Source organism: Neoroseomonas soli, from assembly GCF_018129065.1.
GTDB classification, from domain to species: Bacteria; Pseudomonadota; Alphaproteobacteria; order Acetobacterales; family Acetobacteraceae; genus Neoroseomonas; species Neoroseomonas soli.
In genome coordinates, this window is the sequence record NZ_JAAEDM010000039.1 from 1 (window position 1) to 44,035 (window position 44,035).

Genomic DNA, 44,035 nt, shown 5'->3' on the forward strand with positions numbered 1-44,035 from the left:
CCACGACGGGCGGTGCGGTCACCGCGACCGATGCCGACGACGGCGCGGTGCTGACCTACGCCCTGGCCGACCCGGACAATGCCCCGGCGGGGCTGGTGTTCAATCCCGACGGCAGCTGGACCTTCGATGCCGGCAGCTACGACAGCCTCGCCAAGGACGCGACGCTGCCGCTGAATGTCGGCTTCACCGTCACCGACCAGCACGGCGCCACCGGCAGCGGCACCCTCGCCATCACCGTCACCGGCGTGAACGATGCCCCCGAGGCGCAGGACGCGACGGCGGGGGTCTTGGAGGACGCCACGACGGGCGGTGCGGTCACCGCGACCGATGCCGACGACGGCGCGGTGCTGACCTACGCCCTGGCCGACCCGGACAATGCCCCGGCGGGGCTGGTGTTCAACCCCGACGGCAGCTGGACCTTCGATGCCGGCAGCTACGACAGCCTCGCCAAGGACGCGACACTGCCGCTCAATGTCGGCTTCACCGTCACCGACCAGCACGGCGCCTCCGACAACGGCACCCTCGCCATCACCGTCACCGGCGTGAACGATGCCCCCGAGGCGCAGGACGCGACGGCGGGGGTCTTGGAGGACGCCACGACGGGCGGTGCGGTCAGCGCGACCGATGCCGACGACGGCGCGGTGCTGACCTACGCCCTGGCCGACCCGGACAATGCCCCGACGGGGCTGGTGTTCAACCCCGACGGCAGCTGGACTTTCGATGCCGGCAGCTACGACAGCCTCGCCAAGGACGCGACACTGCCGCTCAATGTCGGCTTCATCGTCACCGACCAGCACGGCGCCTCCGACAACGGCACCCTCGCCATCACCGTCACCGGCGTGAACGATGCTCCCGAGGTCTCCAGTGCCTCGGCGACCGTGAACGAGCTGGCCGACCAGACGAATTCCGCCACCCTGTTGACGACGAACGGCGCTGTCGCCTTCGCCGACGTCGATCTTGCCGATGTCGGGCACACGGCAAGCAAGGTCAGCGTGAGCCTGGGCGGCACGACGAGCGGCCTGGCCCCGCTGACCCAGGCCGATCTCCTGGGCTTCGTTTCCCTGGGAACGGTCACCAAGGCCGCCGGGAGCGCCGCAGGCGACGTAGCCTGGACGTTCGGAGCCGCGGACAAGACCTTCGACTATCTGAAGGCGGGCGAGTCAGTCACGCTCACCTACACCGTGCGGGTCGATGATGGCGACGGCGGGCAGGGAACCGGGACGGTCGCGATCACCGTCAACGGCGCAGCGGAGCCGATCCTCACGGCAATGCTGCCTGCACCCTTCACCGGCGTCGGCGACCCTTCGGATACCGTGACGGGAACCCCGGGCAGTGGCGGCCCGGGCGGTAACAACGACACGATTATCGGCAGCAGCGCGGGTGAATCACTCTCCGGTGGCGGGGGCGATGATCTGATCATCGGCAGGGGCGGCAATGACACCCTGGATGGCGGCAACCTGGATGACACGCTGTACGGGGGCGAGGGCAACGACACGCTGCTCGGAGGCAACCAGAACGATCATCTCTTCGGGGGCTCTGGTGTCGACTCGCTTGTCGGTGGTCAGCAGAACGACGTCCTGATCGGGGGCTATGGCACCGACATCCTGACCGGAGGCACCGGCAACGACATCTTCCGGTACCTCCACGCCAACGACACGAACGACGTCGTCACCGACTTCACGCCGGGCGAGGACAAGATCGACCTCTCCGCGCTCTACAGCGGGACGCTCGGCTTCCAGGCCGTGCAAAGCCAAGCCTTCACTGCAGCCAACAACGTCGCGTGGTTCCAGACGGGCGGGAACACCGTCGTCATCGTCGACCTCGATGGAAATACAGCCAACGCTGAACTGATGATCACCCTGAACGGGCTGAAGGGCCTCCAGGCAAGCGACTTCGTCTTGTGACCTGACCTCTGCCGGCGAGGCCGCGGACCTCCGCGGCCTCGCTGCCCCCTGGGCCTGCCTGTCCCCGCCAACCACTCGGTCGCCTCCACGGCTGCCATCCCGGCGATGGAAGAACCACCACGGGCGGCGGTGCCGAAACGGTGATGCGCATGCGCCAAGCCTGCCGCGCATCTCGGTGATATGCCTGCACTATCCGGAGGCATGCCCATGTCCACCCTCGACGAAGAAGACCCCGTCTGCCCCCCCGCGCCGCCCGGGATCGAGACGGTCATCATCCCCCGCGCCCACGATGTCGGTGGCTTCGAGGTGCGCCGCGCGCTGCCGGCGCGCGAACGCCAGATGGTCGGGCCCTTCATCTTCTTCGACCAGATGGGGCCGGGCGAGTTCCTGACCGGCAAGGGCCTCGACGTCCGGCCGCACCCGCATATCGGGCTGTCCACGGTCACCTACCTCTTCGAGGGCGAGATCCTGCACCGCGACAGCCTCGGCACCGCGCAGCCGATCCGTCCCGGGGCGGTAAACTGGATGACCGCAGGGCGCGGCATCGTCCATTCCGAGCGCACGGACCCGGCGCAGCGCGACCGGCCGCGGCGGATGTTCGGCATCCAGTCCTGGGTGGCACTGCCGAAATCCGCCGAGGACAGCGCCCCCGCCTTCGCCCACCACGACGCCGCCGCGCTGCCGCTGGTGGAGGAGAACGGCCTCCGCATGCGATTGGTCGCGGGGGAGGGCTGGGGCCTGAAGGCGCCCGTCGCCGTTTCCTCACCCCTGTTCTACGCCGATGCCGTGCTGGCACCCGGCGCCAGGCTGCCGCTGCCCGCGGAGCACGAGGAGCGCGGCGCCTATGTCGTCCAGGGCTCGGTCGAGGTCGCCGGCACGCGCTTCGAGGCCGAACGCATGCTGGTGTTCCGCGCCGGGGACGCTCTGGCCCTGACCGCGGGGCCAGAAGGTGCGCGACTCCTGATGCTCGGCGGCGCCGCGATGGACGGGCCGCGCTACCTCTACTGGAACTTCGTCGCTTCCAGCCGCGAGCGGCTGGAGCAGGCGAAGGCCGAGTGGAAGGACGGCCGCTTCCCGAAGGTTCCAGGCGACGAGAAGGAATTCATCCCGCTGCCGGAAGGCCGGGTGACGGTCCGGGCGGCGACCCGCCCGGACTGAAGCGCCACGGTTCCGGCTTTGTGCGCGGTGCGGTCCCGGCCGGCTGCGCCGCGCCGCGCGGTGGTGCAGGGGAATGCCGGACAGGTTCGCCCTGACGGATTTTGCCGTTGGGGTTACACGGCCGCCCTTGGATAATTACTGCAAAAACAATTAGATAGAAAAAATACCTTGCGTCGAAACTCAGTCAATCTCACGTTCGCGACGCTTCGCTTCCGTCCAAAGCGTTTCCATGCGCTCCAGCGTCGAATCCGCAGGCGTTAATCCTTCATATTGAAGGGTTTGTTCGATGTATCGAAAGCGACGCTCGAATTTCCGGTTGGCGCCGCGGAGACAGACCTCCGGGTCCAGATCGAGCTTCCGGGCGAGATTGGCGAGGACGAACAGCAGGTCCCCGACCTCGTCTTTCAATCTTTCAGGATCAATCTCTTCGCTGGAAATACGGAGTTCCGAGCGCAGCTCCTCCGCCTCCTCCTCCAACTTGTCCAGCACCGCCGCCGCATCCGGCCAGTCGAAGCCGACCCGACCCGCGCGCCTCGTCAGCTTCGCCGCCCGGGTCAGCGCGGGCAGGGTGGTCGGGATGCCGGCGAGGGTGCCGGATTCCGCCCGCATCGCGCGCTCGGCTTCCTTCTGTGCCTCCCAGGCGGCGGTCTGCTGCTCGGCGCTGCGGGCTTCCTCCGCGCCGAAGACATGCGGGTGGCGACGGATCATCTTGTCGGCGATGGCGGCGGCCACGTCGGCGAACGCGAACCAGCCGCGCTCCTCCGCCATGCGGGCGTGGTAGACGACCTGGAACAGCAGGTCGCCGAGTTCGTCCAGCAACGATGCCGGGGCGCCACGCTCGATGGCGTCCTCGACCTCGTAGGCCTCCTCGATGGTGTAGGGGGCGATGGACGCGAAATCCTGAACCTGGTCCCAGGGACACCCGGTGTTCGGGTCGCGGAGGCGTGCCATCACGTCGAGGAGGTGACGCAGGGCGTCGTCCGGGGGCGGGGCAGGGGTATGCTTGGCGGTCATCGGCGGGTCCGGGCGGCTGGTCCCTTGCGCTCATGCCCGCTCCGGCCGCAAAGCGGAAGGGGGCGGCGGGCCCGGCCATGCGCCCGGGCCCGCGCGAGGTCAGCAGAAGAGGTCCCGCACCTCGTCGCCGGTGACGCCGACAAGGATGATCCGGTCCGCCGTTCTCCAGCGTCACGCGCGCCGCATGCAGGTCGCGATGCGGGTCGAGCAGGGCGGCGAGTTCCCGTTATGTCGCGCCCTTCGCCACCGACGAGAACGCCAAGGCCGCTGATGACATCGTGCCCCTGGTCGCCCAGGGCGATGGCGGTGCCGCACAGGCGCGGATGAATGCCGCATAAGGTATATTATGGAATATTTTGGCACCGGCAAACACGCCGGACCGCCGGGCTCAGATCTCCTCGACCGCCGAAACCCCCGGCAGGACCTTCATCGCCTGCATCACCCGCGGGCCGATGTTGAAGCCCCCGGGCAGCGCGAGTTCTACCTCCTGGCCCGGCCCTGTGCGCGGCACCAGCACCACGCGGCCCCGGCCGCGGCCCTCCCGCGTCAGGATGGCGCGGATCGGGTCGACGGCGGCGATCCCATCGAGCCATAGCCGGACGCCGCCGCCCGCGCCGCTCGCCGCCTTCTCGAGGCTTTCGACATCGTTGGCGGTCAGGCGCAGCGCCTCGCCCTCCATGCGGGCCTCGGCGGTCACCAGCACGGCGTTGCCCTCGGCCAGCAGGTCGCGGGACCGGTTCAGGACTTCCGAGAAACAGGTCACCTCGAAGGATCCCTGGGTGTCGGACAGGCGCACCCAGGCCATGCGGCTGCCGGTCTTGGTCGTGCGCTCCTTGGCATTTACCACCGTGCCGGCGAGCTTCAGCCGCGACGCGCCGGACTGCGCCCGATCCGCGATCAACGCCGAGGGCGTGACGCCCAGCCGCTGCAGCGCCTTGCGGTAGGTATCGAGCGGATGCGCCGAGAGATGGAAGCCGACCGCCTCGGCTTCATGCGCGAGGCGTTCCAGCAAGGGCCAATCGGGGACATCCGGCAGGCGCAGCGGCTCATTTCGTTGCGAATCCGCCCCGAATAGGCCGATCTGGCCCGACCCGCGCTCCTCGGCGCTCGCCTGGGCACGGCGCAGGATCGTTTCGGCCCCGGCCATCACCTTGGCACGGTTCTTCTCCAGGCCCTCGAAGGCGCCGGCGCGGGCCAGGTTCTCGATCTGCATCTTGTTGAGCAGCTTCGGATCCACCCGCGCCGCCATCTCGGCGAGCGAGGCAAAGGGCCCCTCGGCGTCCCGCGCCTTCACCAGGTCCTTCATCGCGGCCTCGCCCACGCGCTTCACGGCGGAGAGCGCGAAGCGGATCGCCTCCTTGCCCTCGGCCGTGGTCCCGACGCGGAACTCGACGCCCGAGCGGTTGATGTCCGGCGGCAGCACCGGGATGCCGAGGCGCGCGGCCTCCTGCATGTGCCCCGCGAGCTTGTCGGTGTTCGACATGTCGAGCGTCATCGACGCCGCCAGGAAGGCGACCGGATGGTTCGCCTTCAGCCAGGCCGTCTGGTAGCTGACGAGCGCATAGGCCGCGGCGTGCGACTTGTTGAAGCCGTAGTCCGCGAAGCGCTCCATCAGGTCGAAGATCTCGGCCGCCTTGGCGGGCTCGATGCCGCGCTTCTCGGCGCCCTCGCAGAAGATCTTGCGCTGCGCCTCCATCTCGGCGCGGATCTTCTTGCCCATGGCGCGCCGCAGCAAGTCCGCGCCGCCGAGCGAATAGCCCGCGAGATCCTGCGCGATCTGCATCACCTGTTCCTGATAGACCATGATGCCGTAGGTCTCGGACAGGATGTGCATGATCGCGGGATGCGGCGGCTCCCAGGCCTCACCGAGCTTGCGCGCGCAATAGGCGGGGATGTTCGCCATCGGGCCCGGTCGATAGAGCGCCACCGCCGCCACCAGGTCCTCGAAGCGGGAGGCGCGCATCTGCCTGAGGCAGTCCCGCATCCCCTGCCCTTCGAACTGGAACACGCCGGCCGCATCGCCCTTGGCCAGCATCGCGTAGGTCTTGGGGTCGTCGATCGGAATGGCGGAGATATCGATGTCGGTGCCCTGCTCGCGCAGGATGCGCAGCGCGCGCTCGATCACCGTCAGCGTCTTGAGGCCGAGGAAGTCGAACTTCACCAGGCTCGCCGCTTCCGCGTACTTCATCGAGTACTGCGTCACCAGCATGGGCGAGCGTGGATCGCGGTAGAGCGGCACGATATCGACCAGCGGCCTGCGCCCGATCACCACGCCCGCCGCGTGAGTGGACGCGTTGCGGTAGAGCCCTTCCACCTGCAGCGCGATATCGAGCAGGCGCGCCACCTGCTCGTCGTTGTCGCGCATCTCCTGCAAGCGCGGCTCGCCCTCGATGGCCTGCGCGAGCGTCACCGGCTTCGCCGGATTGAACGGGATCAGCGAGGCGATCTTGTCCACCTGCCCATAGGGCATGCCGAGCACGCGCCCCACGTCGCGCACGGCCGCCTTCGCCTGCAGCTTGCCGAAGGTGATGATCTGCGCGACGCGGTCGGCGCCGTATTCGCGGACCACGTACTGGATCACCTCGTCGCGCCGTTCCTGGCAGAAGTCGATGTCGAAGTCGGGCATCGACACGCGCTCGGGGTTCAGGAAGCGCTCGAACAGCAGCCCGAAGCGCAGAGGGTCGAGATCCGTGATGAGCAGCGCCCAGGCCGCGACGGAACCCGCGCCCGAACCGCGCCCCGGCCCAACCGGAATGGGCGGCGTCTGCGCCTTCGCCCACTGGATGAAGTCCGCGACGATCAGGAAGTAACCCGGGAAGCCCATCTTCTCGATGACGCCGAGTTCGTATTCGAGGCGATCCCGATAGACCTTGCGCTTTGCCTCGTCCGGCGGCGGCTGCATGGCGTCGAGGCGCTTCTCCAGCCCCTCCGTCGCCATGGACCGCACCGTCTCCGCCTCGGTCATGCCCGGCGTCACCTTGGGGCAGATCGGCAGTTCGGGCTTCTTGCTCTCGGCCATCACCGCGCACATGCGCGCGATGGAGAGCGTGTTGTCGCAGGCGTCCGGCAGGTCCGCGAAGAGCGCGCGCATCGTCGCCGCCGGCTTGAACCAGTGCTCGGGCGTCACGCGCCGGCGTTCGCGCTCGGCCATGGTGCGGCCCTCGGCGATGCAGAGCAGCGCGTCATGCGCCTCATGCATTTCGCGCTTTGCGAAATAGACGTCGTTCGCCGCGACGATGGGCAGCCCGCTGCGCTGGGCGAGCGACAGCAGCCCGCTTTCGATCGCCTTTTCCTGCGGCAGCCCGTGGCGGTGCAGTTCCACGGCCAGCCTGTCGGGAAAGGCCTCCCGCAACGCATCCAGGATGCGCGCCGCGGTATCGCGCCGCCCGTCGCCGATCAGTCGCGCCACCGGCCCCAGCGTGCCGCCCGTCAGCAGGAAGATGCCCTGCGCATGTTCCCGCAGCAGGTCCAGCGTGATCGCCGGCCGCCCGGATGGATCGTCCCGCAGGTATCCCTTCGAGGACAGCTTCTGCAGGTTCTCGAGCCCCGCCGCGTCCATCGCCAGCGCCACCAGCGGATCGGGGTTCTGCCGGGCGATGTCCGGGCGGTCGGGGTCGGCCTCCGCGCGCGTCAGGAACAGGCGGCAGCCCATGATCGGCTGCACGCCCTTCTTCGCGCAGTACTCGGCGAACTCCAGCGCGCCGAACATGTTGGCGCTGTCCGTCAGCGCCACCGCCGGCATGCCGTTGTCCTTCGCCAGGCTGGCGAGCTTGTCCGCCGTGATGGCGCCCTCGCTCAGCGAATAGGCGGAATGGACATGCAGGTGGATGAAGGAGGTCTGGTCACTCATCTCAGGACTCGCCGGCGCCGCCAGGGTAGCACGGCGCAGGCGGCCTGGCCCCGCCCCATGCGGGAAAGCGCGTCCTCCTTCCGCCGCGGTTTCGGCAAGGTCCTGCTCGCCAGGGCGCGGCCACGGCACGGCCCTTGCTGTTGTTGCGGGACCGGGGCGCCGCGGTCAGGATCGGCGCCGAACCGATATCCACGGAGGCCCCCGATGCGCCTGCTGCGCGCCACCGCCCTGATCCTGCCGGCGCTCGCCGCCGGACCTGCTTTCGCCCATGGCGGCCATGCGGAAGGTCTTTCCGCGGGCTTCACGCATCCGCTTCTCGGCCTGGATCATCTGGTGGCGATGGTCGCGATCGGCCTCTGGGCCGCGCAGGCGGGGATGGCCCGCGCCTGGGCGGTGCCGGCAGCCTTCCTCGCCGGCATGGCCGCCGGCATCGGCCTTGGCCTTGCGGCGGAACTGCCCGCATGGATCGAGCCTGGCGTCGCCGCGACGGTGCTGGCGCTCGGCCTTGTGGTCGCGCTGGCAGTGCCTCTCCCGGCCGCCTTCGCCCTGCCGCTCGCCGGCGCCTTCGGGTTGCTGCACGGCACGGTGCATGGCGGGGAGATCGGCGGTTCCGTCCTGCTGACGGCGCTCGGGATGCTCGGTGCCTCGGCGCTGCTGCACGCGGCGGGCTTCGCGGTGGGGCGCGCGGCGGCCGGGCGCGTGGCGCTGCTGCGGGCAGGCGGGGCGGGGATCGCGGCGGCCGGGGTGGCGCTGGTCCTCGCAGGCTGAGGATGGGGGGCTCTGCTCCCCTCGCCCGTCACCCCGCCGCGACCACCCGCCCTTCGGCCAGCGTCACGATCCTGTCCATGCGACGCGCGAGTTCCGGGTTGTGCGTCGCCACCAGGGCCGCGACGCCCTCCCCGCGCACATGCTCCAGCAATTCGTCGAAGACCCGGCCCGAGGTCCCGACATCGAGGTTCCCGGTCGGTTCGTCCGCCAGCAGGATGCGCGGCCGGTTCGCCAGCGCGCGGGCAATCGCCACGCGCTGCTGCTCGCCGCCCGAGAGCTTCCCGGGCCGGTGCTTCTCCCGCCCCGCCAGCCCGAAGGCCGCCAGCAACTCCTGCGCCCGCGCCGTCGCATCGCGCCGCGTCACGCCCGCCGCCATCTGCGGCAGGGCGATGTTCTCTTCCGCCGTGAATTCGGGCAGCAGGTGGTGGAACTGGTAGACGAAGCCGATCGTCGTGCGCCGGATCGCCGTGCGCGCGTCGTCCGACAGCGTCCCGGCCGCCTTGCCGTCGACGAAGACCTCGCCTCCGTCCGGCTTTTCCAGCAGCCCCGCGAGGTGCAGCAGCGTCGACTTGCCGGTGCCCGACGGCGCGACCAGCGCGACGATCTCGCCCGCCGCCAGCGCGAGGTCCGCACCGCGCAGCACGGGCAGGTCGCCCGCCTCGGTGTGGTAGCGCCGCTCGACGGCGGCGAGGCGCAGGGGCACGTCACTCATTCCGCAGCGCCTCCACCGGGTCGGTCTTCGCCGCGCGCCAGGAGGGATACAGCGTCGCCAGCAGCGACAGCACCAGGCCCATGCCCACCACCTGCGCCACCTCGTTGTAGTCGAGGATCGCGGGCAGCCGCGTGAGGAAATAGACCTCGGGACTGAACAATTCGGTCCCGCTCAGCGACTGCAGCGCCTGGCGGATGCTCTCGATGTTCCAGCAGAAGACCAGGCCAATCAGGAAGCCGGTCAGCGTTCCGATCACGCCGACGGATGCGCCGCAGAGCAGGAAGATCCGCATCACCGCCCCGCGCGTCGCGCCCATGGTGCGCAGGATGGCGATGTCCCTGCCCTTGTCCTTCACCATCATGATCAGCGAGGACACGATGTTGAAGGCGGCGACGACGATGATCAGCGTCAGGATCAGGAACATCACGTTCCGCTCGACCTGCACCGCGTTGAAGAAGGACGAATTGGCGTCCTGCCAGGACAGCACCTGCACGGGGCTGCCTGCCTTCTCGCGGATCTCCCGCATGATGCCGCGCACCCGCGTGGGGTCCTGGACGAAGACCTCGATCTGCGTCGCCGCGTCGCGCTGCTGGAAGAAGAGCTGCGCGGCCTGCAACGGCAGGAAGACGAAGGTGCTGTCGTATTCGTTCATGCCGACTTCGAAGAGCGCGGCGATGCGATAGGCCCGCACCCGCGGCACCGTGCCGAAGACCGTGGTGCGCCCCTGCGGGGAGACAAGCGAGACCGTGTCCCCCACCGTCACCCGCAGCCGGCTCGCGAGCCGCGTGCCGATGATGATGGCGTCCTCGCCCTGGAAATCCGCAAGGTTCCCCCAGCGCACGCCGTCCGCGACGATGCGCTTCGCCCGCAGGTCCTCCGGCCGGATGCCGCGCGCGAGCCCGCCCGAGGCGCCACCGGACTCGGAGGTGATGAGCACCTGCCCCTCGACGATCGGCGTCGCCGAGACGATGCCCTGGATGCCGCGGATGCGTTGGGTGACGGCGTCGAAGTCGCGGAAGGGCCCCTCGGCGGAATAGACGCCGATATGCCCGTTCAGACCGAGGATCCGGCTCAGCAGTTCCTGCCGGAAGCCGTTCATCACGCTGGTCACGATGATGAGCGTGGCGACGCCGAGCGCGATGCCGACCAGCGAGAAGATCGCGATGACCGACACGAACCGCTCGCCCTTTCGGGCGCGCAGGTAGCGGAAGGCGACGGCGCGCTCGAAGGGGTTGAACATGCGGCCGCTCAGGCCCCGCGAATCTTGGCGATGGCGTCCTCGAGCGAGACCTCCGCCCGCTCGCCGGTGGCGCGCCGCTTCAGTTCGACCTTGCCGGCTGCCGCCCCGCGCGGGCCGATGATGGCCTGCCAGGGGAAGCCCATCAGGTCGGCGTCGGCGAACTTCTCGCCGGCGCGCGCCGGGCGGTCGTCGTAGACCGCCTCGTCGCCGAGCCGGGCATAGAGGTCCTCGCACATCGCGTCCGTCGCCGCGTCGCCGGGGCGCAGGTTGAGGATCGCAGCCGCCCAGGGCGCCACCGCGTCGGGCCACTTGATGCCGGCCTCGTCGTGGTTCGCCTCGATCAGCGCACCGACCAGGCGGGAGACACCGATGCCGTAGGACCCCATCTCCGGGATCACCGGTGCGCCGTCCTGGCCCGCGACGGACAGGCCCATCGCGGCGCTGTACCTGGTGCCGAAGTAGAAGATGTGGCCGACCTCGATGCCCCTGCCCTCGCGGCGGCGGTCCGCCGGCACCGCTTCCCAGGCGGCGGCGTCATGCATCTCGTCGGTGGCGGCATAGGTGGAGGTGACGCGGTCGAAGAAGGCCTTCAGCCCTTCAATGTCGTCGGAGGAGACGTCGGCTCCCGCCCAATCCGTCGTCTCATAGGCCGCGTCGTAGAACACGCCGCTCTCGCCGGTGTCGGCGAGGATGATGAACTCGTGGGAGAGGTCGCCGCCGATCGGGCCGGTATCCGCCCGCATCGGCACCGCCGTCAGCCCCATGCGCTGGAAGGTCCGCAGATAGGCGAGGAACATCTGCCGGTAGGAATGCTGCGCGCCTTCCTGGCTGACGTCGAAGGAATAGGCGTCCTTCATCAGGAACTCGCGGCCGCGCATCACGCCGAAGCGGGGGCGCACCTCGTCGCGGAACTTCCACTGGATGTGGTAGAGGTTGCGCGGCAGGTCGCGATAGGACTTCGCGAACTGCTTGAAGATGTCGGTGACCATCTCCTCGTTGGTCGGGCCGAACAGCATCTCGCGCTCGTGCCGGTCACGGATGCGCAGCATCTCCTTGCCGTAGTCGTCGTAGCGACCGGACTCGCGCCACAGTTCCGCCGGCTGGATCGTCGGCATCAGGATCTCCTGCGCGCCGGCGCGGTCCTGTTCCTCGCGCACGATCTGCTCGACCTTGCGCAGCACGCGCAGCCCGGCGGGCAGCCAGGCGTAGATGCCGGCCGAGGTCTGCCGGATCAGCCCGGCGCGCAGCATCAGCCGGTGGGAGGCGATCTGCGCCTCGGCGGGGGTTTCCTTGAGCGTCGGCAGGAAAGCGCGAGAGAGGCGCACGGTCAGTCCTTTACGGCGGGAATCGCGGGCGAACCTACCGGCGTAGGGCGCGGGCCGGAAGGGGCGATGGCCGAAGCGCAGCGACGATCGATGCCATCCGCCAAAACCCTTCGGGACGACATTTTCGTACGCCGAAGGAGGAAAATGCATAATTTCCTCTTGTGAGCCCATAGGGGCCGACATAAAAAAAGGGGCCGCGCCCGGAAGGTCGCGGCCCAAGTTTAGGGAGGAAACGCCAGTCACACGGCAGGAAGAGAACCAACCTCTTCCTGAGGCCAAGGATGGCCGGCCGGGGCATGGCGAACAACGGAATTCAGGGCGGCGAGCGCCGAAAAAAGCGGCGTCCAGCCGCCTTTTGTCCGGGCGGCGAGCAGATTGTATTTCCGCTGCCTGTTTCGTGGTCAGTTCTGCGGCAGCGCCCATGGGCCGGTGCGGAAGGAGAGCCACTCGCTTCCCACCAGGTACCAGATGACCACCCAGATCACCGCGGTCAGCACCGTGGTGCCGAGCAGCTTCCAGCCCAGATTCGCCGCGACCGGCGTGCCGCGCCAGCCGCCTGCCCCGGGATCTCCCTCGGGATCGGGCCGCGTGCCGATCGGCAGGATGCAGAACAGGGCCGTCCACCACACCAGCAGGAAGACGATGACTCCGGTGAAGACTGACATGCGATATCCTTGGTCTCCGGCAGCCGGCGCTGCCAGGGGGGCGGCAGGCCGGTTCGGGCTGCCGCCGGAGGGGAATCGGTGAAATCGCTGCGCGTGGCAACGGCCCGGCGTCCGGGACGACCGATTCTCGCCGTGGTCCTGGCGGTGATCGGGCACCTCGGCCCCGCCCATGCCTCGGGCCGGGCCGACGAGACCCAGCCCGGCCAGGCACGACTCCACGACCCGGCCACGTCCCCGGACGGCCGGTGAGCGACGAAGTCCCCGCGCGAAAGCCCGGCGGGGCCTCCGCCCACGAGGCATGCGAGGCCGCACTCTCGCGCGGTGAGGAATGGCCCGGCCTGCCGGTGGTGGACCTTCCGCTCGGCAATGGCGGGCGCTGAGCGCACGGCGGCAACGGCGCGGGATCAGCCGCCGGCCAGTCGCTCCCGCAACCGATCGATCGCGGCCGGCCCATAGGGCGGCTCGGGCGAGACGCCCTCCCGCCGCGCGAATTCCGCCAGGGCCGCACGGGTCGCCGGGCCGTCACGGCCATCGACCGCCCCCGGCCAGCCGCCACGGACCATCAGCCCGGATTGGACGAAGCGCACCAGCGGGCGGTCCACGGTGGCGACGGGCCCCTGCGCCGTCTCGCCGCCGACACGGGCCGCCGCCGCCCGGGCGGCGGCCGGAGGAACGCGGGGCTGCAGCGCCTCCCGGTAGCGGCGGGCCGGGGTCACGCCTCGCCGCTCGGCGATGGAGAGTCGCGCGAGGGCCTCGGCCTCGTCGCGCGCGGTGCCCTCGCCGACGATCTGCATCAGCGCGAGGGCGTATTGCGCCTCGGGGTGCCCTCGCTCGGCCGCGCGCTGGAACCAGACGGCGGCCCAGGCGGGTTCGCGCCGCGTGCCCTCCCCCGCCTCGAGCAGCCGGGCGAGGCGGTATTGCGCCTCCTTGTTGCCCTGCTGCGCGGCGCGGTGCAGCCAGGGCAGCGCCGCTGCCGCATCCCGCCCGCCATCGGGACGATAGAGGTGTCCCGCAGCGACCATCATCTGCGCATCCGGATCGCCGAGATTGGCGGCAGCCTCGATCAGCCTCGCGGCGCCGTCCGGATCCCCCGCGGCGCCCCGTCGCGGTGGGTTGAGGGCACGCAGGCCGTCCCGGTAAAGCCGCGCCGCCTCCCGCCGCTCGGCGGCCGTCGGCGCGGGCGGGGCGGCGCTCGGCACATCCGCGGAGGTCTGCAGCAGCGCACAGGCCGAGAGCAGCGAGAGCGCGACCGCCAGCACCCCGCGCGCCAGACCATGGCGGCGCGGCCAGCCTCCTCGACGCGCGGCTCCTCGTGCCTCCGATCCGCTCGGCATGGCGCGAGCCTAGAGCAGACGCCGTCCGGGCGAAATCACGGATCGGGTGTGGAGGCTGCCCAGGACAGCGGCGCAGACCGGTCGCCGCGAGCCGCTGCGAACCGAAGCCGCTCCGCCGTCGCCGCAGCGGCCGGGTGCGTTGATCCCCCTGCGGCTATACGCGCAGGAGGTGGATCTCGACCGTCGGCCGCTTGCGAAGTCGCCGCCCGACCGCCTTGCGCAGCGCGCTGCGCGCGGCTTCGCGCAACTGGTCGTCCTCCCGCCGCAGGGCGGCGGGCAATTCGCCCATGGCCCGGCGGAGGTCGGCGGCGATCATCGCCGGTTCCGGGTCCCCGGTCTCGAACAGGCCGGGGGCGGAAATCTGCGGGTCCGCCAGCACCTTCCCCTGCCCGTCCACGGCGAGCGAAGCCATCACCACGCCGTTGAACATCATCCGCCGGCGGGCGGCGATGACGCTCCCGTCCATCGGCAGCAGCCGGTCCCCATCCACCGCCAGGCGCCCGGCGGGCACGCCCTCCACCACCTCCGGCCGGTTACCGGACAGGCGCAGCACGTCGCCATCCTCGATCAGGAAGGGGACCGCGCCGCAGCCGGTGGCGAGCGCGCCGTGTTCCTGCATGTGCCGCCATTCGCCGTGCACCGGCACCGAATAGCGCGGCTTGACCAGGGCATAGAGGCGCCTGAGCTCGTCCCGCGCCGGATGGCCGGAGACATGGACCATGTGGTCCTCATCCGTCATCACCCGGCAGCCGCGGCGTACCAGCCCGTCCTGGATGCGCTGGATGGCGCGCTCGTTCCCCGGGATGCGGCGGGAGGAGAAGATCACCGTGTCCCCTTCCCCCAGCGCGATGTTGGGGTGCGTGTCCTCGGCGATCTTGGCCATGGCGGAGCGCGGCTCGCCCTGGCTTCCGGTGCAGATCAGCAGGATCTCGTCGTCGGGCAGGAAGCCGGCTTCCTCCTCCGGCACGAAGGGAGGGATCGACTTGAGGTAGCCGCAGTCGCGCGCCGCCTGCTCGATGTTGCGCAGCGAACGACCGAACAGCGACACCTGCCGCCCCGCCGCCCGCCCGGCCAGTGCGATGGATTCCAGCCGCGCGACATTGGAGGCAAAGCCGGTCACGGCGATGCGCCCCTTCATGCCGCGGATCAGTGCGGCCAGGTTGCGGCGCACTTCGGCCTCGCTGCCCGAATGGCCTTCCACCATGGCGTTGGTGGAATCGCAGACCATGGCGAGCACGCCCTCCTCGCCCAGCGCGGCAAAGGCCGCCTCGTCCGTCCGCGGGCCGATCAGCGGGTCGGGGTCGAGCTTCCAGTCGCCGGTATGCAGCACCGTGCCGTGCCGCGTGCGCAGCACCAGCGCCTGGGATTCCGGCACGGAGTGCGCAACCGGCAGGTATTGGAGGTCGAAGGGCCCAAGCGTGAAGCGCGCGCGCGGCTGCGTCACGACAAGGGGCACTTCCTGCACCATCCCGGCTTCGGTCAGCTTGCGCGTCAGCACCGCCGCGGCGAAGGGCGTGGCGTGGACGGGGCAGCGGAACTGGCGCCAGAGATGCACCACGGCGCCGATGTGGTCCTCATGCGCATGGGTGATCACCAGCCCGACCAGCCGGTCGCGGCGCTCCGCCAGCCAGGCCGGGTCGGGGACCATGACATCCACTTCCGGGTTGTCATGCCCGGCGAAGCCGATGCCGCAATCGACCGCGAGCAGCGCGCCGTCGCAGCGATAGACGTTGAGGTTCATGCCGATCTCGCCGGTCCCGCCCAGCGGGAGGAAGGCAAGGTCGCCGGAGACGGCGTTCATCGTTGTCAGTCGGAATCCGATCGGAGGGGGTCGCGCAAGGCGCTGTGGTGGAAAACGGGTGTCGGGTTGCGGTCGGAAAGGAGGCGCAGGCCTTCCAGCGTGATGTCGGGGTCGGTCTTCTCGATGACAAGGGTGCCTTCGGCGAAGAGCGGCGCCAGCCCGCCGGTGGCGATGACCTTCAGCGGCTTGCCGTACTCGGCATTGATGCGGGCGACAAGGCCTTCGATCAGCCCGACATAGCCCCAGAAGATGCCGGACTGCATGGCAGGCACGGTGGAGCGGCCGATCACCACCTGCGGCCGGCCGATGCCGATGCGCGGCAGGCGGGCGGCGGCCTGGTGCAGCGCCTCGATGGAAAGGTTGATGCCCGGGGCGATGACGCCGCCGAGATAGGCGCCGTCGGCATCCACCACGTCGAAGGTGGTGGCGGTGCCGAAGTCGATCACCACCAGCGGGCCGCCGTAGTAGACATGGCCGGCAAGCGCGTTCAGCAGGCGGTCGGCGCCGACCTCGTTCGGCTGGTCGACCTTGATCTCGAAGCCCCAGTTCAGCGGGGCGCGGGCAATCAGGGGCTCGGTGTCGAACCAGTCGCGGCACACGCGGCGCAGGTTGTAGAGCGCGGCCGGGACGACCGTGCCGATGACGCAGCGCGTGATGCTGTTGGCGTCGATCCTGGCGTGCTGGAACAGCGACAGCAGCCACACCGCGTATTCGTCCGAGGTGCGGTCGGCGCGCGTCGCGATGCGCCATCGGCCACGCCATTCCTTCCCGTCATGGACGGCGAAGACGACGTTGGTGTTGCCGGCGTCGATGGCGAGCAGCATGGTCAGGCGACCTCTCCCGAGGCGATGGCGTGCACGCGGCCGCCGGTGGTGAGCAGCAGGCTGCCATCCTCCGCCAGCCCGGCGAAGCGGCCGGCGATCTCCGCCCCATGGCGGCGGACGGCGAGATGGGTGTCGGGCGCCGGTCCGCGGGCGAGCCAGGCGGCACGGATGGCGCCGAAGCCTTCGGCCAGGCGCTGGGCGCGGCGGCGGTCGAGCGCGGCCAGCAGGGAGCGCGCGAATTCCTCCGGCGGCGGCGGCGCGATCCCTGCATCCGCCAGGCAAGCCGTGGCGCGGCCGGGCACTTCCGGCGCGTGGGCGAGGTTCACGCCGATACCGAGGCAAAGCCAGGCGATGCCGCCGCGATCACCGGCGACGACCTCGGCCAGGATGCCGGCGGCCTTGGCGCCGCCCAGCATCAGGTCGTTCGGCCATTTCAGGGCCAGCGACGCGGGGTCCGGCAGCAGTGGCGCGACCGCATCCGCCAGCGCGACGGCCGCGAGCAGCCCCCATTGCGGCGCATGGCGGAGCGGTTCCGTCGGGCGCAGCAGCACCGAGAGATGCAGGTTGCCCGCGCGGCTTTCCCACGCCCGCCCCTGCGTGCCGCGCCCCGCGGTCTGGCGGCGCGCGAGCACGGCGAGGCCTTCCGGCTCGCCGGCCCCGGCGAGTTGCGCCACCAGGTCCGAGGTGCTTGGCAGCGCCTCGTGGATGCGCAGACGGAAGCGGTCCGGCGTCACCCCAGCAGGGCGGCGACGGCCGCCTGCGCCGCGGCGACCAGCGGCGCCGGGTAGATGAAGAACAGGACGGTGAAGAGCCCCGACGCCGTCATCACGAAGGAGACGCTCCCCGCCCGGGCGTCCAGCGCGCCGACGGGCTCGTCGAAGAACATCACCTTCACGATGCGCAGGTAGTAGAAGGCCGAGACGACCGAGGCCAGCACGCCGACGATGGCGAGCGTCCACAGCCCCGCATCGATGGCCGCCTTGAAGACGAACATCTTGCCGAAGAACCCGGCGAGCGGCGGGATGCCGGCCATGGAGAACATGAAGATCGCCATCCAGACCGCCATGCCGAGGTCGGTCCTCGCCAGGCCGGCAAGGTCGCTGACCCGCTCGACCGCCCTGCCCTGCCGGCGCATCGCCACCAGCACCGCGAAGGCGCCGAGGGTCATCAGCAGGTAGATCGCCATGTAGATCAGCAGGCCACGCATGCCGGATTCAGACGCGGAAGCGAGGCCCACCAGCGCGTAGCCGACATGGCCGATCGAGGAATAGGCCATCAGCCGCTTGATGTTCTGCTGCCCGATGGCGGCGAAGGCGCCGAGCACCATCGAGAGCAGCGAGGTCAGCACGATCACCTGCTGCCACTGGCCGGCGAGGTCCCCGAAGGGCCCGCCCAGCACGCGGGCGAACAGCGCGATCGCGGCGACCTTCGGTGCCGCGGCGAAGAAGGCCGTCACCGGCGTCGGCGCGCCCTCGTAGACGTCCGGCGTCCACATGTGGAACGGCACGGCCGAGACCTTGAAGGCCAGTCCGACGATCACGAACACGAGGCCCACCACGACGCCCTGCGACGCCTTGGCCGGGTCCGACAGCGCATCGGCGATGCGGTCGAAGGAGGTCGTGCCCGCGAAGCCATACACCAGCGAGGCGCCGTAGAGCAGCAGCCCCGAGGCCAGCGCGCCGAGCACGAAGTACTTGAGCCCCGCCTCGGCCGAGCGTTCATCGTCGCGGTTGAAGGCCGCGACGACATAGAGGCTGAGCGAGAGCAGCTCGAGCCCGATGTACAGCGCCATCAGGTCGTTGGCCGAGACCATGACCATCATGCCGAGCGTCGCGAAAAGCAGCAGCACCGGATACTCGAACCGGTCCAGCCCTTCGCGCGCGTTGTAGTCGAGCGAGAGCACGACACCCGCCGCCGCGCCGAGCAGCACCAGCACCTTGGTGAAGCGCGAGAAGGCGTCGGAGACGAACTGCCCGCCGAAGGCGGTGCCTTCCGGCGCGCCGATCACCAGCACCGCCGTCAGCAGGAAGGCGCCGATCGCCGCCATGGCGCAGGCGAAGAAGGTGTTGCGCTTCGGCAGAACGCCGATGCCGAGGATGGCAAGCCCGCAAAGGGCCAGCACCAGTTCCGGCAGCGCGAGGGTCCAGGTCATCGGCTTACATTCCCGCCAGGCGCGCCGCACCGAGGGCGGCTTCATGCCGCGCCACGAGTGCATTCACCGAGGCTTCGAAGAAGGACAGGAAGGACTGCGGCGCCACGCCCATCCACACCGTGAGGATGACGAGCGGCGCGAAGACCAGGTGCTCGCGCGCCGACATGTCGAGCAGGCCGCGCAGGTCGTCGCGCGTGATCCGCCCGAAGGCGACGCGCTTGTACAGGTAGAGCATGTACGCCGCGCCGAGGATCATGCCGAGCGCCGCGCCGAAGGCGACCCAGGGGTTCACCTTCCACGCAGCGACGATCACCAGCAGCTCGCCCGGGAAGCCGGCGAGGCCGGGCAGCGCCACCGAGGCCATGGTGAACAGCATGAAGATCGCGGCATAGGCCGGCATGACCTTCGCGACCCCGCCATAGCGCGCGATCTCGCGCGAATGGATGCGGTCGTAGAGCACGCCGACGCAGAGGAAGAGCGCGCCCGAGACGATGCCGTGCGAGAGCATCTGGAACAGCGCCCCCGACAGCCCCTGCGCGTTGAAGGTGAAGATGCCCAGCGTGACGATGCCCATGTGGGCGACCGAGGAGTAGGCGATGAGCTTCTTCATGTCCTCCTGCGCCAACGCCACCAGGGAGGTGTACACGACGGCGACGATGGACAGGGCGTAGATGAAGGGCGCGAAATCCGCGCTCGCCTGCGGCAGCATCGGCAGGCTGAAGCGCAGGAAGCCGTAGCCGCCCATCTTCAGCAGCACGCCCGCCAGGATCACGGAGCCCGCCGTCGGCGCCTCCACGTGCGCGTCCGGCAGCCAGGTATGCAGCGGCCACATCGGCACCTTCACCGCGAAGGAAGCGAAGAAGGCGAGGAAGATCCAGGTCTGCAGCGCCGGCGGGATGGCGTGCTGGAACAGCGTCGGGATGTCCGTCGTGCCAGCGCGGTACCACAGCAGCAGGATCGCCAGCAGCATCAGCACCGAGCCGAGCAGCGTATAGAGGAAGAACTTGAAGGACGCGTACACGCGCCGCCTGCCGCCCCACACCCCGATGATGAGGAACATCGGGATCAGCACGCCCTCGAAGAACACGTAGAAGACGATGAAGTCGAGCGCGCAGAACATGCCGACCATCATCGTCTCGAGGACGAGGAAGGCGACCATGTACTCGCGCACCCGGCTCTGGATCGCCTCCCACGAGGCGAGGATGCAGATCGGCGTCAGCAGGGTCGAGAGCAGGACGAACAGCACCGAGATGCCATCCACCCCCATGTGGTAGGTGATGCCGAAATCCGACATCCAGTCGAGCCGTTCGACGAACTGGAAGCCGGGATCGACCTTGTCGAACTGGAACCACAGGATCAGCGACAGCGCGAAGACGATCAGGCTGGTCCAGAGGGCGGCCCAGCGCGCGTTCTCGGCGACGACCTTCTCCTCCCCGCGCAGCGTCAGGATGACGACCGCGCCCGCGAGCGGCAGGAAGGTGAGCAGGCTGAGCAGCGGGAAGCCGGCGGCGTTCATCGTGCAGCACCGAAGACGAGGATGGAGACGAAGACCGCGAGGCCCGCGATCATGACGAAGGCATAGTTGGCGACGCGCCCGGTCTGGATGCGCACCGCACCCTGCGCCACGTCGGAGGCGAGCGAGGCCGCGCCGTTCGGCACGCCGTCGATCATGCGCGCATCCACCGTCTGCCACAGCACCCGTGCGAGCGCCCGGGCGGGACGGACGAAGATCGCGTCATACAGTTCGTCGAAGTACCACTTGTTCAGCAGGAAGCGGTACACGCCGGAGAAGGTCGAGGCGAGCTTCCCCGGCACGCTCGGCACCAGCATGTAGAGCAGGTAGGCGAGCCCGATCCCCGCCAGCCCCACCACGGTCGGCGCCAGCGGCACCCATTCGGGAACCTCGTGCGCGTCGTGCATGATGTGGTTGTGCGGTGCGTTGACGATCGAGCCGTTCCAGAACTGCTCCCAGTGATGGCCGACGAATTCCGGCGCGAAATACGCACCCGTGCCGATCGCGCCCGCGGCCAGGACCAGCAGCGGCACCAGCATCACGGCCGGGCTCTCGTGCACGTGCTCCATCACGTGATGGTCCGCGCGCGGCTTGCCGTGGAAGGTCAGGATGATCAGGCGCCAGGAGTAGAAGGCCGTCAGGAAGGCGGCCGCGAGGCCGCACACGAAGGCGTACATGCCCACGCCCGAGTGCGACGCGAAGGCCGCCTCCAGCACGAAATCCTTCGAGTAGTAGCCGGCGAAGAACGGCACGCCGGCCAGCGCCAGCGACCCGATCCACATCACCGCATAGGTGACCGGGATCTTCTTCCAGATGCCGCCCATCTTGCGGATGTCCTGCTCGTCCGACATCGCATGGATGACGGAGCCCGCGCCCAGGAACAGCAGCGCCTTGAAGAAGGCGTGGGTAAACAGGTGGAAGATCGCGCCCTGGTATGCGCCCACGCCCGCCGCGAAGAACATGTAGCCGAGTTGCGAGCAGGTCGAATACGCGATGATGCGCTTGATGTCGTTCTGCACGCAGCCGATCGTCGCCGCGAAGATCGCCGTCGAGGCACCCACGACCGTGACGATGGCGAGCGCCGTCGGCGCATACTCGAACACAGGCGACATGCGCGCGACGAGGAACACGCCCGCCGTCACCATGGTGGCCGCGTGGATCAGCGCGGAAACCGGCGTCGGGCCTTCCATGGCGTCCGGCAGCCAGGTGTGCAGGCCGAGCTGCGCCGACTTGCCGCAGGCGCCGAGGAACAGCAGCACGCAGATCACCTCGTAGGCCGGCAGGCCGCCGATGGTGTCGCCGCGATGCTGCTCGATGCTGCCGAAGATCGTGCCGAACTCGACCGAGCCGAAGGTCCAGAAGGTCAGCGCCAGGCCGAGCATGAAGAAGAAGTCGCCGACGCGGTTGACGATGAACGCCTTCATCGCCGCGGCGCAGGCGCTCTCCTTCTCGTACCAGAAGCCGATCAGCAGGTAGGAGGCGAGGCCCACGCCCTCCCAGCCGAAGAAGAGCTGCACCAGGTTATCCGCCGTCACCAGCATGAGCATCATGAAGGTGAACAGCGACAGGTAGGCGAAGAAGCGCGGCCGGCTCGGGTCGTGCGACATGTAGCCGACGCTGTAGATGTGGATCAGCGTCGAGATCAGCGTGACCATGCCGACCATGACCGCCGAGAGCGTGTCGTAGCGCAGCGCCCACGACACCTCGAACCCGCCCACGTCGAGGAAGGTCAGGATCTCCACGGTCTGCGGCGCATGGCCGAGCGCGACCTGGAAGAAGGCGGTCAGGCCGCAGATGGCGGCGAGCACCATGCAGATGACCGAAACCATCTGCGCGGCCTTGTCGCCGATCCAGCGGCCGAAGAAGCCGGCGATGCTGGCACCCAGCAGCGGGAAGAAGACGGCGCCGACGAACATCGCTTCAGCCCTTCAGGGTCGAGATATCCTCGACCTCGATCGTTCCGCGGTTGCGGAAGTAGATGACCACGATGGCAAGCCCGATCGCTGCCTCGGCGGCCGCCACGGTCAGGATGAACATGGTGAAGACCTGGCCCGTCAGGTCGCCGAGGGCCGAGGAGAACGCCACCAGGTTCACGTTCACGGCGAGCAGGATCAACTCGACCGACATCAGGATGACGATCACGTTCTTCCGGTTGAGGAAGATGCCGAACACGCCCAGCACCAGCAGGATCGCCGAGACGGTCAGGAAATGCGCGAGAGAGATCGCCATGTCAGTGGTGCCCCCCGTGGCCTTGGTGGTGCTCCACTTCCTTCGGCTTCGCTTCCTCGGGCGAGGGCGGGCGCAGGATGCCGAGTTCCTTCAACCCGGCGCCGGTCGGCACCGAGCGGACGGTCACGCTGCCCGTGCGCGCCACCTGCTCGGCGATGTTCTGCCGGCGCGTGCCCGGCCGCTCGCGCAGCGTCAGCACGATCGCGCCGATCATCGCCACCAGCAGGATCAGGCCGCAGCCCTGGAAGAGGAAGATGTAGTCCGTATAGAGGATCCGCCCGATCGCCTCGGAATTGGTGACGCCCGCCGGGTTCGGGTTGACCCGCAGCGCGGCGGCATCCGGCGCGAAGCGCCAGGCGCCGACCACCATCACGATCTCGAGGAACAGGATGCCGCCGACGATAGCCCCGATCGGCGCGTAGCGCTGGAAGCCCTCGCGCAGCTGCGCGAAGTCGATGTCCAGCATCATCACGACGAAGAGGAACAGCACAGCGACCGCGCCCACGTAGACGATGATCAGGATCATCGCCAGGAACTCGGCCCCCGCGATCAGGAACAGCGCCGCGGCGTTGAAGAAGGCCAGGATCAGGAACAGCACGCTGTGCACCGGGTTGCGCGCTGTCACCACCATGACGGCGGATGCGATCAGGATGGCGGCGAAGACGTAGAAGGCGAGAGCGGCGATCATGGCGTCTCTCCTCCCTGGGGCAGTCGGGTCATGGTCGGGTCCTGCTGGGCCGCGGTGGTCAGCGATACGGGGCGTCGAGGCGGAGCCGCTCGGCGAGCATCGGCTCCCAGCGGTCGCCGTTATCGAGCAGCTTCTCCTTGGTGTAGATCAGCTCCTCGCGCGTCTCGGCGGCGAATTCCATGTTCGGGCCTTCGACGATGGCATCGACCGGGCAGGCTTCCTCGCACAGGCCGCAGTAGATGCACTTCGTCATGTCGATGTCGTAGCGCGTGGTCCGGCGGGACCCGTCCTCGCGCGGCTCGGCCTCGATGGTGATGGCCTGGGCGGGGCAGACAGCCTCGCACAGCTTGCAGGCGATGCAGCGCTCCTCCCCGTTGGGGTAGCGGCGCAGCGCGTGCTCCCCCTTGAAGCGCGGGCCCAGGGGGCCGCGCTCATACGGGTAGTTCAGCGTCACCTTCTTCTTGAAGAAGTACTTGAGCGTCAGCGCCATCCCCGAGACGAGCTCGGAGAGCAGCAGGCTGCGTGCGGCGCGATCGAGGGTTGTCATTCTCAGAGCCCCATCAAGCCGGCAGCCAGCCGGTCAGCTTCAGCACCGCCGCAGTCAGCACCAGCCAAAGCAGGGAGAAAGGCAGGAACACCTTCCAGCCGAGGCGCATGAGCTGGTCGTAGCGGTAGCGCGGGAAGGTCGCGCGGACCCAGATGAACGTGAACAGCAGAAGGCAGATCTTCAGCACGAACCAGATCGGCCCCGGCACCCAGTTGAAGGGCGCGATATCGAACGGCGGCAGCCAGCCCCCCAGGAACAGGATCGTCGTCAGCGACGACATCAGGATCATGTTCGCGTATTCGCCGAGGAAGAACAGCGCGAAGGACATCGAGCTGTATTCGACGAAGAAGCCGGCAACGAGCTCGGACTCGCCTTCCGGCAGGTCGAACGGCGCGCGGTTGGTTTCCGCCAGCGTCGAGATGAAGAAGATGACGAACATCGGAAACAGCGGGATGGCGAACCACACCGTCTGCTGCGCCCGCACGATTTCCGTCAGGTTCAGGGAGCCGACGCAGAGCAGCACGGTCACGATCACGAAGCCCATCGAGACTTCATAGGAGACCATCTGCGCCGCCGAGCGCATCGCACCGAGGAAGGCGTATTTCGAGTTCGACGCCCAGCCCGCGATGATGACGCCATAGACGCCGAGCGACGAGATCGCGAACAGGTACAGGATCCCGACATTGATGTCGGCGATCGCCCACCCGTCGTTCACCGGGATGACCGCCCAGGCCAGCATCGCCAGCATGAAGGTCAGCATCGGGGCGAACAGGAACAGGGCACGATTCGCGCCCGTGGGCACGATCGTCTCCTTCATCAGCATCTTGATCGCGTCGGCGAAGGGCTGGAACAGGCCGAGCGGCCCGACCACGTTCGGCCCTTTGCGGAGCTGCATCGCCGCCATCACCTTGCGTTCCGCATAGGTCAGGTAGGCGACGCCGATCAGCAGTGGCACCAGCAGCGCCAGCGCCTTCACCACGGTCAGGATCAGGATCCCGAGCGAGGTATTGAAGAGGAAGTCCATCAGGGCATCCATGACGTCACTCCGCCGCCAGGGCCTGCTGAGGCCCGTAGATCGCGGCGCATTGCGCCATCACCTCGGAGGCGCGGCTGATCACATCCGCCTGGTGGTAGACCGCGATCGGCAGCGCGAAGGGCACGTTGTTCAACGCGGCGGCGTCGCCGGCCGGGCCGGTCGGGTTCGCGCAACCGCCGCGGGCCACCTCCCCCACCCGCGCGAAGACCGGGCTCGCCTGCGCCAGCCGCGCGCGGATCGCGTTCGCGTCGTCATAGGGCAGCGCCTTGCCGACGCCCTCGCTGTAGGCGCGGATGATCCGCCAATCCTCCCTCGCCTCGCCGGGCGGGAAGATGGCGAGGCGCCCACGCTGCGCGCGCCCTTCCGTATTCACCCAGGTGGCGTCCTTCTCGGTATAGGCCGCGCCCGGCAGGATGACATCGGCACGCGCCGCCATCTCGTCGCCGTGGTGTCCCTGGTAGACGACGAAGGTCCCCGCCGGGATGCGCGCCGGGTCGAACCCGTCCGCGTTCAGCAGCCACAGCGCGTCCACGCCGCCCGTGAGCATCGCGTTCAGGCCCTTGCCGTTGGTGCCGGGCACGAAGCCCAGTTCCAGCGCACCGACCTGACCCCCGAAGTGATGCAGCAGGTTGAAGCCGTGCCAGTCCGGCTTCAGCATCCCGGTCTCGGCGGCGATCTTCCACGCCGCCGCCAGCACCGCCGCGCCGTCCGGCCGCTGCAGCGCGCCGCGGCCGAGGATCAGCATCGGCTTCTGCGCCGCCTTCAGCGTCTCGAGGAAGGCCGAACCCGCCAGCGCCGCCGGGCTGTCGCCCAGGTGCTGCACCGGATAGGTCAGGTCCACCCCGCGCGGCCCGACGAAGCCGACCGGGAACTTGCCGGCGGTCCAGCGCTTGCGGATGCGGGCGTTCAGCACCGGCGCTTCCTTGCGCGGGTCGCAGCCGACGATGAGCAGCGCGTCCGCTTCCTCGATGCCGGCGATGGTCGTGTTGAAGCGGTAGAAATCCGGCCGACTCGTATCGATCGCCGCGAAATCATCGCAGCAGTCGAGGTTGGCGGAGCCGTAAGCCGCCATCAGGTCCTTCAGCGCCAGCGTGCTTTCGGCATCCGCGAGCGCGCCGGCGACGGCGCCGATGCGATCACCCGGCAGCGAGGACAGCTTCGTGGCGATCGCCGCGAAGGCTTCCGGCCAGGTCGCCGCGTGCAGCTTGCCGTCCTTGCGCACCCAGGGGCGATCCAGGCGACGACGCTTCAGCCCGTCGAAGGAGAAGCGGCCACGATCGGCCATCCACTCCTCGTTCACCGCCTCGTTGATGCGCGGGATGATGCGCAGCACCTCCGGCCCGCGCGCATCGACGCGGATGTTCGCGCCGACCGCGTCCAGCACGTCGATGCTGTCGGTCTTCTTCAGTTCCCAGGGGCGCGACACATACGCATAGGGCCGGCTGGTCAGCGCGCCGACCGGGCAGATGTCGATCAGGTTGCCGCTGAGCTCGGAGGTCAGCGCCTTCTCGACGTAGGTGCCGATCTCCATGTTCTCGCCGCGATTCGTGCCGCCGAGTTCCGGCGTGCCCGCGACCTCGGCCGCGAAGCGGACGCAGCGTGTGCACTGGATGCAGCGCGTCATCACCGTCTTGATGAGCGGCCCGATGTCCTTGTCCTTCACGGCGCGCTTCGCCTCGAGGAAGCGGGACATGTCGCTGCCGTAGGCGTAGGCCTGGTCCTGCAGGTCGCACTCGCCGCCCTGGTCGCAGATCGGGCAGTCGAGCGGGTGGTTGATCAGCAGGAATTCCATCACGCCGCGGCGCGCATTGCGCACCACCGGCGTGTCGGTGAACACCTTCATGCCTTCCGCGACCGGGTAGGCGCAGGAGGCGACCGGCTTCGGCGCCTTCTCGACCTCCACGAGGCACATGCGGCAATTGCCGGCGACGCTCAGCCGCTCGTGGTAGCAGAAGCGCGGCACTTCCTTGCCCGCGGCCTCGCAGGCCTGCAGCACGGAAGCGCCGTTCGGCACTTCCACTTCGATGCCGTCGACCGTGACCTTCGCCATGGCGATTACTCCGCCGCCAGGCGCTGGTGACGCGCCTTGTAGGCCTGGATGCGTTCTTCCATCAGCGGCCGGTAGTGCCGGATCAACCCCTGCACCGGCCAGACGCCGCCATCGGCGAGCGCGCAGATGGTGTGGCCCTCGATGCGGCGCGTGACGTTCTCGAGGACGTCGATCTCCTCGATCTCCGCATTGCCGGTCACCATGCGGTCCATCATGCGCTTCACCCAGCCCATGCCTTCGCGGCAGGGCGTGCACTGGCCGCAGCTCTCATGCTTGTAGAAGGCGGACAACCGCGCGATCGCCTTGATGACGTCGGTGGACTTGTCCATCACGATCACGCCCGCGGTGCCGAGGCCCGAGCGGTGCTCGCGCAGCGCGTCGAAGTCCATCAGCACGTCGTCGCAGATGTGCTTCGGCAGCAGCGGCGTGGAGGATCCGCCCGGGATGACGCAGAGCAGGTTGTCCCACCCGCCGCGCACACCGCCCGCATAGCGTTCGATGAGTTCCCGCATCGGGATGCTCATCTCCGCTTCCACGTTGCACGGGTTGTTCACGTGCCCCTGGATGCAGAAGATCTTCGTCCCGGAATTCTTCGGCCGCCCGAAGGAGGAGAACCACTCCGCCCCGCGCCGCATGATCTCCGGCACGACGGCGATGGTCTCGACGTTGTTCACCGTGGTCGGGCAGCCATAGAGGCCGACGGCGGCCGGGAACGGCGGCTTCAGCCGCGGCATGCCCTTCTTGCCTTCGAGGCTCTCGATCAGCGCCGTCTCTTCGCCGCAGATGTACGCCCCTGCCCCGCGATGCACGTACAGGTCGAAGTCATAGCCCGACCCGCAGGCGTTCTTCCCCAGCAGCCCCGCGTCATAGGCTTCCTGGATCGCGGCCTCGAGCACCACGCTCTCGTTGTAGTACTCGCCGCGGATGTAGATGTAGCCGGCGATCGCGCCCATGGCGAAGCCGGCGATCAGGCAGCCTTCGATCAGCGTCTGCGGATCGTGGCGGATGATGTCGCGGTCCTTGCAGGTGCCGGGCTCGGATTCGTCCGCGTTCACCACCAGGTAGGACGGGCGGCCATCCGACTGCTTCGGCATGAAGGACCACTTCATGCCGGTCGGGAAGCCCGCGCCGCCGCGGCCGCGCAGGCCGGAATTCTTCATTTCCTCGATGATCGCGTCGCGACCCTTGGCGAGGATCGCGCCCGTGCCATCCCAGCAGCCGCGCTTGCGCGCCGCAGACAGGTTCCACGGCTGGAACCCGTAGAGGTTCTGGAAGATGCGGTCCTTGTCGGAAAGCGCCATGGTCAGTCCTGCTCCGCACCCTTGAGCGCCGTGGCGCCGCCCGCGGCCTCGCTCGACCTGCGCCCGATGGCGCTGCCCGGCGCCGGACGCTCGCCGCGCTTCAGCGCCTCGATCAGCTTCACGGTGCTCTCGTAGTCCAGGTCCTCGTAGTAGTCGTCATCGACCTGCAGGATCGGCGCGTTCACGCAGGCGCCGAGGCACTCGACCTCAGTCATGGTGAACAGCCCGTCCTCGCTGGTCTCGCCGGGGCCCGCGACGCCGCCCGCATCCTTGCAGGCGCGCATCACCTCGTCGGATCCGCGCAGCATGCAGGGCGTCGTGCCGCAGACCTGCAGGTGGAAGCGCCCGATCGGCTTCATGTTGAACATGAAGTAGAAGGTCGCGACCTCATAGACGCGGATCGGCGGCATCGACAGCCGCTCCGCGATCACGTCCATCGCGACGCGCGGCACCCAGGCGCTGCCCGTGAGCCGGCCCATCTGCTTCTGCGCGACATAGAGCAGCGGGATCACCGCGGAGGCCTGCTTGCCCTCCGGGTACCGCCTGATGATGGTCGCGATCTTCGCCTCGCTCTCCGCATCGAAGGCGAAGGAGGCGGGTTCTTCATGCGCGGGGGCGCTCACCGGTCGATCTCCCCGAAGACAATGTCGAGAGAGCCGATGATCGCCACCGCGTCGGCGAGCATATGGCCCTTGGAAAGCACCTCCGTCGCCTGGAGCAGCGCATAGGAGGGCGAGCGGATCTTGCAGCGGTACGGCTTGTTCGTGCCATCGGCGACCAGGTAGACGCCGAACTCGCCCTTCGGCGCTTCCGTCACCGTGTAGGTCGCGCCTTCCGGCACGTGATACCCTTCGGTGTAGAGCTTGAAGTGATGGATCAGCGCTTCCATCGAGCGCTTCATCTCACCCCGCTGCGGCGGCACGATCTTGTTGTCGAGCACCTTCACCGGGCCAGGCTTCATCTGCTTCAGGCACTGGTCGACGATGCGCAGGCTCTCGCGCATCTCCATGATGCGAATCAGGTAGCGGTCGTAGCAGTCGCCGCGCGTGCCGGTCGGGATGTCGAATTCCATCCGGTCGTAGACGTCGTAGGGCTGGCTCTTGCGCAGGTCCCAGGAGCAGCCGGACGCGCGCAGGCAGGGCCCGGTGAAGCCCCAATCCATCGCCTGCTCGGCCGTCATGACGCCGATATCGACGGTGCGCTGCTTGAAGATGCGGTTCTCCGTCAGCAGCCCCTCGAGGTCCTTCAGGAAGGCCGGGAACTGCTTCGCCCAGCCCGCGATCCTCTCCTCGAGCCCCTGCGGCAGGTCCTTCGCCACGCCGCCCGGACGGAAGTAGTTCGCGTGGTAGTGGCTGCCCGACACCGTCTCGTAGAATTCCAGCAGCGTCTCGCGCTGCTCGAAGCCCCACAGCGCCGGCGTGATGGCGCCGCAGTCGATCGCGAAGGTCGTCACGTTCAGCAGGTGGTTCAGGATGCGCGTCAACTCGCCGAAGAGCACGCGGATATACTGCGCGCGCTCCGGCGCCTCGATGCCCAGCAGCCGTTCCGTCGCCAGCGCGAAGGAATGCTCCATGGACATGGGGCTGACGTAGTCCAGGCGGTCGAAATACGGCAGCGCCTGGATGTAGGTCTTGTACTCGATCAGCTTCTCGGTGCCGCGATGCAGCAGGCCGATATGCGGGTCGGCGCGCTCCACCACCTCGCCCTTCATCTCGAGGATGAGGCGCAGCACGCCGTGCGCGGCAGGGTGCTGCGGGCCGAAGTTGATGGTGTGGCTTTCGACCTCGATCTGGCGCTTCACCGTCTCGGCGGGCGCCTCGCCGATGGCGGCCAGGGGCTGGGAGCTCATGCCGGGCCCTCCAGGCGGTTCAGGTGGACCTTCTCGTCGCCCGGCAGGGTGCTCATCCCCTCCCACGGGCTGAGGTAGTCGAAGTTGCGGAATTCCTGCGTGAGCTGCACGGGACCGTAGGCGACGCGCTTCAGCTCCTCGTCGTAGCGGACCTCGACGAAGCCGGTCAGCGGGAAGTCCTTGCGCAGCGGATGGCCCTCGAAGCCGTAGTCCGTCAGCAGGCGGCGCAGGTCGGTCTGCCCGGCGAAGACGACGCCGTACATGTCCCAGGTCTCGCGCTCGTACCAGGTCGCGCATGCCCAGATGCCGGCGACCGACGGCACGGTGGCGTTGCCGTCCGTCGTGACGATCACGCGCACGCGCTGGTTATGGGCGAGGCTGAGGAGGTTGTAGACCACCTCGAACCGCTCGGCCTTCTCGGGCCAGTCCACGCCGCAGATGTCGACGCACTGCTCGAAGCCGAATCGCGGGTCGTCGCGCAGCAGGGTCATCAGCCCCAGCAGCGAGTCGCGGCGCGCGCGCAGCACCAGCTCCTTGCCGCCTCGGGCGAGTTCCACATCGGTCACCGCGCCGCCGGCAGCGGCCGCGATCGCCGTTCCCAGCACACGCAGCGGGTTCTCGGGCGCGGCCTGCACGGCCGCCGTCTCGTTCTCAGCCACGAAGGATGGTCCCCGTCCGCCGGATCTTCTTCTGCAGCTGGAGGATGCCGTACACGAGCGCTTCCGCCGTCGGCGGGCAGCCCGGCACGTAGACATCCACCGGCACCACGCGGTCGCAGCCGCGCACCACGCTGTAGGAGTAGTGGTAGTAGCCGCCGCCGTTCGCGCAGGACCCCATCGAGATGACCCAGCGCGGCTCCGACATCTGATCGTAGACCTTGCGCAGGGCGGGGGCCATCTTGTTGGTCAGCGTGCCGGCCACGATCATCACGTCCGACTGGCGCGGCGACCCGCGCGGGATGACGCCGAACCGGTCGAGGTCGTAGCGCGCCATGTAGGCGTGGATCATCGGCACCGCGCAGCAGGCCAGGCCGAAGGTCATCGGCCAGAGCGAGCCGGTGCGCGCCCAGTTCACCACCTTGTCGATGTTGGCGACGACGAAACCCTTGTCCGTCATCTCGTCCGTCACCGCCCTCACCACCGCGTCCTGCGCGGGGCCGGGGGGCAATGCGTCCTTGTTCCAGGCGATCTCGCCGGTGCCGCTCATGTGCAGCGTCACTCCCAGTCCAGGGCGCCTTTGCGCCACTCGTAGACGAAGCCGACGGTCAGCACGAAGAGGAAGCCCATCATCGAGCCGAAGCCGAGCCAGCCGATATCCCTGAGCGCGACCGCCCAGGGGAACAGGAATGCCACCTCGAGGTCGAAGATGATGAAGAGGATGGCGACCAGGTAGAAGCGCACGTCGAAGCGATGGCGCGTGTCCTCGAAGGGCGCGAAGCCGCACTCATAGGCGGACAGCTTCTCGGCGTACGGCTTCTGGCGCGCAGCCAGGAAGGCGCCGCCCACCATGGCGATCGCGATGCCGGCGGCGATGCCGAGGAAGACGAGGATCGGGAAATATTCTGCCAGCAAGGGCTGGGTCATGACGGGCCTCGGTTCTCCCCTGCCCGCTTGCGGGCATGACAGTAGCCGCGCGGGGCCTCATGCCGCAGCGCAGCGCGGCCGGACATTAGCCCCGCTTGCTGCGCTTCGCCATAGGCCGCGAAGGGACAATTTCAACCTGGAACGGGCGCAAACGAAAGCGGCGCCCCGGATGGCCCGGAGCGCCGCTTTTCCTCGTTTCCGTCGCGTGGCGCGAGTGACGGGGCTCGAACCCGCGACCTCCGGCGTGACAGGCCGGCGCTCTAACCAACTGAGCTACACCCGCTCACCGCGACAGGAGCCGGGGGATACGGCCCGGCGTGGGGTTAGTCAAGCGGGGGCTTGCGGTGATTCCGCATGTGCGATGGAGTTTCTTCCCGTGGCGTGTGGAAGTCGTGTCGCTGCTGCCGGCTGTGCGTCGGGAAGCTCGGGCGCCGCGGGTGGTCGTAGCGCGCCGAAGGGCTCGCGGGTGGTGGGCCGCGCCGCGACGCGAATCGCGCCTCTATCTCTCTCTCCGGCGAATTCTTCCCCGGCCCCGTGGGCCGGGAAGAATGGGCACTGACGGGTTCGAACCGCCGACATCCTGTGTGTAAGACAGGCGCTCTACCGCTGAGCTAAGTGCCCGTGCCGGGCCCTATAACACGAAGGGCCGGCCCTTGCGGACCGGCCCTCCGATTCGTCCTTGCGGACAGGCTCAGTTCACGGCGTCCTTGAGGCCCTTGCCGGCCTTGAACCGCACCGTCGTGCTGGCGGGGATCTTGATCTCCTCGCCCGTGCGCGGGTTGCGGCCCTTGCCGGCCTTGCGCTTGGAAGTCGAGAAGGTCCCGAAGCCGACGAGGCGGACCTCGCCGCCCTTCTTGGAGAGCGCCTTCTCGATCGCGGCGAAGACCGCGTCCACCACATCGCCCGACTTCGCCTTGGGCAGATCAGTGGCTTCGGCGACGGCGGCGATCAGATCCTGCTTGTTCACCTGGGTTATCCCCCTCCGTTGGTGCGCGGATGACAGGCCGGCGAGTCGGGCCGGCCGGGTCGGGGCGGAGAGTAGAAGCGCGGTTTTCCCAGCGTCAACGACAGACCATCCGATTCGCGGCGGAAAACCGCCATTTCCGGCGCCTGATGCGGCAGGGATGCAACGCTTCCCTGGGTTTTCCACAGAAAACCCCGGCGAAGCGCTGCTCCGCCGGGGTTTCCTGCCTGATCGCGCCGGGCGCGACTCGTCAGTGCGGCAGGACCGAACCCACCGCTCCCTGCTCGCCGCCACGGGGGGCCGGGGTCTCCTCCGGTTCCTCCCAGGTGATCGGCTCGGGCTTCTTCGCGAGCGCCCGGTTGATCACCTCGTCGACGTGCGAGACGGGCACGAGTTCGAGCCCCTTCTTCACGTTGTCCGGGATCTCGGCCAGGTCCTTCTCGTTGTCCTTGGGGATGAAGACCGTCTTGATGCCCGCGCGCAGCGCGGCCAGCAGTTTCTCCTTCAACCCGCCGATCGGCAGCACGCGGCCGCGCAGCGTGATCTCGCCCGTCATGGCGATGTCGCGCCGCACGGGAATGCCCGTGAGCACCGAGACGATCGAGGTCGCCATCGCGATGCCCGCGGAAGGCCCGTCCTTCGGCGTCGCGCCCTCGGGCACGTGCACGTGGATGTCGCGCTTCTCGAACATGGTCGGCTTCACGCCGAAGTTCGTCGCGCGGCTGCGCACGTAGGACATCGCCGCCGAGACGCTCTCCTGCATCACGTCGCCGAGCTTGCCCGTGGTCTTCACGTTGCCCTTGCCGGGCAGCATGACCGACTCGATGGTCAGGATCTCGCCGCCCACCTCGGTCCAGGCGAGGCCGGTGACGACGCCCACCATGTCCTCGGCCTCGGCCTCGCCGTAGCGGAACTTCCGCACGCCGGCGAACTTCTCGAGGTTCTTGTGCGTGATCGCGACCTTCTTCGACTGCTTGGAGACGATCTCCTTCACAGCCTTGCGCGCCAGGCCCGCGATCTCGCGCTCGAGGTTCCGGACGCCGGCCTCGCGCGTGTAGTAGCGGATCAGGTCACGGATCGCGCTGTCGGAGACAGCCCACTCGCCATCCTTCAGCCCGTTCGCCTCGGACACCTTCTTCATCAGGTGGCGCTTGGCGATCTCGACCTTCTCGTCCTCGGTGTAGCCGGGGATGCGGATGATCTCCATGCGGTCGAGCAGCGGCTGCGGCATGCGCAGGCTGTTCGCCGTGGTCACGAACATCACGTCGCTCAGGTCGTAGTCGACTTCGAGGTAGTGGTCGTTGAACGTGCTGTTCTGCTCGGGGTCCAGCACCTCAAGCAGCGCCGAGGACGGGTCCCCGCGCCAGTCGGCGCCGAGCTTGTCGATCTCATCGAGCAGGAAGAGCGGGTTCGACGTCTTCGCCTTCTTCATGCCCTGGACCACCTTGCCGGGCATGGAACCGATATAGGTCCGGCGGTGGCCGCGCACCTCGGCCTCGTCCCGCACGCCGCCGAGCGACATGCGCACGAAGTTGCGCCCCGTCGCCCTGGCAATGGACTTGCCGAGCGACGTCTTGCCGACGCCGGGCGGGCCGACGAGGCAGAGAATCGGCCCCTTGATCTTCGGCGAGCGCGACTGCACCGCCAGGTACTCGATGATCCGCTCCTTGACCTTCTCCAGGCCGAAGTGGTCGGCGTCGAGCACCTTCTCCGCCTCGACGATGTCGTTGCGGACCTTGCTGCGCTTCTTCCAGGGGATGGAGAGCATCCAGTCGAGGTAGTTGCGCACCACCGTCGCCTCGGCGCTCATCGGGCTCATGGTGCGGAGCTTCTTCAGCTCCTGCATGGCCTTCTCGCGCGCTTCCTTCGACAGCTTGGTGGCCTTGATCTTGGCCTCGAGCTCGGCGGTCTCGTCCTTGCCGTCCTCGCCCTCGCCCAGCTCCTTCTGGATCGCCTTGAGCTGCTCGTTCAGGTAGTACTCGCGCTGCGTCTTCTCCATCTGCCGCTTCACGCGGTTCCGGATGCGCTTTTCCACCTGCAGCACGCCGATCTCGCCCTCCATGTGGGCGAAGACGCGCTCCAGCCGCGCCGTCACGGACGGCGTCTCCAGCAGCTCCTGCTTCTCGGGGATCTTGAGGCCGAGATGCGACGCGACCGTATCCGCGAGCTTCGCCGGTTCCTCGATCTGGTTGATCGAGACCAGCACCTCCGGCGCGATCTTCTTGTTGAGCTTGATGTACTGCTCGAACTGGGAGACCACGGTGCGCGCCAGCGCCTCGGCCTCGCGCGGCTCGGCGGTGGTTTCCTCGACTGGCTCGGCGTAGGCCTCGAAGTAGTTCGCGGTCTCCTTGAAGGCCGTGATCTTCGCGCGGCGGCCGCCTTCGACCAGCACCTTCACCGTGCCGTCCGGCAGCTTCAGCAGTTGCAGCACCGTGGAGACGGTGCCGACCTGGTAGAGGTCATCGGCACCCGGATCGTCCTGGGCAGCGTTCTTCTGCGCGACGAGCAGGATCTGCTTGTCGTCCTTCATCACCGCCTCGAGCGCGCGGACCGATTTCTCGCGTCCGACGAACAGGGGGACGATCATATGCGGGAACACCACGATGTCCCTCAGGGGGAGCACCGGGAGGAGTTCGCCGCGGATGGTATCCGTCATGTGACCTCACAAGGGACAGTCGGCGCCCGGCCCGCCCAGGGAGCGGCTCGGGCGGGGCGCCACGGCATATCCGGGATGTTGGGCCCGGGGGGCGCCCGCTCAAGATCTTGACAGGGCGCCGTGGGACGCCCGGCACAATTCATGCCGGATTCATGCCGAGGTCTGCTCCGCCGGCCGCTCGCCGTAGATGAAGAGCGGCTGGGCGCGGCCTTCGGCAACCTCGCGGTTGACCACCACCTCCTCGACCGCCTCGAGCCCGGGCAGGTCGAACATGGTAGTCAGCAGGATCGCCTCCATGATGGAGCGCAGGCCGCGCGCGCCGGTCTTGCGATGGATGGCGCGGGTGGCGACCGCCTTCAGCGCGTCCTCGGTGAAGGTGAGCTTCGCCCCCTCCATCTCGAAGAGGCGCGCATACTGCTTCACGAGGGCGTTCTTCGGCCTAGTCAGGATCTCGATCAGCGCCTTCTCGTCGAGGTCGTCGAGCGTCGCGACGACCGGAAGGCGGCCGATGAATTCCGGGATCAGGCCGAACTTCAGCAGGTCCTCGGGCTCGACCTCGCGCAGGATCTGGCCGGTGCGGCGCTCATCCGGGTCGCGCACCTCGGCGCCGTAGCCGATGCCCGAGCCCTTGCCGCGCGCCCCGATGATCTTCTCCAGCCCGGCGAACGCCCCGCCGCAGATGAACAGGATGTTCGAGGTATCGACCTGGAGGAATTCCTGCTGCGGATGCTTCCGCCCGCCCTGCGGCGGCACGGAGGCGACCGTGCCCTCCATGATCTTGAGCAGCGCCTGCTGGACGCCCTCCCCGCTCACGTCGCGCGTGATGGAGGGGTTGTCCGACTTGCGGCTGATCTTGTCGACCTCGTCGATGTAGACGATGCCGCGCTGCGCCCGCTCCACGTTGTAGTCCGCGGCCTGGAGCAGCTTGAGGATGATGTTCTCGACATCCTCCCCGACATAGCCCGCCTCGGTCAGCGTGGTCGCATCCGCCATGGTGAAGGGCACGTCGAGGATGCGGGCCAGCGTCTGCGCCAGCAGCGTCTTGCCCGAGCCCGTCGGCCCCACCAGCAGGATGTTGGACTTCGCAATCTCGATGTCGGGGTTCTTCCCCCCGTGCGCGAGCCGCTTGTAGTGATTGTGGACCGCGACGGAGAGCACCTTCTTCGCGTGGTCCTGCCCGATCACGTAGTCGTCCAGGACCTTGCAGATCTCCTTAGGCGTCGGGACGCCGTCGCGCGACTTCACGAGGTGCGTCTTGTGCTCCTCGCGGATGATGTCCATGCAGAGCTCGACGCATTCGTCGCAGATGAACACCGTCGGCCCGGCAATGAGCTTCCGTACCTCGTGCTGCGACTTGCCGCAGAACGAACAGTACAGGGTGTTCTTGGAATCGCCGGACTTGCTCATGCGGTCTCCGTGTTCCCCGGAAGTGCGGGAAACTGCAACAAGAATGTAGCCCCGGGGAGCCCCGGGGAAAAGTGAAAGCCGCCCGCGGCCGGGCCCGCCGTCACGTCCTGGCGGCCTCGGAGGCAGGGACGGGGCGTTCCTCGACCACATGATCCACCAGGCCGAAGTCCCGGGCCTCCTCGGCGGACATGTAGCTGTCGCGGTCGAGCTTGCGCTCGATGGCCTCGATCGGCTGGCCGGTATGCTTCACGTAGATCTCGTTCAGCCGCTGGCGCAGCTTGAGGATCTCGCGCGCCTGGATCTCGATGTCCGTCGCCTGGCCCTGGGCGCCGCCGGAGGGCTGGTGCACCATGATGCGGCTGTTCGGCAGGGCGTAGCGCTTCGCCTTGGCCCCGGCGCAGAGCAGCAGCGAGCCCATCGAGGCCGCCTGCCCGATGCAGACCGTGGAGACCGGGGACCGGATGTACTGCATGGTATCGTACATCGCGAGGCCGGCCGAAACCACGCCGCCCGGAGAATTGATGTAGAAGGCGATGTCCTTGGTCGGGTTCTCGCTTTCGAGGAACAGGAACTGGGCGCAGATCAGCGAAGACACCTGGTCGAAGACCGGCCCGGTGAGGAAGATGATCCGCTCCTTCAACAGGCGCGAATAGATATCGAAAGCCCGCTCGCCCCGCGCCGTCTGCTCGACGACCATCGGCACCAGGGTGTTGTTGTAGACTTCGACCGGGTCACGATCCCGAATCATGGTGCATCCTTTCGTGCCGGCGGCCCCGAATCACGGCCGCCGCGTTCATGGCGAATGTGGGGCATCCCCCGCCCACGGGAAAGACCCGCCCGCGATGCTTCCGTCCCTGCCTCAGCAATGGACCTCGATCCGCATCCCGTCATGGCCCGGTTCCACCCCCGGCGGCAGGTTGCCCCTGAGCCAGCCATGGTCGAGGTCCGGGCTCATATGCGTCAGCACCGTCCGCCGGGGCCGCAGCCGCGCCACCCAGTCCAGCACCTGGTCCAGGTTGGCGTGGACCTTGTGCGGCCGGCGCTGGAAGCATCCCACCACCCAGGTATCCAGGCCGTGAAGGCGCGCGAGGCTCTCCTCCGGCAGGTGCACCAGGTCGGTGGAATAGGCGAAGTTGCCGATCCGCAGGCCGAGCGTGTCCATCACCGCATGGTCCTGGCGGAAGGTCTGCACCTCGTGCCCGGCCATCAGGGCCGCATCCCCGGCCTGGAGCCGGACCGGATCGACCGCCGGGCGGAAGAAGATCGGCCCGGTCGAGGGCAGGAAGGCGTAGTCGAAGCGCTGCCTCAGGATGGCGAGCGTGCGCTCCATCCCGAAGGCCTCGAGCGGCCGGCCGGCGATCCGGTTCAGCAGCCGGACCTCGTCCATCCCCATGATGTGGTCGGCGTGGTCGTGGGTGTAGACGATGGCATCCACCCCCGGCACGCCGCAGGCCAGCAACTGCGTCCGCAGGTCCGGGCCGGTATCCACCAGCAGTCGCCCGCCCCCGTTTCCCTCGATGAGGATGGAGGATCGGGTGCGGTGGTTCAGCGGGTTCTCCGGGTCGCAGGCACCCCACCAGCCGCGCCCGTCCTCGCCACCGATCTGCGGGACGCCGCCTGAACCGCCACAACCAAGAATAGTGACCTGCAACAAAGTCTTACGCGGCTTTCTTGAAAAGTCGCAGGAAATTGGCGGTGGTCAGGTCCTCGAGCGCGGCCATCTCCATCCCCCGCACCTCGGCCAGCACCTTCGCGGTGTGCGGCACCATGCCCGGTTCGCAGCGCTTGCCGCGGAACGGCACGGGCGCGAGGTAGGGCGCATCCGTCTCCACCAGCAGCCGGTCGGCCGGCAGGTCGCGGGCGACGTCGCGGATGTCCTGGCTCTTGGGAAAGGTCAGGATGCCCGAGAAGGAGACGTACCCGCCCATTTCTACCGATTTTTCAGCAAGTTCCCGCCCGCTGCTGAAGCAATGCAGAAGGAAGTCGAACCAGCCGCCCTGCTCCCGCTCCTCGCGCAGAATGGCAAGGATATCGTCATCCGCCTGCCGCGCATGGATCGCGAGCGGCAACCCGGCCAGCCGGGCGGCGCGGATGTGCCGGCGGAAATTTTCCACCTGCGCGTCGCGCGGCGCCTTGTCGTAGAAATAGTCGAGCCCGCTCTCGCCGATCCCGATGATGCGCGGATGGTCGGCCTCGGCGGCGATCTCCTCCGGCGTGGGCAGCGGGCCTTCCCCGGCATTGTGCGGATGGATGCCGACCGTGCCCCAGACCTCGGGGAAGCGTTCCGCCAACTCCTTCACCTTGGCGGCCTGGGACATGCGCACGCCGATGGTCACCATCCGCCCGACCCCGGCTTCCCGGGCGCGCGCGATGACCTGCTCGATCTCAGCCTCGACGTAGTAGTCGAGGTGGCAGTGGCTATCGACGAGCATCGGTCTCAGGCGGCCTTCGTCTCGATCTTGCGGAACAACGGCGCCGGGGGCGGCAGGACCGTGCCCTCGGCCAGGGGCGCGCCGAGCGCGGCGATGGCCCGAGCCTCGGCCGGCACCGCGATCTGGTCCAGCAGCGCCGACATGGTTTCCGGCATGAAGGGCTGCAACAGCGTCGCATAGGTGCGCAGCGCCGTATGCAGGTGCCGCAGCACCGCGGCCATCCGGACCGGGTCGGTCTTCTTCAGCGCCCAGGGCGCCTGCTTGGTGATGTAGCCATTGGCGTCGCGAACGCTCGCGAAGATGGTGTCCAGCGCCAGGTGAAAATGCTGCTGGTCCAGTTGCTTGCGAACCGTTTCTGTCAGGACGTCGAGCGAGGCGAAGAGTTCCCCATCCTCCTCCGCCCGACCCGCATCGGCCGGCAGCCGCCCCTCGCAGTTCCGCTGGATCAGGGACAGCGTCCGGTTCGCCAGGTTCCCCAGCGCATCCGCCAGTTCCCCGTTCAGGCGGTTCACCATCGACTTGCGCGAGAAATCCCCGTCCTGCCCGAAGGGCACCTCCCGCAGCAGGAAATACCGCACGGGATCGAGCCCGAATTCCTCCACCAGCGTCACCGGGTCGATCACGTTCCCCAGGGACTTGCTGATCTTCTGCCCTTCATTGGTCCACCAGCCATGGGCGAAGACGCGCTTCGCCGGCAGCAGACCCGCCGCGAGCAGCATCGCCGGCCAGTAGATCGTGTGGAACCGCACGATGTCCTTGCCGACGAAGTGCACATCCGCCGGCCAGAATCGCCAGCGCGGGTGGTTGGTGTCCGGATACCCCGCCGCGGTGATGTAGTTGGTCAGCGCATCGACCCAGACATACATCACGTGCTTCTCGTCCCCCGGCACCTTCACCCCCCAGGTGAAGGAGGTTCGGGAGACAGAAAGATCAAGCTTCTCAGGTCGGTCGGCGAAATCCTTCAGACCTTGCTGGACGAAGGCGCGCACCTCGTTCCGCCGGCTCTCGGGCTGGATGTCGATGCGCTCCGGGTGGCCTTCCGGCAGGTCGTAGCGCCGCAGCAGTTCCGGCAGCCACCTGGACAGGCGGAAGAAGTAGGAAGGCTCCCTCACCCACTCCACCGGCGCGCCGGACGGCGCGTACTTCACCCCGTCCCGCTCGGTGAGTTCGTCCGGGCCGTAGAAGGCCTCGTCGCGCACCGCGTACCAGCCCTCGTAGTCGCCGAGGTAGATCTCGCCCTTCTCCGCCAGCACCTTCCACAGCGCGACGCAGGCCGCCTTGTGGCGCGGCTCGGTGGTGCGGATGAAGTCGTCGTTGGAAAAGCCCATCGTCGCGGTCAGGTCGCGGAAGGCCTGGCTGACGCGGTCGGTGAAGGCCTGCGGGTCCTCGCCGGCGTCCTTCGCGGCCTTCTCGACCTTCTGGCCGTGCTCGTCCGTGCCGGTCAGGAAGAAGACCTCGTGCCCGTCCAGGCGCTTGAAGCGTGCGAGCACGTCGGTCGCGAGGGACGTATAGGCGTGCCCGATATGGGGCTTGTCGTTGACGTAGTAGATCGGCGTCGTGAGGTAGATGCTGGGCTTTGCCATCGGTGTCCGGTTCCGTGGCGGCGCTCCGCTCAGGGTCGCGCGAGCCAGGAAAGGCCCGTAAGCACGGCCTGCTTGCGGTCGAGATTCAACCGCTCGGTGTCGTCCGCGAGATGGCCGAGCCTATCCCACAGCGACGCCCAGACGGCAAGCGGATGGCGGGCCAGCCAGGGCGGCGCGGGCCGGCCACGCGCGGCTTCCCGCAAGGCGGCGGCGATCGCGCCGCGCAGCAGCCCCATGAAGATCCCGAAGGCCCCGCCGGTGCGGTCCATCGCCAGGCGGTCCGCCAGCGCGTGCTCCCGCGGCGGCTCGGGCCTGGCCAGCGCGTCGAGGCTCGCCTCCACCATCGCCTGGAGTTCCAGCCCGCCGGCCTCGGCCAGCGCGAGCGCCCTGCCGGGCGAGCCCGCCGCCAGCGCCGCGAGCCGCGCGCGCTCCGCCTTCCCCCTCTCCGGCAGCAGACGTGCGAGCAGCGCCTCCATCTCCGCCGCCGGCAGGGGATTCAGGTCGAGCCGCCGGCAGCGGCTGCGGATCGTCGGCAACAGCCGCTGCGGCGCCGAGCAGACCACCAGCAGCACGGTCTTCGGCGGCGGCTCCTCCAGCGTCTTGAGCAGCGTGTTCTGCACCGCGGCCTGATCGGCGCGCTCGGCCTCATCCAGCACCACGACGCGCCAGCCGCCCTCGGCGGCGGTCTGGGTCAGGAAGCGCACGGCCTCGCGGGCGTCCTCCACGCGCAGCACGCGCTTGGTCCCGCGGTCGCCGGTATTCGGCTCGAGCGTGAAGCAGTCGGCATGGGTATCGGCGGCGACGCGGCGAAACACGGCACTCGCCGGATCGACGAAGAGCGGCGCTTCCCCCTGCGGCATCCCGGCCAGCAGCCAGCGCGCGAATCGCCAGGCGAGCGTCGCCTTGCCGATGCCGGGCGGGCCGCAGAGCAGCCAGGCATGGTGCAGGCGGCCGGAACGAGCGGCGGATTCGAGCGTCCGCGCGGCCTCCTCGTGGCCGACGAGGTCGGGATTGGCGCGGGGCTCCGGTGCGGTCATCGCGTCTCCAGGAGGGGCTCTGCCCCTCCTGGACCTCCCCGCCGAGGGCTGAAAGGCCCTCGGAACCCATGGTTTCCAAAGGCCTTTCGGCCTTTGGCGGGTGGGGTCCGGGGAGGGCAGCGCCCTCCCCGCGCAACCGCCGAGATCACAGCGCCACCCCGAATCGCTCGCGCAACACGCCGGCCATGCCCGCGAACACCGCATCCGGCCCGCGCGAGGCATCCACCACCGCGCAGCGCCCGGGCTCGGCTTCAGCGATCGCCAGGAAGGCCGCGCGCACCTTCAGGTGGAAGTCCATCCCCATGCGCTCGTAGCGGTCCGCCCCGCTGCGCGCGGCCGCGCGCGCCATCCCGGCCTCGACCGGCAGGTCGAGCACCAGCGTCACATCCGGCGCGAAGCCTTCCAGCGCGACATCGGCCAGCCTCGCCCAGACATCCCGCGGCAGCCCCTGCGCGCCCTGGTAGGCCAGCGTCGAATCGGCGAAGCGGTCGCACACCACCCAGCCCCCCGCTTCGAGGAAAGGCCGGATGCTCCGCACCAGATGCTCGCGGCGCGCGGCGAAGTGGAGCATGGCCTCGGCCACGCTGTCCCAGGGGCCGTGGCCGAGCAGCAGGTCGCGGATGCGCTCCGCCCCGGGTGTGCCGCCCGGCTCGCGGGTGCGCAGCACGGGGAGGCCGGCAGCCGCCAGCGCCGCAGCCAGCCGCCGCGCCTGGGTGGACTTCCCCGCCCCCTCGCCGCCTTCCAGGGTGATGAACCGCCCGCGTCCCGTCATGGCAGGCGGTTTGGCCTCGCTCAGGCCGGTCGTCAAACGGCGCGGCCGCTAGCTGCCGAACACCCAGCGCCCGACCACCGCCGGAATGCGGGAGACGATGCCGAGCCGCTCGACATCCGCGCCCGCCAACAGCGGCACGCGCAGTTCGGGGACACCCTGCCCGCCGACCAGCATCTCGCCGATCTGCTGGCCGCGTGCGACCGGGGCGGTCAATGGCGCGTCGTAGCGCAGGCGTACCTGCAGGTTGCGCCGCCACTGCCGCGGCAGGGTCAGCACCAGGTCGCGCCCGCCCACCATCGGCACCTTGGACCGCTCGCCGAGATAGACCGGCACTTCCTCGATCGTGTCTTGGGCGCGGAAGAGCACCACCGCCTCGAACTCGCGGAAGGCCCATTCCATCAGCCGCTCGCTCTCCTCGGCACGGGCGCGCATGGAAGGCAGGCCGTTCACCACCAGGATCACGCGGCGATCCCCGCGCTTCGCGCTGCCGGTCAGGCCGTAGCCCGCTTCTTCCGTGTGCCCGGTCTTGAGGCCGTCCGCCCCCGGGACGCGCGCCAGCAACGGGTTGCGGTTCTCCTGGGTGATGTTGTTGAAGCGGAAGGAACGCTCGTTGTAGTAGGCGTAGTAGTCTGGAAAATCGGTGATGATCCGCCGCGCGAGGATCGACAGGTCGCGCGCCGTCATCCTGTGTTCCGGGTCCGGCCAGCCGGTCGCGTTGCGGAAGTTGCTGTTCTGCAGGCCGATGCGCCGGCCGGTCTCGTTCATCAGCTCGGCGAACTGGGTCTCGCTGCCGCTGACCGCCTCGGCCAGCACGATGCAGGCGTCGTTGCCCGACTGCACGATGACGCCGCGGATCAGGTCATCGACGCGGATCTGGGATCCGATATCGACGAACATCTTGGACCCGCCCATGCGCCAGGCCCGCTCGCTGACCGGCAGCGTCTGGTCGGGTTGCAGCCGGCCCGCCTTCAGCTGCTCGAAGACGACGTACATCGTCATCAGCTTGGACATGGAGGAGGGCGGCATCCGCTCGTCGGCGTTCTTCTCGAGCAGCACCGCGCCGGTGGCGTAATCCACGACGATCGCCTGTCGCGCGACGACATCGACGGGCCCGAGCGGCGTGTCGGCCGGCGCGCCGGCCGGGCGCGGGGGGGCAGCCTGCCGGCGCGGCTGCGCCTGGCGCTGCGCCAGCGCGGGGGTTGCAATGACGGCGCCGAAGGCGCCACCCAGCAGGGTTCGGCGATCGGTCATGTCCGCATCTCCTCGGAATCCGTAGCCAGTTCAGTCCACCAGGATCCGCGCACCGGATACGCCCGCTGCCAGAGTCCGCTCAAGCGCCGCGTCGGCCGATGCGACATCCGCGAAGGGCCCGAGCCGCACGCGGTACTGCTGGTCCCGACGCGGGCCGAAGGCCTCGATCCGCGCGCCGGGAATACGCGCCGCGAGCCGGCCCGCGGCATCGTGCCGGGAAAGCGTGCCCGCCTCGACGAAAAGCCGCCCCGGCGCGGGTGCGCCCTGGATGACGGTTTCGGGCAGTGCGACATCGGCGGGGGAAGCGGGCGCGACTTCGGCCGCCGCCTGCCGCACCGGGGCCGCCGCCCGCGCCTCGACCGCGCGGGCGCCGGGCGGCGGGGCGAGGCT

General features: G+C 68.8%; 39 protein-coding genes and 2 tRNA genes. 4 read left to right on the forward strand and 37 right to left on the reverse strand.

Translation table 11 applies throughout. The features are described 5' to 3' along the window. On the forward strand, positions 1-1,904 hold a 1,904-nt coding region (locus tag GXW76_RS14420), incomplete at its 5' end, for a calcium-binding protein (protein WP_211862787.1). Between the two features lie 207 nt (positions 1,905-2,111). Then, positions 2,112-3,062 (forward strand): pirin family protein, encoded by a 951-nt coding sequence (locus GXW76_RS14425; RefSeq protein WP_211862788.1) that lies wholly within the window; start codon positions 2,112-2,114, stop codon positions 3,060-3,062. Between the two features lie 180 nt (positions 3,063-3,242). On the opposite strand, the gene mazG is transcribed toward GXW76_RS14425, so the two are convergent. Further along, the gene (mazG, locus tag GXW76_RS14430; RefSeq protein WP_211862789.1) at positions 3,243-4,076 is read right to left on the reverse strand and encodes a nucleoside triphosphate pyrophosphohydrolase; all 834 of its coding nucleotides are present in this window, start codon (positions 4,074-4,076) and stop codon (positions 3,243-3,245) included. A 388-nt stretch (positions 4,077-4,464) separates the two neighbouring features. Continuing rightward, positions 4,465-7,926: a DNA polymerase III subunit alpha gene (gene dnaE, locus GXW76_RS14435; protein WP_211862790.1), complete on the reverse strand. Its 3,462-nt coding sequence runs from the start codon at positions 7,924-7,926 to the stop codon at positions 4,465-4,467. Positions 7,927-8,130: 204 nt separating this feature from the next. On the opposite strand from dnaE, the gene GXW76_RS14440 reads away from it, so the two are divergent. Then, positions 8,131-8,694 (forward strand): HupE/UreJ family protein, encoded by a 564-nt coding sequence (locus GXW76_RS14440; RefSeq protein ID WP_211862791.1) that lies wholly within the window; start codon positions 8,131-8,133, stop codon positions 8,692-8,694. Between the two features lie 28 nt (positions 8,695-8,722). Here the strand turns inward: GXW76_RS14440 and GXW76_RS14445 are convergent, their stop codons facing one another. The 4 genes from GXW76_RS14445 to GXW76_RS14460 form a co-directional block, all read right to left on the reverse strand. Next, a complete protein-coding gene (locus GXW76_RS14445) occupies positions 8,723-9,406 on the reverse strand; it encodes an ABC transporter ATP-binding protein (protein WP_211862792.1) in 684 nt (227 codons plus the stop codon). Further along, complete coding sequence (locus GXW76_RS14450; protein ID WP_211862793.1) at positions 9,399-10,646, reverse strand: lipoprotein-releasing ABC transporter permease subunit; 1,248 nt, start codon at positions 10,644-10,646, stop codon at positions 9,399-9,401. Before GXW76_RS14450 ends, GXW76_RS14445 begins: the two co-directional genes overlap by 8 nt. An 8-nt stretch (positions 10,647-10,654) precedes the next feature. Then, a complete protein-coding gene (gene proS, locus GXW76_RS14455) occupies positions 10,655-11,971 on the reverse strand; it encodes a proline--tRNA ligase (RefSeq protein WP_211862794.1) in 1,317 nt (438 codons plus the stop codon). 401 nt (positions 11,972-12,372) lie between these two features. Continuing rightward, entirely contained in the window at positions 12,373-12,636 is a 264-nt protein-coding gene (locus GXW76_RS14460) for a DUF1467 family protein (protein ID WP_211862795.1), read from the reverse strand. Positions 12,637-12,881: 245 nt separating this feature from the next. On the opposite strand from GXW76_RS14460, the gene GXW76_RS26000 reads away from it, so the two are divergent. Then, complete coding sequence (locus GXW76_RS26000) at positions 12,882-13,016, forward strand: hypothetical protein (RefSeq protein WP_272876073.1); 135 nt, start codon at positions 12,882-12,884, stop codon at positions 13,014-13,016. 24 nt (positions 13,017-13,040) lie between these two features. Here GXW76_RS26000 and GXW76_RS14465 read toward each other — a convergent pair whose 3' ends face one another. The 31 genes from GXW76_RS14465 to GXW76_RS14615 all read right to left on the reverse strand — a co-directional run. After that, positions 13,041-13,970, reverse strand: coding sequence for a tetratricopeptide repeat protein (locus tag GXW76_RS14465; RefSeq protein WP_211862796.1), 930 nt, complete (start codon positions 13,968-13,970; stop codon positions 13,041-13,043). Between the two features lie 154 nt (positions 13,971-14,124). Then, complete coding sequence (locus tag GXW76_RS14470) at positions 14,125-15,771, reverse strand: ribonuclease J (protein WP_211862797.1); 1,647 nt, start codon at positions 15,769-15,771, stop codon at positions 14,125-14,127. Between the two features lie 5 nt (positions 15,772-15,776). Then, positions 15,777-16,595 carry a type III pantothenate kinase gene (locus tag GXW76_RS14475; protein WP_211862798.1) on the reverse strand — a complete coding sequence of 273 codons (819 nt, stop codon included), beginning with the start codon at positions 16,593-16,595 and terminating at the stop codon, positions 15,777-15,779. Between the two features lie 2 nt (positions 16,596-16,597). Further along, positions 16,598-17,329, reverse strand: a complete 732-nt coding sequence (locus tag GXW76_RS14480; protein WP_211862799.1) for a biotin--[acetyl-CoA-carboxylase] ligase — start codon at positions 17,327-17,329, stop codon at positions 16,598-16,600. Beyond that, positions 17,326-18,747, reverse strand: coding sequence for an NADH-quinone oxidoreductase subunit NuoN (gene nuoN / locus GXW76_RS14485; RefSeq protein WP_211862800.1), 1,422 nt, complete (start codon positions 18,745-18,747; stop codon positions 17,326-17,328). Before nuoN ends, GXW76_RS14480 begins: the two co-directional genes overlap by 4 nt. A gap of 4 nt (positions 18,748-18,751) precedes the next feature. Next, a complete protein-coding gene (locus GXW76_RS14490) occupies positions 18,752-20,263 on the reverse strand; it encodes an NADH-quinone oxidoreductase subunit M (RefSeq protein ID WP_211862801.1) in 1,512 nt (503 codons plus the stop codon). Next, positions 20,260-22,176, reverse strand: coding sequence for an NADH-quinone oxidoreductase subunit L (gene nuoL, locus GXW76_RS14495; RefSeq protein WP_211862802.1), 1,917 nt, complete (start codon positions 22,174-22,176; stop codon positions 20,260-20,262). The genes GXW76_RS14490 and nuoL overlap by 4 nt, the downstream gene beginning before the upstream one ends. Before the next feature lie 4 nt (positions 22,177-22,180). Beyond that, the gene (gene nuoK, locus GXW76_RS14500; protein WP_211862803.1) at positions 22,181-22,489 is read right to left on the reverse strand and encodes an NADH-quinone oxidoreductase subunit NuoK; all 309 of its coding nucleotides are present in this window, start codon (positions 22,487-22,489) and stop codon (positions 22,181-22,183) included. Position 22,490: 1 nt separating this feature from the next. Beyond that, entirely contained in the window at positions 22,491-23,177 is a 687-nt protein-coding gene (locus GXW76_RS14505; protein ID WP_211862804.1) for an NADH-quinone oxidoreductase subunit J, read from the reverse strand. A 58-nt stretch (positions 23,178-23,235) separates the two neighbouring features. Further along, positions 23,236-23,724 carry an NADH-quinone oxidoreductase subunit NuoI gene (gene nuoI, locus GXW76_RS14510; protein WP_211862805.1) on the reverse strand — a complete coding sequence of 163 codons (489 nt, stop codon included), beginning with the start codon at positions 23,722-23,724 and terminating at the stop codon, positions 23,236-23,238. A 13-nt stretch (positions 23,725-23,737) separates the two neighbouring features. Further along, positions 23,738-24,748 (reverse strand): NADH-quinone oxidoreductase subunit NuoH, encoded by a 1,011-nt coding sequence (gene nuoH, locus GXW76_RS14515; RefSeq protein WP_211862823.1) that lies wholly within the window; start codon positions 24,746-24,748, stop codon positions 23,738-23,740. 16 nt (positions 24,749-24,764) lie between these two features. Next, a complete protein-coding gene (gene nuoG / locus GXW76_RS14520; protein ID WP_211862806.1) occupies positions 24,765-26,810 on the reverse strand; it encodes an NADH-quinone oxidoreductase subunit NuoG in 2,046 nt (681 codons plus the stop codon). A 5-nt stretch (positions 26,811-26,815) separates the two neighbouring features. After that, positions 26,816-28,111 carry an NADH-quinone oxidoreductase subunit NuoF gene (nuoF, locus tag GXW76_RS14525; RefSeq protein ID WP_211862807.1) on the reverse strand — a complete coding sequence of 432 codons (1,296 nt, stop codon included), beginning with the start codon at positions 28,109-28,111 and terminating at the stop codon, positions 26,816-26,818. Between the two features lie 2 nt (positions 28,112-28,113). Next, positions 28,114-28,734: a complex I 24 kDa subunit family protein gene (locus GXW76_RS14530; RefSeq protein ID WP_211862808.1), complete on the reverse strand. Its 621-nt coding sequence runs from the start codon at positions 28,732-28,734 to the stop codon at positions 28,114-28,116. Then, the gene (locus tag GXW76_RS14535) at positions 28,731-29,960 is read right to left on the reverse strand and encodes an NADH-quinone oxidoreductase subunit D (protein ID WP_211862809.1); all 1,230 of its coding nucleotides are present in this window, start codon (positions 29,958-29,960) and stop codon (positions 28,731-28,733) included. The genes GXW76_RS14530 and GXW76_RS14535 overlap by 4 nt, the downstream gene beginning before the upstream one ends. Further along, a complete protein-coding gene (locus tag GXW76_RS14540) occupies positions 29,957-30,619 on the reverse strand; it encodes an NADH-quinone oxidoreductase subunit C (RefSeq protein ID WP_408904358.1) in 663 nt (220 codons plus the stop codon). The genes GXW76_RS14535 and GXW76_RS14540 overlap by 4 nt, the downstream gene beginning before the upstream one ends. Next, a complete protein-coding gene (locus tag GXW76_RS14545) occupies positions 30,612-31,166 on the reverse strand; it encodes a NuoB/complex I 20 kDa subunit family protein (RefSeq protein ID WP_211862811.1) in 555 nt (184 codons plus the stop codon). The genes GXW76_RS14540 and GXW76_RS14545 overlap by 8 nt, the downstream gene beginning before the upstream one ends. An 8-nt stretch (positions 31,167-31,174) precedes the next feature. Next, a complete protein-coding gene (locus tag GXW76_RS14550; RefSeq protein ID WP_211862812.1) occupies positions 31,175-31,543 on the reverse strand; it encodes an NADH-quinone oxidoreductase subunit A in 369 nt (122 codons plus the stop codon). 206 nt (positions 31,544-31,749) lie between these two features. After that, a tRNA-Asp gene (locus tag GXW76_RS14555) sits at positions 31,750-31,826 on the reverse strand. A 266-nt stretch (positions 31,827-32,092) separates the two neighbouring features. Continuing rightward, positions 32,093-32,164 (reverse strand) — tRNA-Val (locus GXW76_RS14560). Between the two features lie 70 nt (positions 32,165-32,234). Then, positions 32,235-32,510 carry an HU family DNA-binding protein gene (locus tag GXW76_RS14565; protein WP_211862813.1) on the reverse strand — a complete coding sequence of 92 codons (276 nt, stop codon included), beginning with the start codon at positions 32,508-32,510 and terminating at the stop codon, positions 32,235-32,237. Positions 32,511-32,757: 247 nt separating this feature from the next. Continuing rightward, on the reverse strand, positions 32,758-35,163 hold the full coding sequence (gene lon / locus GXW76_RS14570) for an endopeptidase La (RefSeq protein ID WP_211862814.1): 2,406 nt from the start codon (positions 35,161-35,163) through the stop codon (positions 32,758-32,760). A gap of 150 nt (positions 35,164-35,313) precedes the next feature. Then, positions 35,314-36,570, reverse strand: a complete 1,257-nt coding sequence (clpX, locus tag GXW76_RS14575) for an ATP-dependent Clp protease ATP-binding subunit ClpX (RefSeq protein ID WP_211862815.1) — start codon at positions 36,568-36,570, stop codon at positions 35,314-35,316. A 100-nt stretch (positions 36,571-36,670) separates the two neighbouring features. After that, positions 36,671-37,318, reverse strand: coding sequence for an ATP-dependent Clp endopeptidase proteolytic subunit ClpP (clpP, locus tag GXW76_RS14580; RefSeq protein WP_272876074.1), 648 nt, complete (start codon positions 37,316-37,318; stop codon positions 36,671-36,673). A 111-nt stretch (positions 37,319-37,429) separates the two neighbouring features. Next, positions 37,430-38,221, reverse strand: a complete 792-nt coding sequence (locus tag GXW76_RS14585; protein WP_211862816.1) for an MBL fold metallo-hydrolase — start codon at positions 38,219-38,221, stop codon at positions 37,430-37,432. Between the two features lie 7 nt (positions 38,222-38,228). Beyond that, positions 38,229-39,002, reverse strand: a complete 774-nt coding sequence (locus GXW76_RS14590; RefSeq protein ID WP_211862817.1) for a TatD family hydrolase — start codon at positions 39,000-39,002, stop codon at positions 38,229-38,231. Between the two features lie 5 nt (positions 39,003-39,007). After that, positions 39,008-40,585, reverse strand: a complete 1,578-nt coding sequence (metG, locus tag GXW76_RS14595) for a methionine--tRNA ligase (RefSeq protein ID WP_211862818.1) — start codon at positions 40,583-40,585, stop codon at positions 39,008-39,010. Positions 40,586-40,614: 29 nt separating this feature from the next. Further along, complete coding sequence (locus tag GXW76_RS14600; protein ID WP_211862819.1) at positions 40,615-41,622, reverse strand: DNA polymerase III subunit delta'; 1,008 nt, start codon at positions 41,620-41,622, stop codon at positions 40,615-40,617. Between the two features lie 145 nt (positions 41,623-41,767). Beyond that, positions 41,768-42,394, reverse strand: a complete 627-nt coding sequence (gene tmk / locus GXW76_RS14605) for a dTMP kinase (protein WP_211862820.1) — start codon at positions 42,392-42,394, stop codon at positions 41,768-41,770. A 48-nt stretch (positions 42,395-42,442) separates the two neighbouring features. Continuing rightward, positions 42,443-43,645, reverse strand: coding sequence for a D-alanyl-D-alanine carboxypeptidase family protein (locus GXW76_RS14610; RefSeq protein WP_211862821.1), 1,203 nt, complete (start codon positions 43,643-43,645; stop codon positions 42,443-42,445). Positions 43,646-43,675: 30 nt separating this feature from the next. Further along, a partial coding sequence (locus GXW76_RS14615) for an SPOR domain-containing protein (RefSeq protein ID WP_211862822.1) occupies positions 43,676-44,035 on the reverse strand: 360 nt, incomplete at its 5' end.

Coding starts and splice junctions, on each gene's coding strand:
- GXW76_RS14425 (WP_211862788.1), top strand. CDS start 2,112: ATGTCCACCCTCGACGAAGAAGACCCCGTCTGCCCCCCCGCGCCGCCC.
- mazG (WP_211862789.1), bottom strand. CDS start 4,076: ATGACCGCCAAGCATACCCCTGCCCCGCCCCCGGACGACGCCCTGCGT.
- dnaE (WP_211862790.1), bottom strand. CDS start 7,926: ATGAGTGACCAGACCTCCTTCATCCACCTGCATGTCCATTCCGCCTAT.
- GXW76_RS14440 (WP_211862791.1), top strand. CDS start 8,131: ATGCGCCTGCTGCGCGCCACCGCCCTGATCCTGCCGGCGCTCGCCGCC.
- GXW76_RS14445 (WP_211862792.1), bottom strand. CDS start 9,406: ATGAGTGACGTGCCCCTGCGCCTCGCCGCCGTCGAGCGGCGCTACCAC.
- GXW76_RS14450 (WP_211862793.1), bottom strand. CDS start 10,646: ATGTTCAACCCCTTCGAGCGCGCCGTCGCCTTCCGCTACCTGCGCGCC.
- GXW76_RS14460 (WP_211862795.1), bottom strand. CDS start 12,636: ATGTCAGTCTTCACCGGAGTCATCGTCTTCCTGCTGGTGTGGTGGACG.
- GXW76_RS14465 (WP_211862796.1), bottom strand. CDS start 13,970: ATGCCGAGCGGATCGGAGGCACGAGGAGCCGCGCGTCGAGGAGGCTGG.
- GXW76_RS14470 (WP_211862797.1), bottom strand. CDS start 15,771: ATGAACGCCGTCTCCGGCGACCTTGCCTTCCTCCCGCTGGGCGGGACC.
- GXW76_RS14475 (WP_211862798.1), bottom strand. CDS start 16,595: ATGCTGCTCGCCATCGACGCCGGCAACACCAACGTCGTCTTCGCCGTC.
- nuoN (WP_211862800.1), bottom strand. CDS start 18,747: ATGACCTGGACCCTCGCGCTGCCGGAACTGGTGCTGGCCCTTTGCGGG.
- GXW76_RS14490 (WP_211862801.1), bottom strand. CDS start 20,263: ATGAACGCCGCCGGCTTCCCGCTGCTCAGCCTGCTCACCTTCCTGCCG.
- nuoL (WP_211862802.1), bottom strand. CDS start 22,176: ATGTTCGTCGGCGCCGTCTTCTTCCCGCTGCTGGGTGCCAGCATCGCC.
- nuoK (WP_211862803.1), bottom strand. CDS start 22,489: ATGGCGATCTCTCTCGCGCATTTCCTGACCGTCTCGGCGATCCTGCTG.
- GXW76_RS14505 (WP_211862804.1), bottom strand. CDS start 23,177: ATGATCGCCGCTCTCGCCTTCTACGTCTTCGCCGCCATCCTGATCGCA.
- nuoI (WP_211862805.1), bottom strand. CDS start 23,724: ATGACAACCCTCGATCGCGCCGCACGCAGCCTGCTGCTCTCCGAGCTC.
- nuoH (WP_211862823.1), bottom strand. CDS start 24,748: ATGGACTTCCTCTTCAATACCTCGCTCGGGATCCTGATCCTGACCGTG.
- nuoG (WP_211862806.1), bottom strand. CDS start 26,810: ATGGCGAAGGTCACGGTCGACGGCATCGAAGTGGAAGTGCCGAACGGC.
- nuoF (WP_211862807.1), bottom strand. CDS start 28,111: ATGGCGCTTTCCGACAAGGACCGCATCTTCCAGAACCTCTACGGGTTC.
- GXW76_RS14535 (WP_211862809.1), bottom strand. CDS start 29,960: ATGAGCTCCCAGCCCCTGGCCGCCATCGGCGAGGCGCCCGCCGAGACG.
- GXW76_RS14545 (WP_211862811.1), bottom strand. CDS start 31,166: ATGAGCGGCACCGGCGAGATCGCCTGGAACAAGGACGCATTGCCCCCC.
- GXW76_RS14550 (WP_211862812.1), bottom strand. CDS start 31,543: ATGACCCAGCCCTTGCTGGCAGAATATTTCCCGATCCTCGTCTTCCTC.
- lon (WP_211862814.1), bottom strand. CDS start 35,163: ATGACGGATACCATCCGCGGCGAACTCCTCCCGGTGCTCCCCCTGAGG.
- clpX (WP_211862815.1), bottom strand. CDS start 36,570: ATGAGCAAGTCCGGCGATTCCAAGAACACCCTGTACTGTTCGTTCTGC.
- clpP (WP_272876074.1), bottom strand. CDS start 37,318: ATGATTCGGGATCGTGACCCGGTCGAAGTCTACAACAACACCCTGGTG.
- GXW76_RS14590 (WP_211862817.1), bottom strand. CDS start 39,002: ATGCTCGTCGATAGCCACTGCCACCTCGACTACTACGTCGAGGCTGAG.
- metG (WP_211862818.1), bottom strand. CDS start 40,585: ATGGCAAAGCCCAGCATCTACCTCACGACGCCGATCTACTACGTCAAC.
- GXW76_RS14600 (WP_211862819.1), bottom strand. CDS start 41,622: ATGACCGCACCGGAGCCCCGCGCCAATCCCGACCTCGTCGGCCACGAG.
- tmk (WP_211862820.1), bottom strand. CDS start 42,394: ATGACGGGACGCGGGCGGTTCATCACCCTGGAAGGCGGCGAGGGGGCG.
- GXW76_RS14610 (WP_211862821.1), bottom strand. CDS start 43,645: ATGACCGATCGCCGAACCCTGCTGGGTGGCGCCTTCGGCGCCGTCATT.